General features: G+C 60.1%; 40 protein-coding genes and 1 pseudogene (1 of these 41 running past the window's edge). 16 read left to right on the top strand and 25 right to left on the bottom strand.

All coding sequences use genetic code 11. The features are described 5' to 3' along the window. The 5 genes from SPHS8_RS16870 to SPHS8_RS16850 form a co-directional block, all read right to left on the bottom strand. A partial coding sequence (locus SPHS8_RS16870; RefSeq protein WP_236575242.1) for an MFS transporter occupies positions 1-863 on the bottom strand: 863 nt, incomplete at its 3' end. Between the two features lie 5 nt (positions 864-868). Then, positions 869-1,654, bottom strand: a complete 786-nt coding sequence (locus SPHS8_RS16865) for an acetoacetate decarboxylase family protein (RefSeq protein WP_201516572.1) — start codon at positions 1,652-1,654, stop codon at positions 869-871. Positions 1,655-1,703: 49 nt separating this feature from the next. Next, complete coding sequence (locus SPHS8_RS16860) at positions 1,704-3,218, bottom strand: aldehyde dehydrogenase family protein (protein WP_201516571.1); 1,515 nt, start codon at positions 3,216-3,218, stop codon at positions 1,704-1,706. 60 nt (positions 3,219-3,278) lie between these two features. Further along, positions 3,279-4,073, bottom strand: coding sequence for an SDR family NAD(P)-dependent oxidoreductase (locus tag SPHS8_RS16855; protein WP_236575244.1), 795 nt, complete (start codon positions 4,071-4,073; stop codon positions 3,279-3,281). Positions 4,074-4,333: 260 nt separating this feature from the next. After that, positions 4,334-4,801, bottom strand: a complete 468-nt coding sequence (locus SPHS8_RS16850) for a helix-turn-helix domain-containing protein (RefSeq protein WP_201516569.1) — start codon at positions 4,799-4,801, stop codon at positions 4,334-4,336. A 70-nt stretch (positions 4,802-4,871) separates the two neighbouring features. Here SPHS8_RS16850 and SPHS8_RS16845 point away from each other — a divergent pair, with 70 nt between their 5' ends. Beyond that, positions 4,872-5,246, top strand: coding sequence for a hypothetical protein (locus SPHS8_RS16845; protein ID WP_201516568.1), 375 nt, complete (start codon positions 4,872-4,874; stop codon positions 5,244-5,246). 92 nt (positions 5,247-5,338) lie between these two features. Here SPHS8_RS16845 and SPHS8_RS16840 read toward each other — a convergent pair whose 3' ends face one another. Both SPHS8_RS16840 and SPHS8_RS16835 read right to left on the bottom strand, forming a co-directional pair. Beyond that, the gene (locus SPHS8_RS16840; RefSeq protein WP_236575241.1) at positions 5,339-7,756 is read right to left on the bottom strand and encodes a TonB-dependent receptor; all 2,418 of its coding nucleotides are present in this window, start codon (positions 7,754-7,756) and stop codon (positions 5,339-5,341) included. Between the two features lie 107 nt (positions 7,757-7,863). Then, positions 7,864-9,065: pseudogene (locus SPHS8_RS16835) on the bottom strand (DUF3422 domain-containing protein). A gap of 429 nt (positions 9,066-9,494) precedes the next feature. Here SPHS8_RS16835 and SPHS8_RS16830 point away from each other — a divergent pair. The 5 genes from SPHS8_RS16830 (at position 9,495) to SPHS8_RS16810 (ending at position 15,590) form a co-directional block, all read left to right on the top strand. Continuing rightward, a complete protein-coding gene (locus SPHS8_RS16830; protein ID WP_328805346.1) occupies positions 9,495-11,954 on the top strand; it encodes a GcvT family protein in 2,460 nt (819 codons plus the stop codon). Between the two features lie 70 nt (positions 11,955-12,024). Then, positions 12,025-12,771, top strand: a complete 747-nt coding sequence (locus SPHS8_RS16825; protein ID WP_201516565.1) for an electron transfer flavoprotein subunit beta/FixA family protein — start codon at positions 12,025-12,027, stop codon at positions 12,769-12,771. Between the two features lies 1 nt (position 12,772). Beyond that, a complete protein-coding gene (locus tag SPHS8_RS16820; protein ID WP_201516564.1) occupies positions 12,773-13,702 on the top strand; it encodes an electron transfer flavoprotein subunit alpha/FixB family protein in 930 nt (309 codons plus the stop codon). A gap of 40 nt (positions 13,703-13,742) precedes the next feature. Next, a complete protein-coding gene (gene purU, locus SPHS8_RS16815) occupies positions 13,743-14,627 on the top strand; it encodes a formyltetrahydrofolate deformylase (protein ID WP_268933212.1) in 885 nt (294 codons plus the stop codon). Positions 14,628-14,681: 54 nt separating this feature from the next. Continuing rightward, positions 14,682-15,590, top strand: coding sequence for a bifunctional 5,10-methylenetetrahydrofolate dehydrogenase/5,10-methenyltetrahydrofolate cyclohydrolase (locus tag SPHS8_RS16810; protein WP_201516562.1), 909 nt, complete (start codon positions 14,682-14,684; stop codon positions 15,588-15,590). A 25-nt stretch (positions 15,591-15,615) separates the two neighbouring features. Here SPHS8_RS16810 and SPHS8_RS16805 read toward each other — a convergent pair whose 3' ends face one another. Continuing rightward, on the bottom strand, positions 15,616-16,497 hold the full coding sequence (locus tag SPHS8_RS16805) for a helix-turn-helix transcriptional regulator (protein ID WP_201516561.1): 882 nt from the start codon (positions 16,495-16,497) through the stop codon (positions 15,616-15,618). Between the two features lie 72 nt (positions 16,498-16,569). Then, entirely contained in the window at positions 16,570-17,487 is a 918-nt protein-coding gene (locus tag SPHS8_RS16800; RefSeq protein ID WP_201516560.1) for a LysR substrate-binding domain-containing protein, read from the bottom strand. A gap of 135 nt (positions 17,488-17,622) precedes the next feature. On the opposite strand from SPHS8_RS16800, the gene gabT reads away from it, so the two are divergent. Further along, positions 17,623-18,909 carry a 4-aminobutyrate--2-oxoglutarate transaminase gene (gabT, locus tag SPHS8_RS16795; protein WP_201516559.1) on the top strand — a complete coding sequence of 429 codons (1,287 nt, stop codon included), beginning with the start codon at positions 17,623-17,625 and terminating at the stop codon, positions 18,907-18,909. Next, complete coding sequence (locus tag SPHS8_RS16790; RefSeq protein WP_201516558.1) at positions 18,906-20,372, top strand: NAD-dependent succinate-semialdehyde dehydrogenase; 1,467 nt, start codon at positions 18,906-18,908, stop codon at positions 20,370-20,372. Before gabT ends, SPHS8_RS16790 begins: the two co-directional genes overlap by 4 nt. A gap of 266 nt (positions 20,373-20,638) precedes the next feature. Here the strand turns inward: SPHS8_RS16790 and SPHS8_RS16785 are convergent, their stop codons facing one another. After that, positions 20,639-23,080 (bottom strand): TonB-dependent receptor, encoded by a 2,442-nt coding sequence (locus tag SPHS8_RS16785; RefSeq protein ID WP_236575239.1) that lies wholly within the window; start codon positions 23,078-23,080, stop codon positions 20,639-20,641. A gap of 179 nt (positions 23,081-23,259) precedes the next feature. On the opposite strand from SPHS8_RS16785, the gene SPHS8_RS16780 reads away from it, so the two are divergent. Further along, the gene (locus tag SPHS8_RS16780; protein WP_236575238.1) at positions 23,260-24,444 is read left to right on the top strand and encodes a helix-turn-helix domain-containing protein; all 1,185 of its coding nucleotides are present in this window, start codon (positions 23,260-23,262) and stop codon (positions 24,442-24,444) included. A gap of 27 nt (positions 24,445-24,471) precedes the next feature. Here SPHS8_RS16780 and SPHS8_RS16775 read toward each other — a convergent pair whose 3' ends face one another. The 5 genes from SPHS8_RS16775 to SPHS8_RS16755 all read right to left on the bottom strand — a co-directional run bounded on the left by SPHS8_RS16775 (position 24,472) and on the right by SPHS8_RS16755 (position 30,159). Next, a complete protein-coding gene (locus SPHS8_RS16775) occupies positions 24,472-24,948 on the bottom strand; it encodes a VOC family protein (protein WP_201516555.1) in 477 nt (158 codons plus the stop codon). Beyond that, positions 24,945-26,291, bottom strand: coding sequence for a DUF1552 domain-containing protein (locus SPHS8_RS16770; protein ID WP_236575237.1), 1,347 nt, complete (start codon positions 26,289-26,291; stop codon positions 24,945-24,947). The genes SPHS8_RS16775 and SPHS8_RS16770 overlap by 4 nt, the downstream gene beginning before the upstream one ends. After that, positions 26,291-27,952 (bottom strand): DUF1592 domain-containing protein, encoded by a 1,662-nt coding sequence (locus tag SPHS8_RS16765; RefSeq protein WP_236575236.1) that lies wholly within the window; start codon positions 27,950-27,952, stop codon positions 26,291-26,293. The genes SPHS8_RS16770 and SPHS8_RS16765 overlap by 1 nt, the downstream gene beginning before the upstream one ends. Positions 27,953-27,987: 35 nt before the next feature. Continuing rightward, complete coding sequence (locus SPHS8_RS16760; RefSeq protein WP_201516553.1) at positions 27,988-29,211, bottom strand: hypothetical protein; 1,224 nt, start codon at positions 29,209-29,211, stop codon at positions 27,988-27,990. A 153-nt stretch (positions 29,212-29,364) separates the two neighbouring features. Beyond that, a complete protein-coding gene (locus SPHS8_RS16755; RefSeq protein ID WP_201516552.1) occupies positions 29,365-30,159 on the bottom strand; it encodes an IclR family transcriptional regulator in 795 nt (264 codons plus the stop codon). 154 nt (positions 30,160-30,313) lie between these two features. Here SPHS8_RS16755 and SPHS8_RS16750 point away from each other — a divergent pair, with 154 nt between their 5' ends. Then, the gene (locus SPHS8_RS16750) at positions 30,314-32,560 is read left to right on the top strand and encodes an alpha-amylase family protein (protein WP_201531111.1); all 2,247 of its coding nucleotides are present in this window, start codon (positions 30,314-30,316) and stop codon (positions 32,558-32,560) included. A gap of 27 nt (positions 32,561-32,587) precedes the next feature. Beyond that, entirely contained in the window at positions 32,588-33,433 is an 846-nt protein-coding gene (locus SPHS8_RS16745; RefSeq protein WP_236575235.1) for a cyclase family protein, read from the top strand. Between the two features lie 52 nt (positions 33,434-33,485). Here the strand turns inward: SPHS8_RS16745 and SPHS8_RS16740 are convergent, their stop codons facing one another. From SPHS8_RS16740 to SPHS8_RS16720, 5 genes are read right to left on the bottom strand one after another with little or no spacing between them, the layout of a single operon-like run. After that, positions 33,486-34,265 (bottom strand): SDR family NAD(P)-dependent oxidoreductase, encoded by a 780-nt coding sequence (locus SPHS8_RS16740; protein WP_236575234.1) that lies wholly within the window; start codon positions 34,263-34,265, stop codon positions 33,486-33,488. Next, positions 34,262-35,203 (bottom strand): 2-hydroxy-3-oxopropionate reductase, encoded by a 942-nt coding sequence (locus SPHS8_RS16735; RefSeq protein WP_236575233.1) that lies wholly within the window; start codon positions 35,201-35,203, stop codon positions 34,262-34,264. Before SPHS8_RS16735 ends, SPHS8_RS16740 begins: the two co-directional genes overlap by 4 nt. Further along, positions 35,200-35,985, bottom strand: coding sequence for a 2-oxo-tetronate isomerase (otnI, locus tag SPHS8_RS16730; RefSeq protein ID WP_201516548.1), 786 nt, complete (start codon positions 35,983-35,985; stop codon positions 35,200-35,202). Before otnI ends, SPHS8_RS16735 begins: the two co-directional genes overlap by 4 nt. A 26-nt stretch (positions 35,986-36,011) precedes the next feature. Continuing rightward, positions 36,012-37,328, bottom strand: a complete 1,317-nt coding sequence (locus tag SPHS8_RS16725) for a glycerate kinase type-2 family protein (RefSeq protein WP_201516547.1) — start codon at positions 37,326-37,328, stop codon at positions 36,012-36,014. 4 nt (positions 37,329-37,332) lie between these two features. Next, positions 37,333-39,045 (bottom strand): L-lactate permease, encoded by a 1,713-nt coding sequence (locus SPHS8_RS16720; RefSeq protein WP_201516546.1) that lies wholly within the window; start codon positions 39,043-39,045, stop codon positions 37,333-37,335. 218 nt (positions 39,046-39,263) lie between these two features. On the opposite strand from SPHS8_RS16720, the gene SPHS8_RS16715 reads away from it, so the two are divergent. Next, a complete protein-coding gene (locus tag SPHS8_RS16715; RefSeq protein ID WP_201531107.1) occupies positions 39,264-41,420 on the top strand; it encodes an alpha-amylase family protein in 2,157 nt (718 codons plus the stop codon). 52 nt (positions 41,421-41,472) lie between these two features. Here SPHS8_RS16715 and SPHS8_RS16710 read toward each other — a convergent pair whose 3' ends face one another. Next, positions 41,473-42,540, bottom strand: a complete 1,068-nt coding sequence (locus SPHS8_RS16710) for a hypothetical protein (RefSeq protein WP_201516544.1) — start codon at positions 42,538-42,540, stop codon at positions 41,473-41,475. A 133-nt stretch (positions 42,541-42,673) separates the two neighbouring features. On the opposite strand from SPHS8_RS16710, the gene SPHS8_RS16705 reads away from it, so the two are divergent. Continuing rightward, the gene (locus SPHS8_RS16705; RefSeq protein WP_201516543.1) at positions 42,674-43,405 is read left to right on the top strand and encodes a FadR/GntR family transcriptional regulator; all 732 of its coding nucleotides are present in this window, start codon (positions 42,674-42,676) and stop codon (positions 43,403-43,405) included. On the opposite strand, the gene SPHS8_RS16700 is transcribed toward SPHS8_RS16705, so the two are convergent. From SPHS8_RS16700 to SPHS8_RS16685, 4 genes are all read right to left on the bottom strand, one after another. Continuing rightward, entirely contained in the window at positions 43,402-44,688 is a 1,287-nt protein-coding gene (locus SPHS8_RS16700) for a glycerate kinase type-2 family protein (RefSeq protein WP_201516542.1), read from the bottom strand. The genes SPHS8_RS16705 and SPHS8_RS16700 overlap by 4 nt on opposite strands. Before the next feature lie 115 nt (positions 44,689-44,803). Then, on the bottom strand, positions 44,804-46,057 hold the full coding sequence (locus SPHS8_RS16695) for an FG-GAP repeat domain-containing protein (RefSeq protein ID WP_097093453.1): 1,254 nt from the start codon (positions 46,055-46,057) through the stop codon (positions 44,804-44,806). After that, positions 46,054-47,004 (bottom strand): sugar phosphate isomerase/epimerase family protein, encoded by a 951-nt coding sequence (locus SPHS8_RS16690; RefSeq protein WP_201516541.1) that lies wholly within the window; start codon positions 47,002-47,004, stop codon positions 46,054-46,056. The genes SPHS8_RS16695 and SPHS8_RS16690 overlap by 4 nt, the downstream gene beginning before the upstream one ends. Positions 47,005-47,029: 25 nt before the next feature. Further along, complete coding sequence (locus SPHS8_RS16685) at positions 47,030-48,358, bottom strand: MFS transporter (protein ID WP_201516540.1); 1,329 nt, start codon at positions 48,356-48,358, stop codon at positions 47,030-47,032. A gap of 126 nt (positions 48,359-48,484) precedes the next feature. Between SPHS8_RS16685 and SPHS8_RS16680 the strand changes: the two genes are divergently transcribed. The 3 genes in view from SPHS8_RS16680 to SPHS8_RS16670 are tightly spaced (at most 25 nt apart) and all read left to right on the top strand, a layout consistent with a single transcriptional unit that may run on beyond the window. Then, the gene (locus SPHS8_RS16680; protein WP_097093450.1) at positions 48,485-48,982 is read left to right on the top strand and encodes an RpiB/LacA/LacB family sugar-phosphate isomerase; all 498 of its coding nucleotides are present in this window, start codon (positions 48,485-48,487) and stop codon (positions 48,980-48,982) included. 2 nt (positions 48,983-48,984) lie between these two features. After that, entirely contained in the window at positions 48,985-49,917 is a 933-nt protein-coding gene (locus tag SPHS8_RS16675; RefSeq protein WP_201516539.1) for a ribokinase, read from the top strand. A gap of 25 nt (positions 49,918-49,942) precedes the next feature. After that, a protein-coding gene (locus SPHS8_RS16670) for a PD40 domain-containing protein (RefSeq protein ID WP_201516538.1) crosses the window boundary here: on the top strand, positions 49,943-50,491 show its beginning. Its footprint extends 612 nt past the window's final position; only the first 549 of its 1,161 coding nucleotides appear in the window; the start codon lies at positions 49,943-49,945; the stop codon falls past the right edge of the window.

Below are 50,491 nucleotides of genomic sequence, written 5' to 3'. Positions count from 1 at the left end.
GGAAAAGGCGCTGTTTGCGAGCAGAAGCTGCTACGGTTGCAAGCGCCTACACATACTCCGGTTAGAAAGAGCGCCGCCACCCGGACGTTGGTCTGACGCAACACGGACAGATATTGAACAAGTTGGGAGGGCTTGTCAGTTCGAACCGAAGGATCGACCGACGCGGCGGACTCCGGCTCCTGCAAAAGAAGCCAGACTAGACCAGCTATAATCAGAAGCGCCGCCGCCCCCCAGAGTGATCCGATACGCCAGCCCCGGAATTCAAGGACATGCGAATAGGCATATCCCACAAGCATGGTGCCGATCCCGTCGGTAGACAACATGACGCCCATGAAAACGCCGAGCCTTTTGGAATGCTCAGCCCAATGCATGGCGATGGTGTAGGGCCCGACGAAAAGGAGTGGAATGGCGGCGCCCTGAAAGATGCGCGCGGCCAGCATCGTTTGATAGGTTGAGGCGATCGAAAAGAAACACTGCCCAAGAGCGGACAAAACAAGTCCGGCAATGCATATATTCTTAATCCCCCAACGGTTGAAAAGCCCGCCTGCCGTGTAGACCACGATGCCGCCAGACAGGGCCGTCGCTGATGCAAGGGCGCCGACCATAGTGTAGTCCATGGAAAGGTCGGCCATCATTGACGTGACCTGGGTCGAATAACCTACATAGGGAAGGAAGATAATGACTGTGGCTATGAAGCAGAGCCCAAGCGCCGCCCATGCCCTGAAATGCACCTGCTGATCGTCAGTCACCCGATCACTCCCCCCTTTGGCCCATTTTACCGCATAATATTCCAGGGCGATCTTTGCGCATCCTTCAGCAAAAGGGCGCCAGGCGGCAGGAACGCAGCACGATCCTGCCGCCATCGCTCTTACCTGGCGAAGCGGCGAGCCTTGTTGAACAACCGGAAGTCGTCATATTTCTGACCGTAGATATACGGACGATAGTCATGACCATCATCCAATTCTTCCCAGAAAGGAATGGTCCAGCAGGATGCGCCTTCGCCATAGGAAACGCCACCGACCTCGACCACCGGGATGGTGTCGAGCGGATCGACGGCGGTGCCAGCGAGCTTGAGCGTGCCGGTGCCCTGACGCGTGACACGGAAATCCTCTGCGGTATCGAGGCAGCTCAAAACGACCTTGTTCTGAAAGCCCTTGCCGGTCGTGTGCGGCTGCGCCTTCAATTCAAAATCCTTGACGTTGTTTTGAGCTGGACCGAGGTCGGCACCGAGTTCGGCCTGAATTTCTATCAGGCGCACACCGTTGCGTTCAGCATAAGCGTAAACTTCATGACCATCGACATACAAGCGGGCGTTACCGGTCTTTTTCCCTTCGCCCCACATCTCGCGTCCAATGGTGACAGGCATGTCGCCGCTGACGAACAAGGTCAGCATGGTGGTCCCGGCTTCACCCTTATATTTGCACGACAGATAGATGATGCCGCAGTCGAATTCACCGCAAAGTGCCGACTGCCAGTGCGACACGTTGGCGTAGGCAATCGGCTCGTCGGGAAGATCGAAGCAGGGCGGCAGGACCTTGCGCAGAAATTCCTGCGTGGTCTTGAACTCGATCGTCAGGGATTCTGTTGTAAACTGCCCCTTAGACAGCAAACTTTCGATTTCAGCGACTTCCTGGTCCGTTTTGACGAAGCTCATTGACTAGCCTTTCTGTAATCTCTTTGACGAATTAAGATAAAATCGGATTTCACTTCTCGCCGCCAAATGCTTCCGCATCTGCATAAGGGTACCACCAGAAATCATGGGACGAGCATGAGGGATCGATCATCACCATCTTCGAGTGCCGGAACTGATCCAGTCCTTCTGCGCCCAGCTGGCTGCCCATGCCGGATATCTTGCGGCCGCCGAAAGGCGCGGCGTTATTGTCCATGAGCGGAGCATTGATCCAGGTCATGCCGCTCTCAAGTTCCTCGATGGCGCGGTGCGTTTCATTAAGGTCAGTGGTGTATACCGTCGATCCGAGGCCATAGTCCGAACGATTGGCGAGTGTGATGGCTTCGTCGAAGTCAGTGACGCGGCAGATGGACATCACTGGGCCGAAGCTTTCTGTGTTCAGAATTTCCGCTTCCGGCTCAACGTCCATTAATACCGTGGGTTCGACAAAATAACCGGCGTTGAGATGGGACGGCCGCGCGCCGCCGGTTGCCACTCGGGCTCCTGCCTCGATCGCACGGGAGAGCAACCCTTCGTATCGGGTCCGCTCGCGCTCCGACACCATCGGACCCATATCGACCTTATCCAAGCCGTTGCCGATACGAAGCTTGCGCGTCAGTCCGACTACCTTATCGATGAAGGCCTGGTGGATGTCCTGATGTATATAAAAGCGCTCGCCCGATGTGCAGACCTGACCGGCATTGAGATTGGCGGCGAATACGGCGGCGCGCGCGGCGATGTCGAGATTCGCCGAGGGCATGACGATGAACGGATCATTGCCGGACGTTTCGATCAAAGCCTTCTTGAAGTTTTCGGCGCATCCTTTCGCAACGGCCCGCCCTGCACCGACGCTGCCAGTAAAGGCAATGCCATGGATGTCCTTGTGAGCCACCATCGCCGTGCCAACACGAACACCACCCGTGACGAGGCCGATCAGGCCCGCCGGCAGGTGCGGCATCATCGTCTTGAGGAACAGAAGAGAGGAGATCGATGTGTGGTCCGATGGCTTGAGGATCACGGCGTTGCCAGCGCCGAGCGCTGCAGCCGCTTCCCAGGAATAGAGGCAGTAGGGGAAATTGAACGCCATGATGATGCCGACGACGCCAAGCGGATGCTTGGTGACCAAGTTCATATGGCCGCCCACCACGGGCCCGACGATGCGGCCATGATCATGACGGGACACTTCGGCATAATAGCGGAAGGCCCATACGGACCATGTAACTTCGTCGAAGGCTTCCTTGTAAGGCTTGCCCATTTCGCGGGTCATCGATTCAGCAAGGAGCGGGCGGTTGTCCTCAATCGCCTGCGCGACCTTGTGAAGTGCTTCAGTGCGTTCCAGCGCCGAAAGCTTGAACCATGCGCGTTGCGCCTGCATGGCGCTGGCGACCGCCTGATCGAGTTCGGCGTCAGTCGCGTCCGAAACGCTCGCAACCACTTGTTCCGTGGCGGGATCGATCACATCAAGCGCGGTCGTGGAAGCACTTCGCCGTAGCTCTCCGTTCACCAGAATATGGTTGCTATAGTCCGCAAATGGTTTGAACCCGGACATCAAAATACTCCCAAGAAGATTATGGTGAAGTTTAGGGGCGCTTGGCCGCCGCACATAGGATTACGCACCGAGCCAGCCCCCGTCGACGGCATAGGTATAGCCTGTGCAGTATGATGAAGCATCGGACGCCAGGAAGAGAGCCGCACCCCGCAGTTCCTCCGGCTGGGCGTAGCGCTTCATCGGCGTGCGAGTCAGCAGTTCGGCCTGAAGTTTGCGAACTTCCGGATCGGGATGATCCAGCTGCTCGCCTTCGCTCAATTCTGTGGCGACGTAGCCGGGGGCTATCGAATTTACCCGTATGCCCTCGGGAGCCAGCATGGCTCCGAGCTGGCGTGTAAGCTGCACGACTCCGCCCTTCGCCGCTGCGTAGCCAATGCAGCCCCACTGTGAGTCCGCGGTCATGCCAACGATGGAGGCGATATTGATGATGGAGCCGCCGCCGCGACCCTTCATCGCCCTGGCCGCCGCCATGTCAGTAAAGAAGACGCCCGACAGATTGACATCGATCAGCCGACGCCAGAGCTCGGTCGTGTAATCCTCCCAGGATATAGGAAGATTTGGTTCAGCGATGCCTGCGTTCGCGATACAGACATCAAGGCGCCCGTGCCGTTTCATGACGGCGTCGACCATGGACGCGACCGACGATTCCTGAGACACGTCCACCTGTATTCCATTGGCGGCGCCATAGCCATCGGCGGTAATCCGTTCAGCCGCCTCTTCAGCGCCCGCGCCGTTGATATCGGCGCAGTAAACAATCGCGCCAGCGTGGGACATGGCGGTAGCAAGCTCAAAGCCGATACCGCGCGCGCCTCCCGTTACGAGAGCCACTTTCCCATCGAGCTTGAACAAATCCATCGTGTTCACGGGCCGCCTGATCCTCCAACTCCCAAGGTCATGAAAAATCTGTTATTTTTATATACGCCTTCAAAGCAGCGAAATATTACGACAGCCGCTGGAAAGCCGATTCTCTTAATAACTTGGAAGACGACTATACCTAATTTGGCCGATGGTGCCGGTGGCGACCTGGATCGGCAATACCTCTGCGAGGGTATCACCCAAACCTTCTCGTCGGCAAAGGCAGCAAGACCTGGGGTTCAGATACCCTGGCCTTTTTCTTAATTGGACACCCTGCCGCTTTCCGCCTTGCCGAGCCGGGCGATCAGGCGGCCTTTGGTCACGGAGGGAAGCTCGTGGAAATGACGCCGATACTGCTGGGAAAAGCGGCTCGGATGGTGGAACCCCCACTTATGGGCCAGATCGAGCACGTCGGCCGCAGCGCCTCTTTGCAGTATATCTGAACGTACTCGGTTTAATCTTTGTGTCAGAATATATCGCTTCGGGCTTAACGCAGCGATATCGGCAAAGCTATATTCCAAGGTACGCTGACTAACACGCAGGGCTTCGCAAAGCTCGGCTACGCTGAAGTGTTGGGTAATCCTGTTCAATATATATTCGCGCGCTTTCCGAAACAGATAAGTTCGTGTGTCGAGCGATGGCCTGCTCGTGGCTTGAATGTCCAAGGCCGCTACGACGGCTCCAGCCGCGAGGGCGACATTTTCACCCCCGATCCACCAGTTCATCATTATGCGGATCGCCCGATAAACACTTCAGAAGACCAAAAACGGCTGCGTCCACGCCCCCCATCGCGCGATTTTGCTGGTCGGCCTTATCGGCGCGATCGTGCCGATGCTGATACGGCTGAGCGGAGCGGAAAGCCCCATCAAGGCCATCACCATGCTGGCAAGCATGGTGATCAATTTCTGGCTGCTGCCCTATTTCCTGATCAGCCTCGGCGCGATCCTGATCCTACGCCGCGATTCCGCCACCAGCTTCGCCCACTTGGTGGCACCGGCTGCCGGAGCGTTGCTTCTCCTTTTCGTGGTTGCCCAGAGCTTTATCGCACGGAAGGGACAGTGGGAAATGCCCGTCATTGCAGCCATTATCCTCTCAACGGCATTGGGGCTGCTCAGACTTGCTGACCGAACCCGGCGGTCGCAAGATCTGAGAATGCATCCCAGTCCGGAATAGAGGATGGGATAACATGCGGTGCCAGCCAAGACCAAAAAATGGCCCTCCCGAATGAATTCGGAAGGGCTTCAAGCGAGGGACGATTTGAAAGATCAGAAGTCTTTTCGGAGTTCGATGCCATAGCGCCGCGGGGGGGCGTATGTAACAATTCTGGTTCCAAACAGCGCGATATAATCGAACGCGGAGACCTGTTTGGCGGCATTGGTAAAATTCTTCACAAAGGCGGCTATTTCAAAGCCATCACGCGAATAACTTGCGCGAGCATTGTGCAGCGTAGCGGCAGGAAGCAGGTTCATCGCGTTATTATCGACGGATGAATAGCGCTTGGACTGATAGCTGAAATCATACACGAAGGCGATCTGGCCGCTGCCGACGTCAAACGACTTGCGAGCCAGGCCGTTGACGGTCCATTTGGGCGCATTGACGGCGCCCTGATCTACAACGCCACTGTAGCTCGTGTTTACATCATGAACCTTCGTATGAAGATTTGCCACGCCCAATTGGAGATCAAGACTCCGCATAGGTGTGACAGATAGTTCCATTTCGCCGCCGTACATGTAAGCATCATTGTTGGTGACGAAGGAAGTCAGGCCCTGAAGCTGGAATGCCTGGAAGTCGGAATAGTCATAATAGAATGTGCTAAGATTCAGGCGAACCGTACGGTCGAATAGCTTCAGCTTCGAGCCCGCTTCATAGGCGATCATCGTTTCGGCGCCAAAGGGCGTCTGCATGAGAGAGGTGGTCCCGCCCGCATTGCTATTGAAGCCGCTGCCCTTCACGCCTCGCGAGACGCTGGCATAGAGAAGTGCGTCATCACTGGCGGTGTAATCGAGCTGGAGGCGGCCGCTCCATAACCATTCTTTCTTTTTCGCGGCTCGACCAACTGTTGCCTCAGAAAAATCATATCCGAGCAGCGGGGGATCGTAGACGGTGTTGATGACCCCGTCTCCCAATTCATTATAATATACCTGCGAAGAAAAGCTCTTGGTGTCATGCAGCACCCGTCCGCCGACTGTCAGTTTCAAGCGATCGGTAAGCGCATAGTCACCCTGTGCGAACGCTGAATAGGAACGGACATGCTGGTCAAAGACGTTGCTGATATCGAACGCGAATTCTGTACCAGCATAAGCTGGGAACGAATAATTCTGATAATTGGACTGCTTTATGTCCAGGAAATATAAGCCGCCGGTGAAATTGAACCTATCTCCCACTTTCGACATGCGAAGCTCTTCGGACCATTGGTTCAAATTCTGGCCGCTGGGAAAATAGCAGGCGTTGAGGGGCGTACCATCGCAATCCTCTGCATAGGCGAATTTGAAATGCGTGTAGTTGGTGAGAGAAATCAGACTAATTTCATCCGAGGCGTTCCATTCAAGACGCAAGGTCGGTGAAACCCGCTCCTTCTTCAGATAGCCCACGGCGTTGAACGCAGTCTTGCGCGCACCTGGATAGGGATCACGATATCCCGTCGCGTCATTCCCCGGGCCGATGCCATATGCATCGACATCGGCGGGGAGGAGTTGCGGCGTGCCATTCACCAAATAAGCCGGCTGGGAGTCATAGGTCCCGATCCGTGCACGCGGATTGCGATCGTAGGAGATTGCAAAATAGGCTTTGAAATTGTGGCTCAAGTCCCGTTGGATCTGCCCGCGAACGCCAAAGAATTTCTGCGCATTCGTATCTGGGCCGGCCGCGTTCTTCCACCAGCCATCGGAATAGTCGAGCATACCCGAGATACGAAACTGCGTCTTGTCGTCCAGCGGACCGCCCATCGCGGCCTCCAGTCGCTTCTGATCATAGTTGCCGATCGTCGCCGACACAAAGCCTTCCGACCGATCTGTCGGCTTCTTGGTGATGAAGTTGGCGAGACCGCCGGTGGAGTTTCGACCGAATAGCGTTCCCTGCGGGCCGCGCAATATCTCTACACGCTCCAGATCATAGACGGGGAAGTTGGTTTCGTAAGGCGAGCTGACGTAAATGTCGTCGAAGTAGATGGCGTTCGGCGATTCCTGATTGGTTGAAAAGTCGGTCGCCGCGACGCCCCGCATCGTCAGATTTCCGTTCAGCCCCGAACCTCCGCTCGATTCAAGCACTACGCCGGGGACTTTGGAAGCAAGTTCAGTCGCCGACTGGACACCCATCGCCTGCATCTGGTCGGCCGAAAAGGCGGAGATCGAAAGGCCGACCTTGTCCAGCCGCTGCTCACGCCGTTGCGCGGTGACCACGATATCACCGCCCAAACCTTCCGGCTGGGGCGCACCCGGCCCAACCTCTTGGGCCAGAGCACAGGCGGGAACCATACTGATACTGATGGCCAGCGCTGCTATCGAAGCCCTTGTCGCGCGCGCGCCGTATGTCTGAAAAAGGTTTGGCCTTTTACTCAAGGATTGCAAGGCGTAGAAGCCGTTGTGATAAGCCATTGAAAAACCCCCTGATCGTTGTTGGGCGAGGTCCCGGTCGCCAAATTTTGAGACGGCCCGAAGGATCAGGCTGAAGAAATCGTTATACAATACCCTGTGAAGGGTAGCTTATGCTTGTCCGATCAATGCAGGCTTTTCATCTGACTCGGCCAAACCTTCCATTACGGCGTTTCATGTTCCAATTGCTCTGAATTGCCTTAATCGTCAGGCTGCCGTAGCACTGCGTCGCGCAGCCGGTGCAAGCAAAGCCAAGTTCCGATCAATATGATCGGCGTTGCGACGGACAGGATCGCCGAACCGTGCAGAGCAGGCGCGAAGGCCTCTACCCCCTCAAGCATATGCCCTAGGAGCGACACACCATAATAGCTGATGGCCACTACAGATAATCCCTCTACCAATTGCTGAACTCTCAGGGTCATGCCGGTGTTTCGCTCCAGCGAGGCCAGAAGCCTTGCGTTCTGATTTTCGATCCGCGTTTCGATCCGGGTCCTGAGCAAGCTGGAAAGATGTGCCGCGAGATCGGCGATCCGCTGCGACCGTGTGGTGAAGCTCGCACATGTGCGCATCGCTGGAAGAAAGCGGCGTTGGGTGAAATCGGTGAGCGACTGACACCCCTTTATCCGGCATGGAGCCAGTTCGGCCAGCCGCTCCTCAACCAGTTGGGCGTACGCGGCCGTTGCGCTCATCCTATAATTGGTAGCGCCCGCGAGGGCGCCAATCTCCAACGAGAGTTGGCTTAGCTCACTCAGCAGGTCGTCGTCACGAACTTCCGGACGGCTCAACATGTGACTCAGGTCTCCCAGCCTAGCTTCGGCTTCGTGCAGCAAGCGCGATTGCGCTTGAGCAACCGGCAAACCCATGAGGGCCAGATTGCGGTAATTCCCCAGTTCCTGAAGACGCTGCACGGTACGTGTGAGATCGCTGTCGCTAGCTACGTTTGCAGCTACCAGAAGCCTGCCATAACCATCGGCGCCGATACGAAAATCGGACCAGATGCGAATACTGTCCCCCACATGGCAGGATACCAGTTCATCGCCGACGACGCTATTTCCTCCAAGTTCTGAGCCTCTGCCTCGTCTTGCACGGTCTTGATTTTAGTTGCACGAATCGTGGCGCCCGGCAGTCTTTCCATTTGTGAAACAGCGTAGTCGGCCAGGTCCGTTTGGCCGGGGCCGATAAAAAGAGTGATCGAGCTTGCTTCGCTGTGACGCTCCCAGCTGTAGGCTATCCCGCCATGCCGCGTTCCCGAAACATGGTTTGCGCCGGACAGGCAATCTGGATTCCCGCTGAACTGGGAGACAAAATCCTGTTCCCGTGCCCGATCTTGGTCATCCAGAATGTTGAGTATCTGCACGATCTGCATCGACGCTGAAAGCCGTGGCCAGCGCCGCAAGTGCATTTCTCCGACGACCCGCTTGCGAAGCTCATGTTCTCTCACGCTTCGTGCCCCTTAAATTGGCCATCCTTCTCCGGCACCTTTCTCGCAACCGCGCACCCTCATCAAATCAGGTGCAAAGATGCGTGATCCCATCCGGGCTAAAATCAGTTCCAGATGCGTAAGTTCGCCACTCGATTACGCTGGTGGGGATATAGCTGGTGTGAGCCGATCATGCTCCTACCCCGAGCGGGGTATTGTTCCACCAGCGTGTCGCCAGCACTATGCATCCATACAACGATTTTGATGATCGATGCGTTTATTTGCCGGACAGTCAGACGCTCCGATCAAGATTTACGGACCTGTTGCCGGGTGATGATTTGAGAGATCGGCGCATATCTCCCATGTGCAAGTGAATAGCTCTCCGCACTCTCTACATCGCAGATTTCTGGAGTGTTTTTTGTGACGTCATATCCGAGTTCCGCCGAAGTCGTAATCATCGGTGGCGGCATCGCAGGATGCTCCATCGCTTATCATCTGACCAAATTAGGCATTTCAGACGTAGTCCTGTGCGAACGCAAGCAATTGACCTGTGGCACAACCTGGCATGCTGCCGGCCTAGTGACCCAACTTCGCGCTAACCGGCGGATGACGGAGCTTGCCTATTATACGGGCCAGCTGTTCGGGCAGCTGGAAGCCGAAACGGGCATGGCAACCGGCTATATGCAGCGGGGTTCGCTACGCCTCGCCAAAACGCCCGAGCGGCTTGAAGAACTTGCCCGCGGCGCATCCATGGGACGCAATTTCGGCTTGCCAGTCGAACCTGTTGCGCCGGGGGAAATCAAGGAGCGCTGGTCGCCGCTGAACATCGACGGCATTGTCGGCGGTTTCTGGTTCCCCAACGATGGCCAGGTCAACCCGATCGACGTCACGATGGCTTATGCAAAGGGTGCCCGCATGGGTGGCGCCAAGATCCTTGAGCAATGCCTGGTCCAAAAGATCATCGTCGAAGGCGGCAAGGCTGTCGGCGTCATGACGGAACGGGGCGAAATACGGGCGAAAAAGGTCGTCATCACCGGCGGCATGTGGTCGCGCGATCTGGCGGCCCAAATCGGCGTCAGCCTTCCCCTGCATGCCGCAGAGCATTTCTATATCGTCACCGAGGCGATCCCCGAACTTCCGCGCAACCTGCCTGTCATGTTCGTTACCGATGAGCACGCCTATTATAAGGAGGACGCCGGCAAGCTGCTGCTCGGCTGCTTCGAGCCTAACGCGAAGCCTTGGGGCATGAATGGCATCTCACCCGATTTCTGCTTCGATACGCTGCCCGAAGATTTCGACCATTTCGAACCCATATTAGAACTCGCAGTCAACCGTGTGCCGCTGTTGGCCAATGCGGGTATCCAGCTATTTTTCAATGGACCTGAAAGCTTTACCCCCGACGACCGTTACCTGCTGGGCGAAACGCCCGAGGTGCGCGGCCTGTTTACCGCTTGTGGCTTCAACTCGGTAGGCATCTTGTCTTCAGGCGGCGTCGGCAAGGTTCTTGCGGACTGGATCAAGGACGGCATGCCGCCGGTGGAACTGGTCGACGTCGATGTCCGTCGCACAGTCTCTTTCCAGACGAACAAGAAATATCTTCACGACCGGACGACCGAAACGCTGGGCGCGATGTACAACATGCATTGGCCCAACCTGCAGATGGAGACTGCGCGAAATGTTCGCCGGAGCCCCTTCCATGACCGCCTGATCGCCAAGGGCGCTTGGATGACCGAAATGAACGGGTATGAACGGCCCGGCTTCTTCGGCGGCGCAGGGACGACGCCGAAAGTAGAATATTCCTATCATAAGCCGAGCTGGTTCGACGACACTGCCGCCGAATGTCGCAATACGGCGGAGAATGTCTCGGTCTTCGACCTCAGCTGCTACGTAAAATATCTTATGGAGGGTCGCGACGCCCTCAAGGTGCTCAACAAGCTTTCCGCCAATGAGATCGACGTTCCGATGGGGAAGCTGGTCTACACGCAATGGCTCAATCCCAAGGGCGGCATCGAGGCCGATGTCACCATCACGCGCCTGTCCGAAACATCCTTCATGATTGTCACCATCGCCGCATCCCAGCGCCGCGACATGGCTTGGTTGAAGCGGCATATCCCCGATGACGCGCTGGCTCATGTAGTCGACATTACGTCAGGATTGCCGATGCTGGCGGTGATGGGACCCAAATCGCGCGAGCTGTTGCAAAAGATATCGCCCGCCGACTTCTCCAACGAAGCGTTTCCTTTCGGCACCAGCCAGGAGATCGACCTTGGTTACGCCAAGGTCCGTGCGAGCCGCGTCACCTTTGTGGGTGAACTGGGTTGGGAACTCTATATGCCGGCCGAATTCGCACAGCATGTATATGATGTCCTTGTCGAAGCAGGAGCGGAATTAGGACTTCGCGACGCCGGCTTCTTCGCGCTCAATTCGCTCCGCATGGAAAAGGGGTATCGCCACTGGGCCCATGATATCGGCGAAGAAGATACACCGCTGGAGGGCGGCCTCGGCTTCGCAGTCGCTCTGGACAAACCCGGCGGCTTCATCGGCCGCGATGCACTCCTGCGTCAGAAGGAAGCAGGTAAGCTGACCAAGCGCCTCGTCCAGTTCAAGCTCAAGGATCCCGACGCACCATTTGTTTTTCATAACGAGCCCCTGTGGATCGGCGACCGGATAGTCGGCGACATCTCTTCGGGAGCCTATGGGCATCGCGTCGGGGCCTCGCTGGGCATGGGCTATGTCCATCACGAGGATGGTGTCGACAAGGCGTTCCTGGAAGCGAACAGCTTTGAGGTCGAGATCGCGTGGAAGCGGCATGAGGTAGAGGCGCAGCTGGGCCCTTGGTATGATCCAAAGGGTCTGCGCATCAAGGTGTGACCGCCAAAGGCTCCACCCCCGCATTAGCAGCTACATCTTTGAAGGCGCTTAGCCTGATCGGGAGAATATCATGCGCATTCTCGTCCCCGTGAAGCGGGTCATAGGTTTCAACGTAAGGCCAAGGATCAAGGCAGACGGAAGCGGCCTTGACCTTGCGAACGTCAAGATGGCTATGAACCCCTTCGATGAAATCGCCCTTGAGGAAGCGGTTCGCCTGAAGGAATCGGGTGAGGCGGCCGAGGTCATCGTCGTTTCTGTAGGCCCAGCGAAGGCTCAGGACACGTTGCGGACGGCATTGGCTATGGGAGCCGACCGCGCCATCCTTGTTGAGCACGACCCCGACGTCGAACCGCTCGCGGTTGCGAAGATCCTGAAAGAAATCATCGCAGAAACCAGTCCTGACCTCGTCATCCTGGGGAAACAGGCGATAGACGACGATGCGAACCAGACCGGACAGATACTCGCAGGCCTCCTCACTTGGCCGCAGGGCGCCTTCGCAAGCCGGCTCAGCATCAATGGCGGCAAAATCGACGTTACGCGTGAAGTCGATGGTGGCCAGGAAACAGTAAGGCTCTCCCTCCCTGCGATCATCACTGCCGATCTTAGATTGAATGAGCCACGCTACGCCTCGCTTCCCAATATCATGAAGGCGAAAAAGCAGCACGTCACGATAAAGAGCCCGGCGGATTACGGGGTGGATTGCACCGCGCGCCTGAAGACCCTGAAACTAGCTGAACCGCCCGCCCGCTCCGCCGGTATCAAAGTGCCTGATGCGGAGGCTCTGGCCGTCAAAATCAAGGAAATGGGGGTTGCCTGAGATGAGAACTCTCCTTTTGGTTGAACATGACAATAGCGCGGTAAAGGACGCCACCCTGTCTGCCGTCACGGCCGCCGCCAAACTCGGCCCCGTCGACTTGCTGGTGGCCGGATTTGCGTGCCGCGCCGTAGCCGTGGCGGCGGCGGGGATCGCGGGCGTCGATAAGGTCCTGTTGGCTGATCATGCTTGTTACGAACACGCGCTGCCGGAGAATGTCGCGCCTCTCGTCGCCAACCTCATGGTCAGCTATGATGCGTTTCTTGCCCCGGCTACGAGCAAGGGGAAAAGTGTGGCGCCACGTGTCGCCGCTTTGCTCGACGTCATGCAAATTTCGGAGATCCTCTCCGTGGAGAGAGAGAGAAGCTTCACGCGCGCGATCTACGCCGGGAATGTCATAGCGACCGTGGAATCCACGGACCTCAAGCTGGTCATCACAGTGCGCGGTTCGGCATTTCCCATGACGTCGGCAACCGGTGGCTCGGCTGCCGTTGAGCCGCTTTCCGTCGTGGCGGACGCCAACCTGTCCACCTTCGTTGGGGCGGAAATCGCTGAACTGGAACGCCCCGAACTGACCAGCGCGAAGACCGTCGTTGCTGGTGGTCGCGCGCTTAAGGACGCACAGACGTTCGCGCAAATCATCATGCCGTTGGCCGACAAGCTGGGTGCAAGCGTGGGCGCCAGCCGCGCCGCTGTCGATGCGGGCTATGCGCCCAACGACTATCAGGTGGGACAGACGGGCAAGATCGTTGCTCCCGAACTCTATGTCGCGGTCGGCATATCGGGCGCGATACAGCATCTTGCCGGCATGAAGGACAGCAAGACCATCATCGCCATCAATCAGGACGAGGACGCTCCCATTTTTCAGGTCGCCGATATCGGACTCGTCGCCGATCTTTTCACCGCCGTTCCCGAGCTTACCGCAAAGCTGTGAAGCCGAGCGCGCAACTGGTCATAGAATTTTGGAGAAGAATGTGACGACCGATATTCTCACTGTATCCTGCCCTTCAAAGCGCGGGATCGTGGCCACGATTTCCAGCTACCTGGCAAGCCAAGGCTGCAGCATTTCGGATTCGTCGCAATTCGATGATGTGGAAACCGGCACCTTCTTCATGCGGGTCAGCTTCATTTCCGAAGAAGGGAAGCCCCTTTCGGAGATCGCGGAGGGTTTCACGCGGATCGGCGCAGAGTGGAATATGAATTTCGAGTTTCACGATTCCACGACCAGGATGAAGGTCATTCTGATGGTGTCCCGCTTTGGGCATTGCCTGAACGACATTCTGTATCGATGGAAGATCGGCATGCTGCCGATCGACATCGTGGGTGTCGTCTCCAATCATTTCGACTATCAGCATCTCGTGCTGAGCCACAATCTGCCATTCCACCATATCAAGGTGACCAAGGACAATAAGGCCGAAGCCGAAGCCGAACTGATGGCGATCATCGAGGGCGCGCAAGCCGAACTCATCGTGCTGGCCCGATATATGCAGGTGCTTTCGGACGAATTATGCCGCAGGATGCCAGGCCGGGTCATCAACATCCACCACAGTTTCCTACCCGGGTTCAAAGGTGCAAAGCCTTACCACCAAGCCCACAAGCGCGGCGTGAAGCTGATCGGCGCCACCGCCCATTATGTTACCGCGGAACTGGACGAGGGCCCGATTATCGACCAGGAAACCATAGCCGTCACACATGCGCAGAGCGCGGACGATTATGTGTCCATCGGACGGGATGTGGAGAGCCGCACATTGGCGCGCGCGATCCACGCCCACATACATCATCGTGTATTTGTAAATGGCGACCGGACAATTGTCTTTCCCGCAAGCCCGGACAGTTACGCCGCCGACCGCGTGGGCTGAACACCGCCACCGGCGTCGGGCCGTCCCCTGAACATTCGCATAATAAGGCTGACCATGGCGAAGATCATTGACGGCAAGATGATGGCCGATGGCATATTGGATACGGTTCGCGGGGACGTCGCCGCCTTTCGAGCACGCTGCGGCATCGCGCCCACTTTGGCGGTCATTCTGGTTGGTGATGATCCGGCGAGCCATGTCTATGTTTCGCGCAAGTTGAAGGCCTCCAAACGGGTCGGAATAGCGTCGATTGAACGGCGCCTTCCGAGCGAAACGACCCAGGACGTGCTTCTGGCGGAGATCGATGCGCTGAACATCGATCCCTCCGTGCATGGCATCCTGGTCCAGCTACCACTGCCGCGGCATATTGACGCAGCGGTGGTGCTGGACCGCATTTGTCCGTCAAAGGACGTCGACGGCTTCCACCCGGTGAATGTCGGTCGGCTCTCTACGGGCACTCAAGGACTGATCCCCTGCACGCCGCTCGGTTGCCTTCTCCTGCTTGAAAGCGTGGTGCAGGATTTCTGCGGCCTCAAGGCAGTGGTCATCGGAAAGTCCAACATCGTCGGCAAGCCCGTCGCCCTGCTGTTGCTGGAAAGGGAATGCACCGTCACCGTCACACACGTCAACACGCGCAATCTGCCCTCTATCGTTTCGACAGCGGACATCGTGATCGTAGCTGCGGGCAGCCCAGGCCTGGTACGCGGCGGCTGGGTCAAGCCGGGAGCGATCGTGATAGACATCGGCATCAACAAGGTCGTCGACAAGGATGGCCGGAGCATGATCGTGGGCGATGCGGTGACTTCGGAACTGGAGCACGCCGCGGCCGTCACTCCGGTCCCTGGTGGCGTCGGGCCGATGACGATCGCATGCCTGCTATCGAATACCATCCGCGCCGCCAACATGATGACGGCTGGTCGCCCGCCGGATGCTCAAGGCGCCCAATCCATCCCTCGCGTGGGTTAGGCGCGGCACGAGCACACGTAGCGATTCAGTTGCTGCGCGGCACTTGCCCATATTGAAGCAGCGGATCGGCATCCAGGCCGACATTCACTTCCCCAACTACGTCGATGAACAGCGAAAACAGCTCCGCCATCGAGCTGATATCCAACTTGGCGTAAATATTCCGTCGATGCACCTTTGCCGTACCCTCGGCCATTTTCAGCCGTTTCGCTATCACATCTATCGGATATCCCCTCAGCATCATCTGAACGACCTCGAACTCACGATCGGTCAACAGGGAACGGCCAAAATTATCTCGAGCTCTTTTTAGGTCGTCATGCAGTTTCACTTCTTCAGGCGAGGGGGGAATGAGATGCTTCGGGTCGACAAGATGTCTCCAGCTTGAGGAAAGGGTGCCGAACGCTATGGGAGCAATCGCCTTGGCTAGCTCCAATTCCTCATCCGTATAGAGCCCCGCATCACGTGAGCGCGCAAAGGAAAGTAATATGCGTCCACCTTGGCTATCCGACATGCAATAGCACATTTCGTCGGCGAGATCGGTATCAACATAGTGTCGTACGAAAAAGTCACTGGTCTGAAAATCCTCCTGATCTACCACATCTCTGAGACTGATTGCTTGGTTCTCAGTAGATCTCTCAATAGCGAGGTAGAATGGATCGGTAAGATAAAAGCCGTTCTTGTAATCATTGATCTGTTGCTCCCTGATGGACTTCGATGTACGATGCTCAACTATCTCGGGGCCGGCATTGCCGCGAAAATGAAACAACATCATCTCGTCTGACCGCAGTGCATGCGAGAACATGTCGAACAAAGCCTGCACTCTCGGTTTACCTTCCAAAGCGATAAGCCGAGCGATCTTGCCGTTCCATTCAGACGAAGCCAGATATTCCAGTGATAACATTTCAGACATTTCCCCCTGCCCTGACTTCAAAACGGAACGCGTTGAGGCAAGCGCTCCTCGGGCGAGCCTTTTGAAAACGCGTCAATATGCCGGGTCCGCGCTAAATTGCGCTCCAAGCCAACGTCTGAAACGGACGATTGATGGATCCGACCACCGATTGGCGGGGCCTCTGAAAACATAGGCCCCCAGCGCAACAGGCAAGAATTCCTTTTCCCGAGGCATGACCTTTACCAGTCTACCCGCCGCAAGATCTTCGGCAATGAGATAGTGATTACCAAGCGCGACACCCTGGCCGGCACGCGCGGCAGCCAGCGCCAAATGAGCATGGCCGTATCGACCTGTCGGAGTGTTGGGCGGAAGATCGATAGATTGTGCCTTCATCCACATGCGCCATTCCACATCGCTGCGTTCCTCGATCAGCGGCAATTTAGCCAAGTCTTCCGCTGACCTGATCTTGTCGCCCCATCGGGCAATGAACATCGGCGAGGCCAACGGAAAAACATGTGGTCTTGCCAGTTCAACCGTTCGCACCCCTCGCTTCCGGTCCAGCGTCTGGCAATCGCCAATATATCGAATGTCGCCATCAACCGCATTGTTCGAGAGATCAAGGAGCGCTTCCTCCGATCGAAGATCGACTGGCGGCATTCCATTCTGGCCTGACGACATCGCGAGCCGCGCAGCGAGCCAATGCAGGGCCAATCCTCCAACGCAGGATATAACAAGCTTGCCATCAGTCCTCGCCCGGACTGCAGCGGTTGCTTCTCTTAATTCGTTGAAGACCTTCATCAGACGACCGTGATAATCGAACCCGACGGCGGTGAGCTGCCCGCTGTCCCGATCCAGTAATGTAGCGCCTAGGCGCTCCTCCAGCCCTCTTACGTGACGGCTCACTATGGCATGGCTTATACCGAGGGACTTCGCCGCTCGCCGGATACCACCCAATCGGCCTACCGCCTCGAAGGCCTTGAGGGCTGAGAAAGGAGGCAATGGTGAATTCATCGAGCTCAGCCATATGAATAGGTGGTAACCTCAGGTTACCAAACTGGACGCCGAAAGCAACTGCTCCCGGAATGCGGAATGACCTAGTGTGTCAGCATCAGGAACGATTACAGAAACCCTCATGAAGGTCATCAGATGCGGAACTTCGAATATGTCGCTCGTCGCGCAAAAGCCATTCCGCAAGGCGTTGCCACCGCCACCAATATCATCGCTGCAAGAGCTGAGAATGCCACCATCTGGGATGTCGAAGGTAATGCTTATATCGATTTCGCGGGCGGGATCGCGGTTCTTAACGTGGGTCATCGCCACCCCAAGGTAATCGCAGCAGTTCGCGACCAGATCGACAAATACACGCACACGGCATTTCAGGTCGTTGCCTATCCCCCTTATATAGAACTGGCGGAGCGGTTGAACGCTTTGGCGCCCGTGGATGGCAATGCCAAAACCATCTTTTTCACGACCGGCGCGGAAGCCACCGAGAATGCTGTCAAGATTGCGCGCGTTGCGACGGGCCGGCCCGGCATCATTGCTTTTGCAGGCGGCTTTCACGGTCGAACCCTGCTGACGTCCGCAATGACCGGCAAGGTTTCGCCCTACAAGAAAGGGCTTGGACCATTTCCTGGGGAAATCTACCATCTTCCCTATCCCAGTCCAACAACAGGAGTCAGCGTTGAGGAAACGCTCAAGGCTCTCAACTTCCTGTTTGCGGCCGACATCGAACCAGAGCGCATCGCGGCTTTCGTCATCGAGCCGGTTCAGGGCGAAGGGGGCTTCCACAGCCCACCGCCCGAATTTTTCCATGCGCTGGATGATATCCGTCGTCGCCATGGCATTCTGGTGATTGCGGACGAGGTTCAGACTGGCTTCGCGCGAACCGGGAAAATGTTCGGCATCGAACATGTGCCGATCAAGCCAGACCTTATTACCGTAGCGAAGTCGCTAGGTGGCGGCTTTCCGATTTCCGGCGTTATCGGGCGCGCAGACGTGATGGACGTCATCGGTCCAGGCGGTCTGGGGGGCACCTACGGGGGCTCTCCCGTCGGGCTCGCTGCGGCATTGGCCGTGCTGGATGTTATTGAGGATGAAGATCTCCTCAACCGTGCCAAGGTCATCGGCCACAGACTTCGCGAACGGATTGCGGAATTCGCCCGGAATAAGGATCTGGTGAAAATCACCGGCGTGCGGGGGCCCGGAGCGATGATTGCTTTCGACATCGTTGATGAACATGGCCAGCCGGATGGCGACGAGGCAAAGCGAGTCTGCGCCCGCGCACTTGAAAATGGATTGATTTTGCTAAGCTGCGGCCAATTTGGTCAGGCTATAAGAATTCTGGTGCCTCTGACTGTTGAAGATGAAACGTTGGAGCAAGGCCTGAATATTCTGGAGAAAGCGTTGACAGCTGTCGCGAGGGAGGTGGCGTGACCTTCCCGCACAATCTTTTTCGACCCGACTTGCTTAAGGAGGCGGCTTTCATTGATGGACTGTGGGTCGAAGGTGCGGCGAAAATCTCCGTCACCAATCCCGCAGACGGCTCTGTATTAGGGACTGTTCCCAACCTGGGCGCCGAAGAGACAAAACGGGCGATCACTTCGGCTTGTCAGGCTCAGGGCGAATGGCGCAAGCTGGCTGCGAAGGCGCGCGGCACTATTCTGCGGCGCTGGGGTGAACTGATGCTCGCGCATCAGGAAGATCTGGCCACGATCCTGACGCTGGAACAGGGTAAGCCTTTCACCGAAGCCAAAGGCGAGGTCATCTATGCCGCTTCATTTTTGGAATGGTTCGCGGAGGAAGCGCGCCGGATCAATGGCGAGTTGATCCAGCCCCACGCATCCGATCGCCGTCTAGCAGTGCGTAAGGAGCCGGTAGGCGTTGTCGCTGCCGTCACACCCTGGAACTTCCCCCTGGCGATGATCACGCGCAAGGCAGGACCTGCTTTGGCCGCCGGTTGCTCACTCGTGCTAAAGCCCTCTGAACTCACGCCTTTTTCCGCATTGGCTCTCGCCGTACTGGCTGAGGAGGCCGGAGTGCCCGCTGGCATATTCAATGTCCTGACGGGCGATGCGGCGCCTATCGGAGAAGTAATGACCACAGACCCGCGGGTCCGAAAATTCACGTTTACGGGTTCAACAGGCGTAGGCAAAATGCTGGCTGCGCAGTGCATGTCGACCGTGAAGCGTGTTTCCTTGGAACTGGGGGGGAACGCGCCTTTCATTGTCTTTGATGACGCCGATATCGAGAGCGCAGTTGAAGGCGCCCTGATGTCAAAATTTCGGAACACCGGCCAAACCTGCGTCTGCGCAAATCGCTTTCTGGTCCAAGATGGCATTTTCGATGTCTTTTCGCGGCGCTTGGCTGAACGCGTCAGCCAATTTGTAGTCGGAGCCGGCATGAGCGGCCCAACCGACCAAGGGCCACTGATTGACGGGAGGGCAGTGGCCAAGGCATCCGTTCATGTCGACGATGCAGTGGCGCGTGGGGCCCGTATTCTGACCGGCGGCTACGCTATTAAGGGCGAAGGTAATTTCTTCCTTCCTACCGTTCTGGCAGACGTTCCTGCCGAGGCGTTGCTTTGCAAGGAGGAGACGTTCGGCCCAATCGCCGGCCTAGTGAGGTTCATAAGCGAGGGTGAAGCGATCGAAATGGCGAATGACACTCCGGCGGGATTAGCCAGCTACGTCTACACGCGTGATCTGGATCGAAGCATTCGCGTTTCGGAATCGTTGGAGTATGGAATGGTCGGTCTTAATACCGGCCTCATCTCGACAGAGGTCGCGCCTTTTGGCGGCGTCAAGGAATCAGGCCTCGGTCGCGAAGGGTCCCACTGGGGCATCGATGACTATATAGAGTTGAAGGTGGTCTGCACGGGTGTAAACAGCGGCTTCTGAAAGCAGAAGAGCGTCGTTCACGCGGCCCAAGCATGGCGCTTGTTCCTAAAGGAGTGATCCCCGGGTTAGCGAGGCGAATGCATGGAGTTCCGCTTGGTTGTCCGCCGGGTTACGACCATTGCCTTGCGCCACGGTCGCCGCAATGGATCGGTTGCCCTCTCTCGCCGAAGTTGCAGCTGAGGCGGGTAAGCCGTCAGCCAGACGGGATTAGCCGATAGGCGAATGGTAATGGCCGGGGATCAGTTCGCAGATCCCCGGCCGATCAATTACCAGTTGAAGCGCAGTGTGGCGCCGAATTCGCGTGGCGCCGTTATGTTCGCCAAACGATAGCCGGAATCGAATGGGATCGGATCAAGGGCTTCAAACACGGGCAGCGAGCGCGTTCCGACTTGGAAGTTACCTTGGGACACGCGCTGGGCACGGGTTTGGTCGAGGAGGTTCTTCACAAACAGGTTGAACTCCCAACGATCTTCACCACGCAGGCCGACAAAAAGATCGATCTTAGTGAAGTCCCGATATGTATAGTCGCTATTCTGCGACCTGAAACCAGGCCGATACGAGAGCAGCCCCCGAACAAACGGGGTCAGAGAACCCATGGCGAAGCGAACTTCACCATTGCTGGTCAGGCTGAATTTTGGAACATCCGCGATACGATCGTTGCGGGTGCAAACAGCTACCTGCTCAGTTCCAGGAACGCTGGGCGTACCAATGGAGTCCGGCACGCCGTCACCATTATAATCGTTACAATATAGTTTGGCGTTATCGTAGTGAGCGTCCGCGTAAGTAGCGTTTACGTTAAAATCCACCCATTCAGAAGGTTGGAAGCCTAGCTGAACTTCAACGCCCTTGCTGATCGCATCACCAAATGTCGGCAGCGGCGCAGTCGCTGTATCGGTGCGACCGGGAACGCGTGAAGAGTTGGTCCTCAGATCGGGCGCGAAATCAACATAGTTTTTAAACGTCTGATAGAAGGCTGCAATATTGAGTGTCACTTTCCGGTTGAACAAGCTTGATTTTAAGCCGATTTCAAAGCCGTCCGACGTCTCGTCAGGGGTTTGAAGATATTTCTGGTCTAGATCGGTAGTAACGCCGGTCGCTGCCACGCCGGGACGGAAAGAGCGGCCGTAGTTAGCATAGAGGTTAAGATCGGGATTGACGGCCCAGCTGATCGCCGCGCCACCAGTGAGAGCACTCGGCTTTACCACGCTGGGCTTTACCGAAGATGTAGGTGCTCCGCCATCAATTACGAGGGTAGTCGTCTGCGTCCGAGTTGTCGTGCCCCACGTCTGGCGCAAGCCGCCAGTGATCGTCAGGCCGTCAACCACCTCATAACCAAGCAATGCCGACACCGCATAGGACTTGCTTAGGATAGGAAGGGTGACTGCAACATCCACAGGGACCGTGAAAATCTGCGGTGGAACAGGACCGGGTCCAGTCATGCCAGGAAAGATGCCCCCGAATGGATCGGTGAAAAAGACGTCATTGCTCTGGTTTACGCGGACGTCATTGAACTTTGAATAATCATAGTTGGCCGCAATCGCCCAATTCAGGCGCGAATCGCTCGGCGATTGAAGACGGACTTCCGCGGTCCAGAGATCATAGGGGGTGTGGACATGCTGGTTCAGCTGATAGCCGGGGACCGCATTCCCCTCATCCTGGTCACGCTGTTGTTCCAGACGGGTCTTTTGATAGCCCCCGTTGAAAACCAGTTCGCCCCAACCAAAGTCATAGTTGGTGTTGAGGGTGACGAGATGCGTTTCATTGGTGAACCGCAACGCGCCTTCGCTTACCGCCAAGCGATCGTTCAGGCTGATCGCGGGACCGCTCCGCAGGGGGAAGAAGCTGTTCGGGCTCGGCTGATTGCCGGGGCCGAACACGGCTCGGAACGGACGCGTGTCAGTCCAGAGATATTGGTAGACCAGGTCGGCACGGAATTCTGACGACGGTTGCCAGGCAAGCGAAATACGTCCGCTCATCGTTTCGTTATAGGATTTACGCCCGTCGACATTCTTCACCTGACCGGCACGGTTGCGGTCATATAGAAGCGCGCCGCGCACAGCGAGGCTGTCCTGGATGATCGGCACAGACGCCGCGCCTTGGAAATTGTAGGCATGCAGATCGCTGGCTGCTGCCTGTGCATAGCCGGTCGGCTTGGCCAGGTCCGGGCGAGCGGAGCCGATGACGATCGAGCCTGCAGGCGACACCTTGCCACGGAACAGGCCCTGCGGTCCGCGCAGAACTTGGATCTGGCCAATGTCGTAAATGGCGCTGAAGAAGGTGTTGGGATCTACGTCGATTTCGTTGAAATAGACCTGAACTGCGTCACTCGATCCGCTATCCGGATTGAACGAGATGCCGCGCAAAGTGGCGATATTGCTTCGGCCGTCGCCATTCTCGAGGGTTAGGCCCGGAACGACGTTCTGGATTTCCTTAACATCGAACAGGTTAAGCTTGGCGACTTCCTGTCCTGATACGACATCGACTGCGACTGGCGTTTCCTGCAGCGTTTCCGCGCGGCGTGTGGCAGTTACGATGATTTCCGCAGCGTTCGGTTCTTCCGCGCCCTGCTCCACTTGTTGCGCCGCTGCGCCGCTGGCGATGGCCAGTCCGCAGGCACAGCTCAACAAGCTGATGAGATGATGACCCCTTCGACCTTTCATAGTCCCCTCCATTTTGATGACGATTATTCGTTGCTGGGCAGCGAACATCTTAGAGGAAGGGTTTGCGCGCCATAAGCATGCATCCCACCATGTGGAACAATGCTGATAGCTGGCGCAGTAGCGCCTGGAACTATCCAGGCGCTACGCCCCCTTTAAGATGCGCACCATCCTCACACCAGGAGCGTGGGCGAGATCAAATGCATCCTTCACTTATCCCATGATGTGGGATGACGGGGATCGTCGATGCCATTGACTTAGTGTCACCAACTCGTTGTCTTAAACCGCGACATAGGATGATGGATGGTAATGGGGTGCACGAGTTTCCGTCCCAGACTGCAATAAGTGCCGCTGAAGGTGGTAGCCTGCTGTCCACGAACATAGGACAACCGGGGCGTCATATTGTGGCGCGGCTGTTAAAATTGATTGCCGGGCGCGGAGGCAACGCTGCCGGTGTGTTGCGGACCAATGGTTTTGACGAACCGCTGGAGCGATTTCTCGTCAGCACGCTTCCCGAACTGGATATCGCGGATCTGCAAAAACTATCGTCGCGCGCCAGCGTGGAACTGTCGGACATGCAGGCCGCAGCCGCTGGACGACCGCCTTTCCGGGGCGGCGATTGGCGACTGCTTTTCTACTGCCTCGTTGGCAGCCGGACCTTGCGTGAGGCGATCATGCGCACCGAGGAATTGCTGCTGGCGATTGACGGGCGGATGGGCAGCATGACGTTGAAGCGTAGCGGCGGAAAAGCTGTACTGTCCTACACTGGCGCGCGCAGCGGCGATGAAGAGATGGATTTAATCGTGACGCTGCATGGCCAGTTGATGTTCCATTCGATCTTCAGCTGGCTGATCGGCAAGCCTCTGGAGGGCATGGTTGCGCTCGACTTTCCCGAGTCTGCCGTGCGATACCTGGACGTCGAACTGCTCCCATTCAACTTGCTACTGGGCGCGGATCAGCTGGAAATGCGTTTTGCCGCGTCCATGCTTGACCAGCCGGTCATTCGCACCATGTCGGATTGCGAAGCGTTGCCGACGCTTAACTTTCTGTTCGGGTTGAGGGTCGGCGAAGATCCGTTGGAGATCGTGCGCCGGTCGCGCCACTTCATGGCGCTGGCTCTGCGCGATCGGCGCAAGCTGCCCTCGCTTGAAGAATTGGCGCGGCACCTTGCCATGGCACCGATGACGTTGCGGCGCAGGTTGCACAGCGCAGGAACATCATTCCGGGCAATCCGGGATGAGCTGCGCCATGAGATGGCCATCGACATGCTCACCAACAGCCGCATGTCGATCGAAGACATCGCAGAGCGGCTAGATCTGTGTGATTCCGATGCCTTGCGCCGGGCATTTCGTGGCTGGACCGGGATGGCACCTACCGAATTTCGCCGCAGGCTAGCGCAAGCCAAAACTGGATAGGTCAGACGGTGGCAGGCCAGAAGGGTCCTACCTGGTCCGCAATTCCACCAATTCCACAATCACTCCATCGGGGTCCCGCACCACGCTGTTGATCACTGGCCCCTTTTCATCCGCGGCAGCGATCCTGATCACGGGAAATCCTGCCTTTTGCAGCCGTAGGGCCACCGCGCGGCTATCACTGACCCGAATACCGACTTTCGCGCCGGTCGAACGGTTCTGCGTTGCATCCGGCTTTTCATGATGGATCAGGATCAACAGCGGTTCGCTGGACCTGGGATCACCTGAAAAGTTGAAGGCGATCTTTTCCGCGGGATCACCCGGTTTGCTGACGGTGAAAACCGATTTCATGCCCAATCCATCGACATAGAAGGACTTTGCACGCGCCATGTCCGCCACTTCCAGCGAAAGGAAGCTCAAACCTGATGCCGTCGCTGGATTTGCCTGTTGCGCCAGGCCGGGGGATGCCAACAGCAGGGACAGGAGGATCAGGGCAACCCTTTTCACGCCATGATCTCCGACAAGGTGCGCGAGGTCCGCATCGCTTCTGTGCCCCATGCATCCACGGGAACGCCCATCACCTGCTGCATGGTCAGCCCGATGCGGGAAATGGGATCGCCCTGGCTGGCGACATGAATGCCGCTCTTCACCTTGCCCCCTGCCCGGCCGGCAAGCATCACGGGAATGCCGTTCACATCATGATTCTTGGCATAGCTGACCTCGGAATGGGCGACCACCAGCATATTGTCGAGCAAGGTGCCGTCGCCCTCCTTGATTGCTGCCATGGCCGCAACAAAATCCGCCCATGCCTGCATGCTTTGCGTCGAAAATTCATCGACTGTGGGCTGATAGCCTTTGGCGCGATCCACCTGCTCCTCATGCGTCGCCTGATGATAGGCGGTTGGCGATCCAGCCTGCCGCAGATCGGCGGTGGCGGTCGAAAACACCATGTTGAACACTTTGGTCTGATTGCATGCCATCGCCATCGCCAGCATTTCCGCCATCAGCTTGTGGGATTTCTGGCGGGCCGGAACATCGGTGCTGGCGGCAATGTCCTCGGGCTGCGCCGGAACGACGCAGGCCTCTGCGCGGGGCGGTTTTTCCAATTGCAGCGCCAGCTTGTTCTCGACCTCGCGAATTGAAGTAAAGTAGCTGTCGACGCGGGCCTTATCCTCAGCACCCAGCTTGCCCAGCATGCGGCGGCGCTCCTCAGTGACGGCGGAAAGGACGCTGCGCCGAGCCATGACCTTGGGATCGGGCGTGAACTCCGCCGCGTTGGGGTCACGGAAATCAGCGCCGAAGATCCGGCGGTAGAGTTCCATCGGCGACGCGACGCTGGGGTTCATCTCCGTCCCGCTGCGATAGGAAAAGCTTGTGCGCGGGTTGCCGTCCGCGCTCAGTTCCAGGCTACGGTACAGCGTGCCCGCGCCAATGGCGTCGGCAATACTGACGTCGAAGGTCGGACCCGCGATCTGCTGCCAGGTATCACTGGGCGTCCCGGTGCGCAGCCCAACGTTGCCGGAGATGTGAGGCTGGTTGCTCTTGCCGCCCAGCGTGACGCTAAAGCCGGAGAGTACCGACACCTTGTCCTGCACAGGCTTGATCGGTGCGAGTTCGGGCGGCAGGTCGTAATTGGCTCCCGCCATCTTGGGATTCCAGCGATCCGGGATCATCCCGCATCCCCAGAACCAAGTGCCGAAACGCACCGGCAGGCGGCCGCCGCCATAGGTTGCGGCCAAGGCCGCGCCGTTATTGTCGAGGAAATAGTCGAGGAATGGCAGCCCCACGGCAACCGCTCCCCCGCCCAACATGCCGCGCAGCAGAAATCCGCGCCTGTTCAAAGACGTCATCAGCCTTTCCTTCCTGACGATGGCTTGCTCGCGACACGGGGCGCCGCAGGCGACCGGACGGCGAAGAATTGGGAATCTATGGCGATCCGCCGGAACAGCGAGCGGATGCGATATCCGGTGCGGGCGAAATCCTCATGCAGCCGGTTTGTGACTGTTTCCTCGGACGGCAACAAGGCCCGGCCAGCGGCATAGCGCCATGCCGATTGCGTGAGGCACTGCGTCACCTTTGGGTTGTCGTGCAATGCCTTGCCGAGCCCCGCGCTGTCATTGAACGCGATCTTGTCCAGCATGCCGGTGGTGTCGATCGGCACGCCATTTTCTGTCGCCCGGAACTGCCCAGCGCCATCGAAGCTATCGAGCGTCAGTCCCATGGGATCGGTCAGCTTGTGGCAGCTGGCGCATTCCTCATCATCCAGATGCGCCTTCAGCCGCTCGCGCGTGGTGCGGAAGGCGGGATTGCTTGTGTCCTGAACGATGGTGAAGTTCACATTGGCCGGCGGCGCGGGAACATGCTCGCACATCAGTACCTCCCGCACCGCCTTGCCGCGCAACGTGGGCGAAGATCGGCCCTCGTGCGAATGGAGCGCCAGGAAGCTGATCTGTGTCAGCACGCCCACGCGCGGATCATCATCCGGCAGCGTGACCATCGACCAGTCGCGTGGTCCATGAGGCATGCGGTAGAGCGGGCTCAGCTGCCGGTTCATCGCCACGCGGCGTGTGGTGAACAGGTCACGATAATCGCCATTTTCCGCCACCAGCAGCGTTGTGATGGTGCGCAACGTTTGTTCGCGGGCAGCAGGTGCGGCGGAGGAGCGGAAAGCCGGATAGATGATGCCGTCCTTTGACAGCGACATCATGCCTTCCAGTTGCAGGAAATCGTCGAAGAAGGACCGCACGCCCGTTTCGAACCGGGGCGAAGCCATAAGCCGGTCGACCTGGGCCGAGAGACCCGCCTGGGTCATCAGGCTACCGTCCGCTGCGGCTTGCAGAAGTTGCTCGTCCGGCGTGCTGTTCCACAGGAAATAGCTGAGCTTGCTGGCCCGCGACCAGGCGTCGATCGTGCGGCCTCCCGGGGCGCGGGGGTCCGCAACCTCCCGGTCGGTCTGGAACAGGAAAGGCAAATCCGACAGCATTGCCGTGAGCATGATCGCAAGGCCGCCGTGGAAGTCCTTGAGGGTCGCTGACGCCGCCACGGTCTGGGCAACGGCAAGCTTCACCTCACCTTCCGTCAGCGGCCTCCTGTATATCCGCAGACCTACCCGCTTGAAAAAGCCCTCTGCACAAGCCGCGCCTTGGGGATCGGACGGCTGGGGCGCGCATCCGACCAGCTTGTCGCGATGCTTCGCGTCGACCACCTGTTCAGCGATGCCCCGTGCGATCTGCTCATATTGCTCGGCCCCCGCGGGCGTCAACGACACCGCACTTGTACCCGCCGCCAGCAGGCCTCCCACCCGCATGTCAGGCTCGAACCGGCCGCTGACCTTGATATCGGGTCCGAATATGTCGGCGATGGTGGCGCGATATTGCGCTTCGGTCAGCCGCCGGAATTTGGGCGCCTGCTGTTGCTGCTGAGCCGCTTGTTCCAATGGCGCATCGGCATGTCCGGCACTTGCCGCCAACAATATGGCGCCTATCGATCCGAGCGCGGTGACAGCGGACAAAGCGCGAAGAACACGTGAAGAATTTAGCGGACCAATCATGGTTGCCTCCCTGACGCCACCTGCTGCGGCTTGATCAGAAAGACGGGCACGCCTTTGAAACGCAGCGCGGACGAGATGGCGCTGTTGCGTCTGGTCTTGGGGTCGGGATAGGCATCGGCATAGCGGCGCACCGCCTTGATCAACGCCGGGCAGGACATGCGTGTCAGATTGGCGCCGACCTGGGTCGATTGGTGATAGTTATCCTCAATGCTCGCCAGCGTGTGATAGCCGTAAATGCCACCTTCGATCGCTTCGCCGGGCTTGATCTTCGCCTGGATGCGCGCCTGGCGCAGTTCGCGATAGCTGTCGATGATCTGTTCGCGCAGCCGCACCTGCAGGTCAAACAGCTCGGTGATCAACTCGCCATCGCGAATCTTCCCCTTGGCTTGCGCCATGAAGCGGCGATCCTGATCGACGTCCAGGCTGGCCCAAGCCAACGGCTTGCCCGCACCTGACAACTCCAGCGGACTGGCACTGGCGTAAAGGCGAACCGTCACATCATCGTCATTCGCTGGATCGTCGACGCCGCTCACTTCCACGAGCGTGGGCGAAGACATGGACGTGATCACATTATCCGCCACCTTCGGCGTACCGAAGTCGCGCGTCGAAAAGGTGCATCCAACCGCGCGGATCAGCTGGTTGTCGACCCCGGGCTGCTGGTCCGGGCCGACATAATCCTCCTTGCCATTGCGGCCATCGAGATCGATGCCATAGGCGACAGGCCCGCGATAATCCTCATTCCCCTTTTCCATGAATGGGAAATCTTCGGGATTGGTGCAACTGTCATAGGCGAACCGCGTACCGAGAAAGGCAGGAATTCCCTTGCCTTTCGGGATGTTATATTTCTGCCGCAATGCCTGCTGCTCGGCCTCGGTCAGGCGCGCCATGCTGCCGTTGGAACCGGAATCCTTGCCTGTCGGCACCATCTTGAAGCCGAGCCGCTCGCCCATCAGCTTGTGCAGCTCCTGTACCTTTTCAGGGGCTTCATATTTCGCCCGTTCAGCGGGAGGCAGGCTTTTCAGGAATAGGTCGGCTGAGCTTAGCGACAAGCCCCGGCACGCCTTTTCATCCTCATAGGCCGCCACATAGATGTTGGTCAGCGCGAAGGAGAAACTCTGCGGTTGCGGCGTGGACGCGCCCAACATCAGCAGGCTGGCCGCCGCCAGCGATCCCGTCGCGGCGCACCTCTTTAGGCCATGAGCCCTCATATCTTTCATCATCCTCTATCCTGCCGCCTCGCGCTGTTACGCTTGCGTCTGCGCTTCTTATTCCGCAGTGGATCTAGGGCACGCCACGGCGTTTCTGTTCATCAACCCGGCAGAAATGATCTCAAATGACGGAAGTCACCCTAAACGACAGCTTCAGACCGCTCGTCAGAAACTCTGCGCAGCGATTTCCATGCTCATCCGCTGTGCCGCGCTGATCAGCGCCGGGCCTAACTCATCCAGCCGCGCGCGGGCCAGATGGGATGATCGATCCGAAATCGACAGCGATCCCTTCGGCAGGCCATAGCGATCGTTCACGACCGCCGCGACGCAGCGCAATCCGTCGCTATGCTCTTCATCATCGAGCGCATAGCCGCGCATATGAATGTCCGCCATCTCCCGCCGGAGCAGGTCGCCATCGATGATGCTGCGCGCGGTGCGGGCCTTGAGCGGCGCGCTGTTCAGATAGCGGTCGAACTCGGCCCTGGACCACTGCGCCATCAACACCTTGCCGGACGCCGTCGTGTGCAGCGGTAGGACGGCGCCTGGCCGGGCCGCCGTCTGGCGGAACCCGTTCGCCGCAGCCTGACCGACATAGCAGATGCCAGCGCCTTCCGGCACGGCGATGTTCACGCAATGCTGCACTTCGGACATCAGTGATCGCATGATCGTACGGCCCAGTTGCCCAAGGTCCCGCGTTTGCGCGAACACGGCCCCCACCGTGAAAGCCTGCACCCCGATGGACCAGCCGTTCCTTCGTCGATCAAAAGCCACATAGCGTAGCGCTTCCATGGTCGTCAGCAGGCGATGGGTGGTGGATCGTGGCAGGCCGACAGCGCGGGACAGGTCGCTGAGCGTCATATTGTCGCTCTTTGCCAGTTCATCGAGAATGCCAAATGCCCGCACCAGCGACTGAACTCGCCCTAGCAGGCCGTCTTCGGGCTCTTGCTGACTATCGGTCACGCTTGTTCCTCACCTTGCCTGATCACCACCGCACGAGCGACAACCTGTCAACTGGTATGACCTGTTTGCCCAAGCTTGTCGATATATTTTCTGCGGGGTGGACAAGGACCACGCTCGATCGGGATGTTCCGTATGATGGGATGATGAATTGTAGATGGCGCTGCTTGAGTTAACTTCATCGCCGCAAGGAGAGATGATGCCCGACATATTGCCACTCGATCGCCGCGCAGCGCTCGCATTGGGTGCTGGCGTCCTGCTGTCCGGTATCGAGCCTGCCTTCGCGCGCCGGTTGGGCAACGCTACGCCTCCTGATTGGGCGAGCGGCCCGATGCGCTGGTTCCAACTCGCCTTCACAGAAGATGATCCGGGACGCTACGATCCCACATTCTGGACCGACTATTTCCGGCAGATTCACGCTGATGGCGTGTGCCTTAGCGCCGGGGGCGGCATCGCTTTCTATCCGACTGCCATCCCCTATCATGGCATGGCACAGGGGGTCGGCAAGGGCGTCGATCCGTTCGGCGACATGGTCACGGCATGCAAGACACTCGGGCTCCGCGTGCTCGCCCGCATTGATCCGCACGCGATGAACGCGGCTGCGGCCGCTGCCCATCCCGAATGGGCGCTGACCGGCCCCGACGGAAAGGTCAAGCGGCATGGCAGTGCGCCGGACCTCACCCTGACCTGCGCCTACGGACCCTATAATTTCGATCTGATGCCCAAGGTGATCGAGGAGATCGCCAGGCGCTATCCAGTGGACGGCTTCTTCGGCAATCGCTGGAACGGCAGCGGCACCTGTTATTGCCAAAGCTGCCGGACGCTCTACCGCGCGGCATCTGGGCAGGACATCCCGCTCGATCCGGACCCGTCCAAGCCGGAGGGGCGACGCTATGCCGCATGGGTCGAAGATCGGCTCTTCTCCCTAATCGACCTGTGGAATGCGGCAGCGCGCAAGCACCGGCGAGAAGCCTTCTTCATTCCAGGCGGTGATCGCCGGGGTCTGGTCGATCTCAATGGCCCAGCCCTGTCGAAACGTCTGCCGCTTGCTTTCTGCGACCGTCAGGCGCGGTCATCGGATGGCTCTCCCTGGGGAACCGGACCGGAGGTCTGGGGGGCGGGCCGCTACACGCGCGAACTGCGCGCTTTCATGAAGGACAAGCCGGTCGGCCACATCATTTCGGTGGGGGTGGAGGAGGCCTATCGCTGGAAGGACTCAGTGCAGAGCCCGGCGGAAATCCGCATCTGGGCCGCTGGCGCGATCGCCCAGGGTGCGCGCCCTTGGATCACCAAGTTCAACGCCAAACCCCTGGATCGCCGCTGGATGGATGTCGTCCGGCAAATCTACGGCTGGCACCATGCCAATGAAGCCTATCTGCGGAACACCCGCAATCTGGCTCGGGTCGGGCTGGTTCATACGCCTAGGACCACCGCCTATCTTGGCGGTTGGACCGGGCGCGGAAAGTTGGAGGAGCATGGCGACGGCTTTTACCAGGCCGCGCTGGAAGGCCGCGTGCCATTCGACCTCGTCGACGAGGATTTCCTGGACGGCGACAGCCTGTCGCGCTTTCGCACCATCATCCTTGCCAACGCGGCGGTGCTTTCGGACAAGCAATGCGATCAGATCCGTGCCTTCGTAGCGCGCGGCGGCAGCGTCGTCGCAACCTACCAGACCTCGCTCTATGACGGTGAAGGACGGCAGCGGGCTGATTTCGGCCTCGCCGACCTGTTCGGCTGCTCCATCGCAGGCAAGGCGGAAGGGCCGCTGAGAAACGCATACCTCACCTTGCGCCACGCGCATCCGGCCATGGCCGGACTGAGCGACATCAGCCGGACCATCGGCCCGCTGTTCCGCCTGCCCGTCACAGCGCGCGATCAGCACGATGTCGCCTTGACGCTCGTCCCCAGCTATCCGGACCTGCCGATGGAGCGGGTCTTCACCGACCGGACAGAGACCGACATACCCATGGCGATTTGCCGTCAGGTCGGGCGCGGGCGCGTCGTCTATTTGCCGATGGACCTCGATCGCAGCTTTGCGGAGCTTGGCCATGGCGATCATCTGACACTGCTGCGCACCATGCTCAACTGGGCGCATGATGAAGCGCATCCCTTGCAGATCGATGGGCCCGGCCTCCTCGACATCGCCTGCTGGCGGCAGGAACGGTCGGTCACCGCGCATATCGTCAACCTCAACAATCCCATGGCGATGCGTGGCAGCTATCGCGAGGCGATCCGCACCGGGCCCTTTCGCATCCGTCTGCAACTGCCTGAAGGTAGGCGTGCGGCGCAGGCGCGATTGTTGACGGCCGGGGGCGACGTTGCGCACAGCGCGGCGAATGGCTGGGTCGAGGTGGAGGTGCCGCACGTCGACTTCCATGAAGTGGTCGCGATCGATTTGACTTAGCTTTGCAGCTTTTCCCAATCCGCCGCCGTGAAATTGTCCAACGCTTTCCTCAAGAAAGAACCAGCCACCGTGATCGACCGCCGCGACATGCTAGCTCTGAGCGCGCTGGGTGCGCTCACCCTCGGCACATCATCGCCTGCCGACGCCGCCGCAGTGATGCCGGACCAGACGAGCTTACCGCTTCATGGACGGCAATTGCATATCCTCGACCTCACGCACCGGCTGACGCGCGCTTTCGCCTTCACGCCGGGCCGCCTCTCCATGGAGGCCGTGGAGGGATCAGGCACGAAGGCAGGCATGGCGCTCAACCGCATATCCATCGTCGAACATACCGGCACCCATCTCGACGCGCCGCGCCACTTCGCGCCGGACGGAGCATCGGTCGGAGACATGGCGATCAGCCAGTTGATCGTCCCGCTGGTGGTCATCGACATCAGGAAAAAAGCGAAGGCAGACCGTGACGCACGGGTCGAACCGCGGGACATCGCAGCTTGGGAACGTCGCCATGGCCGCATCCCGGAGGGTTCCTGCGTCGCGATGCTGTCGGGCTGGGACCCGCTGGGCGCTTTCGCCAATTACGGCAGCCTGCCTGCGGCCGAGCGGCGCAAGAGCCCCGGCTTCGACGCTGCAGTGATGGACATTCTGATGAAACGCGACGTGCGGGGAATTGGCGTTGACGCCATGTCGATCGACGCGGGCGAGGCCATGCCCGCCTTTCCCGTGCATCAGGTGTGGCTGCGGAGCGGGCGCTGGGCGCTGGAGGGGTTGGCCAATCTCGACCGCGCGCCTGCTGCAGGCGGATTGCTGTTCGCGGGAGTGGCGCCGCTGGAAAACGCCACTGGCATGCCCGCGCGCGTGATTGCGCTTTATTGAACAAGCGCTGCGGCGCCCGCCCGTGCAGGAGCGAGCGCCGCAGCCAGTGTCGTCAAGCGCGCATCAGCGATCCGCCATTGACGTCATAGATCGCGCCGTTGATCCAGCGGCCATCCTCTGAAAGCAACATGGCGACGACGCCCGCATGGTCTTCGGATTCGCCCAGACGCGTGTGCGGGGTGCGCGCCATGAAATAGTCGGCCCATTTGGTCGCTTCTTCGGCATTCGCTTCCATCGCCTTCTTCATCTCGCCAGTGACGGTGAAGCCGGGTGCGAGCACATTGGCGGTGATGCCTTCCTTGCCCCAGCGCGCACCGACATGGCGTGCAAGCGCGTTCACGCCCGCCTTGGCCATGGCGTAGCAGGGACGCGTCGGCTCGCCGCCATGCGCCGAGCCGGAGCTCGTGTAGACGATCGCCCCCTTACCGCTCTTGACGAGGTGCGGAACGACGGCGCGCGTGCACAGCAGATGTCCGCGCAAATTGACCGCGATCGTGCGGTCAAAGGTGGAGAGATCGATGGCAAGCGCATCGCTATCCTCCATGATGACACGCAGATCCGCCGCGTTGATGTGCGCGCCATCCAGGCCACCGAAACGGCTCACCGCTTCCTCAGTTGCCTTCTGCACCGAAGCTTCATCGGAGATGTCGACATGAACGGCGAAAGTCTCGCCGCCTGCTTCCTGCGCCACCTGCGTCGCGCCTTCGACGTTGATGTCGGCGGCGCAAACGCGTGCACCTTCTGCGGCCAGCCGCTTGACCGTGGCAGCGCCGATCCCGGTCGCGCTGCCGAACACGATGATACGGCGGTCTTTAAGACGATTGTTGGTCATGAGCATCCTCCGGAGAAGCTATGGGTGTGAGAAATGTCTGCGGTTGAGTAACCACTCACCAAGTGGTTAGCAGCCCGTTCGAGCGCCGTCACCATCGCGCTGTGATCATTTTCCGCATCGCCGTGCGCAACGCAACTGCTGAAAAGTTGCTGCGCATTCGCCGTGGCGGGTAGCGATATGCCCAGCGAGCGTGCACCCGCCAGCGCCAGATTGAGATCCTTCTGGTGCAGCCGAATGCGGAAGCCGGGATCGAATGTACGATCGATCATGCGCTGGCCATGCACCTCCAGCACGCGTGATGCCGCAAAGCCGCCCATCAGCGCCTCGCGCACCCGTGCGGGGTCCGCGCCCGCTTTCGATGCGAAGACCAGCGCCTCCGACACTGCTTCGATGTTCAGCGCGACGATGATCTGATTGGCGACCTTGGTGACCTGTCCCGCGCCTACGTCACCGACCAGCGTGATATTCTTGCCCATCAGTTCCAGCAGAGGCCGGACCTTGTCGAACACATGCTGCTTCGCTCCGCACATGATCGTCAGGGCGGCATTTTTCGCGCCCACTTCGCCGCCGGATACCGGCGCGTCGACATAGTTGCATTCCAATGCTTCAAGCCTCGCCGCAAAATCGCGCGTGGCGATCGGGTCGATGGAGCTCATGTCGATAATGGTCGTGCCGGGCTTCACACCCTGCACCACGCCGCCCGCGCCGAAGAGTACGTGTTCGACGTCCGGGGTGTCGGGCAGCATCAGGATCAGGCAGTCCACCTCTGCCGCCACCGCCGCGGGTGTGGCGCATGCGATCGCGCCACCTTCACGCAACTCTTCGGGCATCGGCGTGCGATTGGCGCAGCTGTAGATCGCGTGCCCTGCCGCTTGCAGATGCCCGGCCATGGGACGGCCCATGATGCCAAGGCCGATGAACCCGATCTTCATTGTCATGCCCTCCTGGAATTGAGATAATCGCGTGCCCAGCCAAGGCCCGCCTTCGTGTCGCCCGCAGGCCGGTATTCGCACCCGATCCAACCATCATAGCCCAGCGCATCGATATGGCTGAGCAGCCAGGGATAGTTGATCTCCCCGCTGCCCGGTTCGGCGCGGCCCGGATTGTCGGCCAACTGCATGTGGCCGATCCGGGGCAGCAGCCGCTCGATCGTGCGGGCAAGATCTCCTTCCATGATCTGCATGTGGTAGATGTCATATTGCAGGCGGACATTGCTACGAGCCGCCTCATCCATGACAGACAGGGCTTCCTCAGTGGTGCTGTAGAAATAGCCGGGAATATCGACACGCGTATTGATAGGCTCGATCAGTATCTCGATACCGTCCGCTGCGGCCAGATCGGCGGCATACCCGATATTCGAGACCAGCGCGGCGCGGCATTCGGCACTGGCAGGCGCCTTTCCGGCCATCAGATGCAGGCGCGGGCAGCCTAGCGTCCGGGCATAATCCAGCCCCTTCGCCACGCCCGCGCGGAATTCCTCGACCCGGTCAGGAAGCGCCGCAATGCCGCGCTCTCCCCCTGCCCAATCACCTGCGGGCAGGTTGAACAGAACGACCTCCAGCCCGCACTTTTGCGCGCGCGCCGCCACGTCGGCTGGGTTATGGTCATAAGGAAACATGAACTCGACGCCGGAAAAGCCGGTCGCCTCTGCCGCATCGAAGCGGTCGAGGAACGGCAGGTCCTGAAACATCATCGACAGATTGGCCGCCAGCTTTACCATATCTCTTCTCTCTCAATTCGTTCCGGTCAGAAGGCCATGCCCAGAACGAGGTCCATGACATTCGTTCCCGTCGGCCCCGTATGGACCAAGTCGCCGGTCGCTTTGAACAAGCGGTAGCTGTCGTTGCGCGCCAGCATCTCTGCCGGGTCGAGCCCAGCTGCCCGCGCTCGTTCATGCAGGGCGCCATCGGCAAACGCCCCCGCCGCATCGGTCGGCCCATCGGTGCCATCGGTCCCAGCGGCGAGCAGCGCGGCATTGCCCTCCCCGGCCAGCGCCAAGGCTGCGACCAGCGCGAACTCCTGATTGCGCCCACCCAGCCCGTCGCCCTTCACCTGCAAGGTGGTTTCACCGGCCGACACAAGCAACGCAGGGCGATCCTGCGGCGGCACGGCCCGCAAGGCGTCTGCCATCCTCAGCGCTGCGTCATGCGTGTTGCCCGCCATTCCCGCGTCCACATCGTAAGCGCTCAGCCCCTCCCGCGCCGCGATGCCGTGGACCGCCTCGACGAGCATGGCGCTGTCCGCCAGCATCAGCGCCTCGTGGCGCCCTGCGGGTTCAGGAGGAGCCTGCATCTCTTTTGCGAGCGCATGGCGGATGGATGCGGGCACCGCTTGCTCCAGCCCATAGCGCGCCAGGATCGCCATCGGATCCGTAAAATCCGCGCTGCACGGGAAGGTCGGCCCTGATCCGATCATGTCTAGGTTGCCGCTCGGCACATCGGATATCAGCAGGGTCAGCACAGATGCAGGTTGGAGATGGCGCAGCAGCCCACCGCCCTTCACCCGCGACAGTCGCTTGCGGACGGCGTTGATCTCCTCGATCGACGCGCCGGATCGCAGCAGCATGTCCGTCACCGCCGCCTTTTCCTGCAACGTGACGCCTTCGATGGGCGCGACCATCAGGGCGGACGCACCGCCGGTCAGCAGAACGATCACGCTGTCGCGCTCTGTCAGCCCTTCGACCGTGCGCAGCATCTCGGCAGTCGCGTCGACTCCTTGCGCATCAGGGATGGGATGTCCCGCCTGTAGCTGTCGGATGCGCGTCAGCGGCTCGGCATGGCCATGCTTCACGATGACGCAGCCGTCCGAAAGGCGATCCCCGAGCAGTGTTTCAAGACCCCTCGCCAAGGAGCCAGCCGCTTTACCCGCACCGATTACAAAGATGCGGCCTTCCGGGTGCAAGGGCCAGTTGATGGCCTTGCCCCGGTGGCGGATGCGCCAGTGGTCGCCCTGCGGGATGCCCAGCCCTTCGACCAGCCTTTCCCCGCGCACGGCGTCCAGCGCCTCCACGTAAATATTTTTCAGCAGCGCGCGGGTAGCTGCCGCTTGTGGAAGGTCGCCCATGCCGTCAGGGCACCAGCAGGGTGAAGGGATAGACATAGGCCTGCAGCATCACGAACAAACCGATGAGCGCCCCCAGCACCAGGCTGTGAAGGAAGACATGGCGCAGGATGCGGCCTTCCTGCCCGAACCATTGGGTAGCGGTAGAGGCGACGACGATGCTCTGCGCGTCGATCATCTTGCCCATGACCCCGCCCGCGCTGTTCGCGCCCGCCATCAGCACGGGCGGCAGGTTCAGCTGTTCGGCGGTGATCTTCTGCAATCCGCCGAACAGCACGTTCGACGCCGTATCCGATCCGGTCACGGCAACGCCCAGCCATCCGAGCATCGTGCCGAAGAAGGGATAGAGCACGCCCGTCGCCGCAAAGGCCAGCCCCATGGAAGCGTCGATGCCGCCATATCGGGTGAGATAGCCCAGCGCCAGCATCGCCGCGATGGTGAGCAGCGAGGGCAGCACCAGCTTCCACGTCCGCAGATAGACAAGGCCGATCGTCCGCGCAGGCACACCCAGAAGCACTGCGGAGGCAAGCGCGGCGACCAGAATCGCGGTGCCCGTTGCTGAGAGTAGGTTGAGATTATAAACCGCCTTTTCATATTCCGGCGCGGTCACGACGGGGGGCAGTCGCTGGATCACGCCATCGAGCCCGGCGAAGGGCAGGCGCAGCGCGAAGATGGCGTCCAAGCCCTGCTTCATGAAGGGCAGACCCCACAGGAAGACGCAGGCGGTCAGGATGATCCACGGCATCCACGCACGGCGGACTGCGGCAGGATCATGCAGCGGCTGGGCATGGGCCGCATCTACCGTCGCTGCCACGTCCCGCTCGTCTCCCGCAGCGAGCTTTGCCTCATTGACATGCATGATGCGCGCGGGCTGCCATATCCGCAGGAAGCCGATCAGCGTAGCGATCGAGGCAAGCGCCGCGCCGATGGAGGTCAGCCAGGGACCGTGAAGATTGGAAATGAGCAGTTGCACGACTGCAAAGCTGACGCCTGCGACCAGCACGGCGGGCAACACTTCCATCGTTCGCCGCCACCCGCAATATGCCACCATCAGCCAAAAGGGCACGATGATAGCGAAGGGCGTCATCTGCCGCCCGACCATCGCCGACAGTTCAAGCAAAGGAAGACCCGTCACGCCGGATAACGTGACCAGCGGCGTCCCAAGCGCGCCGAACGCCACAGGCGCGGTATTGGCGATCAGCGATAGCCCGGACGCCTGCAAGCGCGTGAAGCCAAGCCCGATCAGCATCGCGCCCGTCACCGCGACCGGAGTGCCGAAGCCTGCCGCGCCCTCGAAAAAGGCGCCAAAGCAGAAGGCGATGAGCAGCAACTGCAACCGGCTGTCCGCCGTGATCGACGTGATCGCCCCGCGCAGGACATGGAACTGCCCGGTCGTCTCCGTCAGTTGATACAGAAAGATGATATTGAGCACGATCCAGCCGATCGGCAGCAGTCCATAAGCCGCGCCAAACCCAGCAGCGCGAAGGGCCAGCCCCGCAGGCATGCCGAATGCGAGCACTGCGACCGCCAGACCTGCACCCAGGCCCATAAGCGCTGCGATATGCGCGCGCACATGGAACAGGCCGATAGCGCCAAGCAGCACGACGACAGGAATGGCGGCGACAAGTGCGGACAACAGGCCGTTGCCGAACGGATCGTAATTCTGCGCCCAGATCATTGCGCCACCGTTGCCCTTTTCCCGATCAACTTCCGCTCCCATCGCGCCGCAGCTTTTCGCGGGTTCAGCACCCTCGGTCAGCGGTCGCTAGGCTGGAGAGCATGCGAACGAAACTCGTCTTTCCGCGATGCGGAACATATTCGCCGTTGAACGGCATGCGTTCCACAGGACGGAATGCAGTTTGCCGGATGATTGTCCATCGCGCTTTGCCGGAGCAGAATGGACATGGGGAGTTCGAAACAATCGGGAGCGTGACGAGCATGAAGTTGAGAGCGAACGGCGGGATTTCGCGCCGCGACCTTGTGCGCGCCCTGCCCGCAACAGCGATGGCGAGCGCCCTTCCCATTCAGAGCTGGGCCGCCGCAGACGTTGGCAGCTTTGATCGGCGGCAATGGTGGAAGCATGAATATCGCATCCTCCAGACTAATCTGCGTGAGATCGATGCGCTGGAAGACCCTCGGACGATCGCCCGCGAAACGCGCGCTTTCGGTGCGAATGTCATCGTGTCGAATATCGGCGGGATCGTCGCATTTTATCCCACTCAGCTGCCGCTCCATTATCGCAACCCGTTCATGAAAAGCGATTTCGCGGGTGAAATGGTCGCCGCCGCGCATGCGGAAGGTCTCGCCTATATCGGGCGCTTCGACCTCTCCAAGGTGACCAAGCCCGCTTTTGACGCGCATCCCGACTGGTTCATGCGCAACCGCGACGGCACTCCGCGCGAATATGCCGGGACTTACCAGGCATGCCCAAATGGCGGTTGGGCGCAGGATTACAGCCTGCAAATCTTGAAGGAAGGGGTCGAGCGGCACGATGTCGACGGCCTGTTCTTCAACATGACGGCTTTTGTCCGAACCGACTATTCCGACGTCGATCACGGCATTTGCGTGTGCGACAATTGCAAGCGGCGGTTCCGTGACTTGTACAAGCTGGAACTACCCCGAACCGAAGACGGGACTGATCCCAACTGGGGCGCCTATCAACAGTTCCAATCGCGCATCATGGCGGAACTTTCGGCCAAAGCGCGCGACATCATCAAGACAGCACGTCCAAACGTGCCGCTGATGGACTTTTTCGGCGGCGTCGTCGCGCGCGGAGAGGTGCAGCGGCGCGTTTCGCGCAAGGCGCCGGAATGGCCGCACGCCATGGGTGAACAGACGCGAGCCTTGATGGCGCTGGCGCCAGGCAAGGCTTTTTCCGCCACCTCGACCGCACATATGGATTATCCATGGCGGCAGGTGACGGAAAGCACGCAAAACCACATGCTGCGCTTTGCCCAAGCACTTGGGACTGGAGCCAAGCTCGATCTTTATCTGATGGGGACGCTGGGCGATCAGGATGACCCGCGTTTCCTGCCGCCGATTTCGCGCCTCTATCATTGGCATGCCGCCAATGAGCAGCACTATGCAGGACTGGAGCCGGGCGCACGCATCGCGCTCTACAATATGGGCTCGATCTTCCAGCCGGCTGGCACGGGACTGGCCCGCTATGGCAACAATGCGCAGCGGGGCGCCTATCAGGCGCTAGTCGATGCGCGCCTGCCATTCTGGATGACCAACGGTATGCAAGTGGCCAAGGCCACCCGCGACAGGGCCTATGATGTCATCATCATGCCGCATATCATGACCCTTGATGAAGGTGACGCCGCCGCGCTCGATGCTTTCGTAGAAGCAGGTGGTTTGATCATTGCCACTGGCTATACCGGCGCGCTGGGCAAGGACGGCAAGCCGCGCAGCATTCCGGCAATGAAATCAAGCCCCGTAGGCAGCTTTGGCCAACCGCGCGACGGCCATGGCTGGTCGCTCGACATGAGCAAGGCGGCCATTCCCATGGGCCCAGGCCGGATGCCAATCGACGAGACATTCTTCCCGGTGACGCCCCGCAGCGGCGCGACAAGCCTGATCCCGTTCGCGCCGGACCAGCGCTTCGGCCCCCCCGAATTTTCCTACGCCCGGCCTGGTGACACGGCGCGTGCCGACGCGGGCGCGCTGGTCATGGCTTATGGCAAGGGGCATCATGTCCATATCCCATGGCTGCCCGACTGGCTCTATTATCGTGACGGAATCGACGCGCATCGCGTGCTTTTCGAAAGCCTGATCGCTCGCTACGCCCCACCGCCGCCCCTTCTTCTGGAAGGCGCAGGCCCGATCGAGATGATGGCGATGCGGCAACCCGCTGCGGGCAAAATGCTGGTCCACGTCATAAACTATTCGGGCCAGCGTAACACCCATTATGGCGATCCGGTGATCGCCCAGGGGCTGAAGCTTGGCGTTCGTGGTCCTGTAGGCGGCACAGCCCGGATGCTGGTGGCTGGCAAGGCGGTCAAGGGCAAGCAGCGTGCGGGGGACCGCGATCATCTGTGGTTCGATCTGCCGCCGGTCGATACGTTCGAGGCGGTGCAACTCACTATGATCTGAAAGGACGAGCGGGGGAGAGGCGGCTGACCGCCTCTCCCCCATCCAATGCGGATCAGAAATTCGGGGCGAGGTCCATCAAGACGATGCCCTGCCCGACCCCTGCGTCGATCACATCGGCCGACCCTACCTGCGCCGCGACCATCCGGCCGTCCGGCCGCACGACGGGATTGCCGTATTTCCAGCCGCCATATTGCACTATGTTGGTCATGCGCGTGTAGCGCGGCTTCTTAGGGTCAAGGTCCAATATGCACAGATCCATGCCCTTCGAACGGTCCTGCGCACATTCGACGAAGGTTCGCTTTCCATCAGGGAAAATCCCCTCGACTTCGCCATAGAGGGTAGAAGGCGTGGGATATTCTGTGATCTTCCTGGTAGCGAAATCGACCGAAAGAACTTTCGTCTCGACACCCGTCGGCCCTTTGCCGAAACCGTAGCAAGGCATCGTCAGGCCTTTGTCGCCCGGCAAGAAGTCCTGTGCCTCAACAAAGCATTCGGTGGTCGTCACGATTTCCCGCACGTTTTCAAGCTTTGCCGACTGCCCGTTGACGGCAACGCGACCGGTGTAGATGGTCGTGGATGCCGGCTTGCCGCCAGCCGCCGCTTTCACCTGGCTCCACGCGATCATGTTGCTGCGCGGGCTGACCGCTATCCCTTCGAACACGGTGATGCCCAACGGAACAGGCGCACTCATCGCCTGAGCGTCCATCCAGAACAGTTCGATGCGGCCATGCCGGGTTTCTTCCCGCGTCTTTCCCAGAATACGGGGGCCAAGCAGAAGGTAGCTGCTGTCAGGGAGATAATGCATCCGCAAATAGCCCTCGCTGGGCGAGTGGCTGGTCAAGTTGCGCGTGCGGCCGGTCGCCATGTCATATTCATAAGCGTCGCCATAGGATTTGCCGATGAACGCCAGCTTGTCCCCCTTGGTCGAGAACACGGGCCTTTCTCCAAAGGCGGAGATCAGCCGCTGCCCGGGCGGCATGTCTTGAATGGGATTGCCCGGCTTGTTTCCTAGCGGCATCGTCGCGGGCACGGCCTCGCCGCGTGTAAAAGTCTGCGCGGTGAGTGCGGACAAGGGCACTGCCGCAAAGAGCGCGGCGGCCAGTACATGCTTTGCCTTCATTGATCTTTCTCCTTAGCCTTGCGCAAGCAGCTTGGCGGCCGCTGCAAGTCAAGCTGATGTCATGGATGTTTCACCATATGGACAGCGCGACTAACCGCTGGTCAGGAAACGCTGCGGGCGGTAAAGCCAATGCATGACCATCGAGTGCGCCGCCGTCCCCACAGAACCGGAGACTTCAGGATATCGCCGGGTGCTGGCGCACCTGCGTGACCTGCTGGTGAATGGCGGCGTGGAGACAGGGCACCGCCTGCCGAGCGAACGGGAACTGGCGTTGAGCCTGGGGGTGAGCCGTCCCGCCGTGCGCGAAGCCGTCCGCGCGATGGAGATGATCGGCGTGCTGGAAACGCGCCACGGACGCGCCAGCACCGTGCGCATCCCCGATGCAGCGGTCTTGGGCGAATTCTTCTCGCTTGCGCTGGCGCAGCAACCCGCGATCATCGACGACATTGTCGAGGTCCGCATCGCACTGGAACGGCAGGCGCTGCGCCTTGCCTGTACCCGGGCGACGCCTGAAGACCAGCGCAACCTCGAGGGAGCGCTGGAGGAGATAGAAGCGACCATCGACGATGTGTCGAGCGGGGGGCATGCTGATCTTCATTTTCACACCCAGCTAGTCGCCGCCGCGCATTCCCCCGCTTTGACGACTGTTTATGGCACGATCACGCATCTGCTGGAGCGGTCGCATGTCGAACGGCGCAGGCGCATCGCGGACAGCCCGAAGGCGCGGGATTATCTGGTCGATCATCACCGCAAAATCTACGAGGCCGTCCGCGCTGGCGACGCATCCATGGCTGACGATTTGATCCTCAGCCATTTCGCGATCGGCGCCGCGTGGAAGCTGCAGGGGACGATCCCGGATGCTTAGCCGTCGATCAGGATCGCGCGAAAGTCGTTGACGTTGGTGCGGGTCGGGCCGGTGAACAGCAGATCCCCCAACGCCTCGAAGAAACCGAAGCTGTTATTCTCGCGCAGCATTCCGCTCGCTGACAGGCCGGCCGCTCTGGCCCGCGCCAGCGTGCTTTCGTCAGCGATCGCTCCAGCATGTCCGCCCACGCCATCGATGCCATCCGTGTCGCACGCCAGCGCGGAAATCCCCGGCGCGGCGTCCAGCGACATGGCAAGACTCAACATATACTCGCTGTTGCGCCCGCCCCTGCCCGACGGGTTGCCGACCAGCACCGTTGTCTCTCCTCCCGACAGCAGCGCCCAGCGCCCGCCCTTGCGCTGATGATGCAGGGCCAGCGCAGCGTGAACGATGCCGAGTTCGGTCGCATCCCCTTCCAGATCATCACCCAGATAGACGGGCCTATATCCCGCCGCCGCTGCCACCTCCCCCGCAGCTTCCAGCGCCATGCGGTTGCGCGCGACGATCCGCGTGTCCGCGCGCGCAAGTTCAGGCGATCCGGGACGCGGCGTCGCATGCCGGTCATCGTTCAGCACAGCCATCACATTGTCGGGGACCGTTATGCGATAACGCTCGATCACCCGGCGCGCATCCTCCAGCGTCGTGCGATCCGCCACGGTCGGGCCCGACGCGATCAGCGCGGGATCATCTCCCGGTACATCAGAGAAGGCGAGGGTGACGACCTCCGCCGGGTGCGCCAGCGCGGCGAGACGGCCGCCCTTGACCTGCGACAAGTGCGTGCGCACGCAATTGATCTGCGATATGGTCGCCCCGCATAGCAGCAATTCCCGTGTCACGCGGCGCTTGTCATCCAGCGATACGCCATCGACCGGCAGCGCCAGCAGAGCCGACCCGCCGCCGGATATCAACGCCAGCAACTGATCCTGTTCGCCAAGGTCGCGCACGGCTTCCTGGATCATCTGCGCCGCGTGCAGGCCATGCTGGTCGGGCAAGGGGTGCCCCGCCTCGATGACCAGCGCATCGGCCGGCAAAGTACCTGGCGGCAGTCCGTGATCATAAGGAATAAGAACGATCGCCTGCGTACCCGGCGGCGAATGGCGCAACGCCACGCTGGCCATCGCCGCTCCGGCCTTCCCCACTGCCAGTACCAGCCGCCGTCCTTCCGGAGGGGGCGGCAGATGCGATGGCAAACAGCGCTCGGCCGATACCGTTGTCAGGGCGACGTCGAACATCTCCCGCGCCAGCGCAATCCGCGCCGCTTTCACCCTGTCGCCTTCCGTCAATGTCCGTTCCTCGCCCGCCGCTATGTCTTTGGCTTACAAAGCGGAGGTGGAAGCTGCAAATCGCAACTTGCGTGAAAAGGACAATTCCATCTGGCGGAATGCTATTGTCGTCGAACTATTTGGCCTTCTTCCCCAGCAGCAGGCGGGCCTGCGTACCCCAGGTGCCGACGAAAAGGTCTTCCACGCCGTCTCCGTTGACGTCGCCTTTCGCCATGCTCCAGCTGCGCCCCACGGCGGTGGCGGGCATGATGGTCGCCGTCACATCGCTGAAGCGGCCCTTGCCGTCATTGGCATAGGCACGCAGTTGCAATGGCTTGAAGCCCGGCACGTCGATCGCCCCGACGATCAGGTCAGGATGGCCGTCATGGTTGAAGTCCATCACCATCCCGCCCCAACTGGAAAAACGATTGGCAGGCAGGCGCGTCTTGGTTTCGTCGCGGAACTTGCCCCGCCCCTTGTTGATCAGCAACCGCGCCTGGGGATCCTTGTCCCATTTCTTGTTGTTGCTGGTCAGGTTCAGGAACAGGATGTCGGGCCGCCCGTCAGCATTGGCGTCGAACACATGCACTTCGCGCGTCTCCATCGGCGTCAGCAACTGGAGGCCCTTCGACGACTCGCGAAAATGCCCTTTGCCATCGTTCAGCAGCAGCCGGTTCGGCGGGCTTTCATTAGCGACCACCATGTCGAGATCGCCGTCGCCATCGACGTCGACCAGCGCGATATCCTGTGTATCATCCTCATAAGCGGGCAGATGAGTTGCCGTGGCGTCGATGAAGGTGCCGGGCTGTTTGGGATCGTTGAGCCACAGGAAATTCTGTCCCGAAGCGCGCGGTTTGCCGGGGCGGTCCTCCGCCGAATTGCCGATGGCGATGTCGGGCAGGCCATCGCCATTGACGTCGCCGACCGCCAGCCCATTGCCTTCGCTCATCTTCGGCAACCGGTCCGACGCTTCGGTAAACACACCCCCCGGCCCGCCGAGGAACAGTTGGTGCGCATGATCCTCCTCGGCAACGAAGATCAGGTCGGGAAAGCCATCGCGGTTGAAGTCGGCCGACAGCACATGTTCGCTATCATGCGCCTTGGTGCCAAGCGCGCCCTGTTTCCAGGTGAAGCGCCCCTGCCCGTCATTGATGTAGAGCCGGTTCGGGCCCATTTCGACGGCCAGCACTGCGTCCAGATCGCCATCACCGTCCACGTCAACCAGCGCGACATCCAGGGCGTGGAGATATTTGGAAACGGGGACATGCGTGTCCGTCACGTCGTCGAACATCAGTGTCGACGCGGCTTCGTTCTGCGCCTGCCCGGGCATCGCGCCTGCCATCAGAAAAGCGAAGATCGCCGTGCGGCTCATCAGGCGACGGTTCATCATGCGGTCTCCAGCTTGCGAAGATAGGAAAGGCTCTTCTTGAGAGAGTCGATGCGCGCCCCGGTGAAAGGCGGCTCCTGTTCAACGAAGAAATTGCGCACGCCCGCACCTCGCGCCGCCTTCAGGATTGCGGGCCAGTTCATTATGCCCGACCCGACCTCCGTCGGCTTCTGCTGCATATGATAATTGATCTGCGTACCCGCCGCGATGTCCTTCACATGCATCTGGGTGAAGCGGCCGCGATAGCGCTCGAGCCAGGCGGCGGTGTCGTGCCCGCCCGCCGCCAGCCATCCGGCATCCAGCTCGAAATCGACGATGCTCGGGTCCGTTCGTTCAAGCAGGATCTGCAAACCCGTCTTGTTCCCCAGTGGCGCCAGCTCGCCATTATGATTGTGATAACCGATGCGGATACCGTGTTTCTTGAGCACCGCGCCCTTCTCATTGAGGAAGTCGGCCATGCGCTCATAACGGTCGGCCGTAATGGGCGCTCCGCCGGGCTTCATCAGCGACATGAAGGAGATCGGCGGACCCCAGATCGGGTCCTTGGGGAACTGGAAAAGCGGCAACACGGCGTTGCGTGAACCCAAAATATTGAGCTGGTCCACAAGCTTGTCGAGATCATCGAAGTTGAGCCCGCTTGCGCCCGGCACCGTCGACGAAGCGGCGACATGAGCGCTCGGGCAGACAAGGCCCGCTTTGTCCAGTGCAGCCCGGAATTCAGTGGCGGAGCGACGGTGCAGCGACGCAAGCTCCACCGACCGGACGCCTGTCGCCGCGATGCTGGCGAGCGCGCCGTCGAAGTCGCGGTTGAGGTCAGGATCGAACATATAAAGCTGGACCCCCGCCCCATCCTTCCCAAGCAATGAGGCGGATTTGCGGCGCGCCATCGCCGGCACGCCCGCCCCCAGCATCAACAAAGCAGAGGATTTGAGGAGGTCGCGGCGATTCATCGGCATATCTTTCAGTTTGGAAGGGTCAGGCGAGAGCGGCCTTGCGGCTCGCCTCCCGCAGGGAGGTTTCGGGATAGCGCATCATGCACAGGACCACGCCAAGGGAAAACAGTGCGGGCACGATGCCGATCAACGTGCGCAGCGGCAAGGCGTTGCGCGGATCGCTGGCATGGGCGGGATCGAAGCCGAGCCAGCCAAGCAGCAGGAAGGCAAGGCCGACCGCCAGCCCCAACGCCAGCTTCATCGATCCGTTGAGCGTCGCATAGAGCAGCCCGGTGCGATCGACGCCGAAGCGGGCGCGAGTAGCGTCGGCGACATCGGCCATCAGCGCGCGCGGCAGGAACCAGGCGATGGGTATGCAGAGGCCCAGTACCGCGACGTTGGCAGCCGTCAGCCAGAAGGCGTTCGCAGGCTGCGTCGCCATGAGCAGTTGCAGTGCCGCCTGCATCAACGCGCCAACTTGCAGCGCGCGCGCCTTGCCGATCCGCCCGGCAAGCTTCGCGAACAGCGGCGTTCCGGCAAAAGCTGCGGCATAGGCGATCAGGATGAGCGTGCTGGCAGCCGCCCGGTCGAACCCCAATTGCCCCATATAGAAGAACAGCGCCACGGCGTTGGCGACGCCGGTCGACAGGGCAATCAGCAAGTCTGCCAGCACAAGCCGGACGACCGGCCCCTGCGAAAAGAGCGCGACATAATCGCGCAATGCAAGGGCTGCCTGAGAACCCTCGGAGGGCTGCTTTTCAGGAGTCGTCTTGAGCGCCAGCAAGATCGCGGCAGGGATCAGCACGATCATGACCCAACCCGCCGCATGCATCCCCGCTCCCGGGTCGCCCGGATAGGCGCTGGCGACGAGCGGCAATATGGCGAGGATAGAAAACTGCCCTGCCGTCGCGAAAATCTGCCACCAGGCAAAAATGCGCGTCCGCTCCGCTGCTCCCGTGGCGAGGGTTGCGGTCCAGGCAAGATGCGACAGCACGATCATCGAAAATCCGATGAAGGCAATGAACAGCCATGCCCATAGATAGGCCATGCCGACTCCCCGCTCCGCCTGGAACAGTGCATAGGTCGACAGCATCAGGATGGGCGCGCTCGCCACTAGCCAGGGGCGATACCGTCCCCAACGCGATCGCGTGGCGTCCATCATTCCGCCCAGCAATGGGTCGATCATCAGGTCCAGCACCCGCACCGTCATGAAGGCAGTGCCGACCGCGCCCACCGGCAGCGCCAGCGCATTGGCGTAAAATTCAGGCAGGAACACCGTGACCAGGGTCGCGTAAGCCTGGATCGCAAGTGCGGTGACGCAAAAGGCCGCGAGCCTGCCGCGCTCCATCGCTTCCTCCCTGCCCTGCGTCATTCGGCCCTCCCCCTTGATCGGATTCCAAACTGGTAATACCACAGCAGGATCAAAGCGCCAGTGGGCAGTTCGATTCTGCCGGTAAAAGACTGCGGAAGCGGCACTGGCAAGGGGGCTCGGGGATCAATGCGCAAACCAGAAACATTGTCCGGTGACGAACAGCTTATCCCGTATCGGGATGTCATCGGCTTTGCCAACGATCATGCCGGTTTCCCTTTGCGCCCGCCGGTGCTGGAGTTGCTTGGCCGCCATAGCGGACGGATCATCGATGTCGGGGCGCAGTCGGAAGAGCCTGTCGACTTTCCCGACGTTACGCGGCGCGCGGTGCAGGCCATCCTCGACAAGCAGACAGATCGGGTCATCCTGCTCTGCGGCACCGGCGCGGGCGCGTGCATCGCCGCCAACAAGGTGCGCGGCATCCGCGCTGCGGTAGCGCACGACACCTATGTCGCCCGGCAGGCGGTGGTGCATGATGATGTCAATGTGTTGTGCATCGGCGCGTGGATCACCGGACCGCAAATCGCCCTCGACATCATCCGCCATTTTCTGTCGGCGCAGTTCAGCGACGAAGAACATTTCCGCCGCCGCGTCGCAAAGCTCACATTGCTGGAGCAGGGCGGCTGAGCATGGCTGGCAAGGTCGTCATATTGGGCAGCGTCAATGTCGACCTGCTGGTTAGCACACCGCGCCTGCCGCTTGCGGGAGAAACCGTATCGGGGAGCAGCCTGACGCGCCAACTGGGCGGCAAAGGCGCGAACCAGGCCGTCGGCGCGGCGCGCGCGGGGGCGCATTGCATCCTGCTGGCCGCTGTCGGAAAGGATGAAGACGGAGCCAGCATGACAGCTGCACTTGCCGGTCATGGGGTGGATGTGGAACGAGTGCGTGCCACCTCCTCCGCCACGGGCTGCGCGCTGGTGGCCACATCGCCGCACGATAATCAGATCATTCACATCGCGGGCGCGAACAGCGATGTCGATGCCGCTCTGGCGGCGGAGGTTGATCTTGGCCCGGCCGACGTCTGCCTCGCTCAGATGGAGACGCCTGCACCCGCCACGGCAGTCCTGTTCCGGCGTGCCCGTACACTCGGCGCCTTCACCATCCTCAACGCCGCGCCCGCGTCGACCGGAGCGCGTGAGTTGCTGCCGCTCTGCGATCTGCTTATCGTCAATGAAGGCGAACTGGCATTGCTTGCCGGATCAGATGTTGGACCCATGCTGGACGACAATGGCCTGCTGTCGAGCAGGACTCCGCTCGGACTGGAGCCTGGCCAAATCCTGCTCGTGACCCTAGGCGCTGATGGTCTGGCGATCATAAGTGAGGACAAGGTCCAGCGTATTGCGGGGCGGCCTGCCAAGGTGATCGACACCACCGGCGCAGGCGACTGTTTTTGCGGCTATCTCGCCGCTGGGCTTGCCCGAGGCGACACGATCGAGCGGGCCGCTGCCGAAGCCAATGCCGCCGCGTCCATCGCTGTCCAGTCCTTCGGCGCGGCAGCCTCGATCCCCGACCGCGCAACCGTGCTGCAATGCCTGGGCAGCACTCCCGCACACACTCACTAAAAATATCGACAAAGGAGCCTGAAGCGTGACCCATATCATTGCGGCCCGTAAGCCCAATCGAGCCGCCCGCATCTTGAGCGCGGCGCTCCTGACCGTAGCCTTCCCCCTGACCGCGCCTGCCGCAACGGCGAAGGATGCCAAGATCGACTATCTGACCGCGCCCTTCCATCAGGAGCGTCTGCTGGGCTGGGGCAACCGGCCCAACTGGTCGCCCGATGGCCGCCGGATAGCCTTCACGAAGGACGATCTGGTCGATAGCCCGGCTTATGAGATTGATCTCCGTACGAAAAAAGTGCGCTGCCTGACCTGCAAGTTCGGCGACACGCAATTCGTCACCCGCATTTTCTACCTGCCCGACAACAGCTTCCTGATCGAGGCCGCGCCGGGGATGAAAGGCGGCAGCGGCGGCGCGGCCGATGCGGGCCGCACCCAGCTCTTCTGGATGTCGAAGAAGCTGGCCCGCCCTGTTTCGCTGAACAGCGGGGCCATGGGCGACATCGCGATCGCACGCAGCCCCAATGCGGACGGATCGGTCGACATCGCCTGGTCACGTCCGACCGCCACGGGTCTGGAA

The sequence above is a fragment of the Sphingobium sp. S6 genome (assembly GCF_905120495.1).
Lineage (GTDB): Bacteria > Pseudomonadota > Alphaproteobacteria > Sphingomonadales > Sphingomonadaceae > Sphingobium > Sphingobium agri.
The sequence above is the reverse complement of the archived record's forward strand: the minus strand, read 5'-3'. Positions and strand labels throughout refer to the sequence as shown.

Excerpts from the sequence above, each read along its gene's own strand:
- SPHS8_RS16725 (WP_201516547.1), bottom strand. The coding sequence starts at position 37,328 with ATGGGCGACCTTCCACAAGCGGCAGCTACCCGCGCGCTGCTGAAAAAT.
- SPHS8_RS16865 (WP_201516572.1), bottom strand. The coding sequence starts at position 1,654 with ATGAGCTTCGTCAAAACGGACCAGGAAGTCGCTGAAATCGAAAGTTTG.
- gabT (WP_201516559.1), top strand. The coding sequence starts at position 17,623 with ATGCGGAACTTCGAATATGTCGCTCGTCGCGCAAAAGCCATTCCGCAA.
- SPHS8_RS16855 (WP_236575244.1), bottom strand. The coding sequence starts at position 4,073 with ATGGATTTGTTCAAGCTCGATGGGAAAGTGGCTCTCGTAACGGGAGGC.
- SPHS8_RS16695 (WP_097093453.1), bottom strand. The coding sequence starts at position 46,057 with ATGATGAACCGTCGCCTGATGAGCCGCACGGCGATCTTCGCTTTTCTG.
- SPHS8_RS16710 (WP_201516544.1), bottom strand. The coding sequence starts at position 42,540 with ATGAAGGCAAAGCATGTACTGGCCGCCGCGCTCTTTGCGGCAGTGCCC.
- SPHS8_RS16690 (WP_201516541.1), bottom strand. The coding sequence starts at position 47,004 with ATGAATCGCCGCGACCTCCTCAAATCCTCTGCTTTGTTGATGCTGGGG.
- SPHS8_RS16785 (WP_236575239.1), bottom strand. The coding sequence starts at position 23,080 with ATGTTCGCTGCCCAGCAACGAATAATCGTCATCAAAATGGAGGGGACT.
- SPHS8_RS16685 (WP_201516540.1), bottom strand. The coding sequence starts at position 48,358 with ATGACGCAGGGCAGGGAGGAAGCGATGGAGCGCGGCAGGCTCGCGGCC.
- SPHS8_RS16810 (WP_201516562.1), top strand. The coding sequence starts at position 14,682 with ATGGCGAAGATCATTGACGGCAAGATGATGGCCGATGGCATATTGGAT.
- SPHS8_RS16675 (WP_201516539.1), top strand. The coding sequence starts at position 48,985 with ATGGCTGGCAAGGTCGTCATATTGGGCAGCGTCAATGTCGACCTGCTG.
- SPHS8_RS16735 (WP_236575233.1), bottom strand. The coding sequence starts at position 35,203 with ATGACAATGAAGATCGGGTTCATCGGCCTTGGCATCATGGGCCGTCCC.
- SPHS8_RS16705 (WP_201516543.1), top strand. The coding sequence starts at position 42,674 with ATGACCATCGAGTGCGCCGCCGTCCCCACAGAACCGGAGACTTCAGGA.
- otnI (WP_201516548.1), bottom strand. The coding sequence starts at position 35,985 with ATGGTAAAGCTGGCGGCCAATCTGTCGATGATGTTTCAGGACCTGCCG.
- SPHS8_RS16820 (WP_201516564.1), top strand. The coding sequence starts at position 12,773 with ATGAGAACTCTCCTTTTGGTTGAACATGACAATAGCGCGGTAAAGGAC.
- SPHS8_RS16805 (WP_201516561.1), bottom strand. The coding sequence starts at position 16,497 with ATGTCTGAAATGTTATCACTGGAATATCTGGCTTCGTCTGAATGGAAC.
- SPHS8_RS16800 (WP_201516560.1), bottom strand. The coding sequence starts at position 17,487 with ATGAATTCACCATTGCCTCCTTTCTCAGCCCTCAAGGCCTTCGAGGCG.
- SPHS8_RS16715 (WP_201531107.1), top strand. The coding sequence starts at position 39,264 with ATGAAGTTGAGAGCGAACGGCGGGATTTCGCGCCGCGACCTTGTGCGC.
- SPHS8_RS16750 (WP_201531111.1), top strand. The coding sequence starts at position 30,314 with ATGGCGCTGCTTGAGTTAACTTCATCGCCGCAAGGAGAGATGATGCCC.
- SPHS8_RS16720 (WP_201516546.1), bottom strand. The coding sequence starts at position 39,045 with ATGGGAGCGGAAGTTGATCGGGAAAAGGGCAACGGTGGCGCAATGATC.
- SPHS8_RS16760 (WP_201516553.1), bottom strand. The coding sequence starts at position 29,211 with ATGATGAAAGATATGAGGGCTCATGGCCTAAAGAGGTGCGCCGCGACG.
- SPHS8_RS16825 (WP_201516565.1), top strand. The coding sequence starts at position 12,025 with ATGCGCATTCTCGTCCCCGTGAAGCGGGTCATAGGTTTCAACGTAAGG.
- SPHS8_RS16780 (WP_236575238.1), top strand. The coding sequence starts at position 23,260 with ATGACGGGGATCGTCGATGCCATTGACTTAGTGTCACCAACTCGTTGT.
- SPHS8_RS16770 (WP_236575237.1), bottom strand. The coding sequence starts at position 26,291 with ATGACGTCTTTGAACAGGCGCGGATTTCTGCTGCGCGGCATGTTGGGC.
- SPHS8_RS16680 (WP_097093450.1), top strand. The coding sequence starts at position 48,485 with ATGCGCAAACCAGAAACATTGTCCGGTGACGAACAGCTTATCCCGTAT.
- SPHS8_RS16860 (WP_201516571.1), bottom strand. The coding sequence starts at position 3,218 with ATGTCCGGGTTCAAACCATTTGCGGACTATAGCAACCATATTCTGGTG.
- SPHS8_RS16850 (WP_201516569.1), bottom strand. The coding sequence starts at position 4,801 with ATGATGAACTGGTGGATCGGGGGTGAAAATGTCGCCCTCGCGGCTGGA.
- SPHS8_RS16740 (WP_236575234.1), bottom strand. The coding sequence starts at position 34,265 with ATGACCAACAATCGTCTTAAAGACCGCCGTATCATCGTGTTCGGCAGC.